The following is a 57218-nucleotide window of genomic DNA, read 5'->3' as shown; positions in this document are numbered from 1 at the left end:
TTCTCCACCAGGCGCGGAACCGCGATCTCCTTGTCGACCACCTCGTCGACGACGGTGACGATCGGCTTCTCCACCAGGCGGGAGACCGGCTTGGGCTTCTCCACGACGTCGTCGAGCACCGTCACGATCGGCTTCTCCACGATCCGGGAGACCTCGACCGGCTTGTCCACCACGTCGTCGACGATGGTGACGATGGGCTTCTCCACCCGGCGCGGCACGTCGACCGGCTTCTCCACCACCTCGTCGACCACGGTCACGACCGGCTTCTGGACCAGCCGGGACACGTCGACGGGGACGTCCTGTACGTCGTCGCGCACGCTGACCACGGGTCGCTCGACCAAGCGGCTGACCTCGATCGGCTTGTCCTCGACGGAGTCGACGATGGTCACGACCGGGCGCTCGACCAGGCGGCTGACGGTGGTCGGCTTGTCCACCACCATGTCGACCGTGTCGACGACGAGTCGTTCGACGATCCGCTCCATGGTGACCGGCTTGTCGACGATGCGTTCCACTGGATTCTCGACGAGCCGCTCGACGGTGAACTCCCGATCCACGACATTGTCGACGACCTTCGGACTCGGATTCGGATCCTTGGGGTCGTTCTTAGCCACGGTGCCTCCCTAGTGCTGGCTGTGTCCAGTGTGGTTCGAGGTGCGCACGAATACAAGAAAACTCGCCAGGCCAGCGTACGGGAGCAGCCCAACAGACGAACAATCCCCCAGATTTTATCTCTTGGGGGATTGTTCACACATGGCGACCCTGACGGGACTCGAACCCGCGACCTCCGCCGTGACAGGGCGGCGCGCTAACCAACTGCGCCACAGGGCCATGTTTTGTTGTCTCCCGCGCCGGACGCAGGAAAACCCCCGGAATACCGGGGGCCGAGTGGCCAGGGCCGGGATCGAACCGGCGACCTTCCGCTTTTCAGGCGGACGCTCGTACCAACTGAGCTACCTGGCCGTGGTATTGCTGACATGCACGCACGCGACGTGCGACACATCGTCGCCATACTGGCGACCCTGACGGGACTCGAACCCGCGACCTCCGCCGTGACAGGGCGGCGCGCTAACCAACTGCGCCACAGGGCCATGTTCAGTTATGTCCGCGATTTTCATCGCAGAGCGTACCCCCTACGGGATTCGAACCCGCGCTACCGCCTTGAAAGGGCGGCGTCCTAGGCCGCTAGACGAAGGGGGCCGGATGTCCTCGTTGGGAGCTTGATCAGCGTATGGCACACCGTCCGCGATTCACAAATCGCCTGGTCAAGCCTCCCGTTTCGGATGACCGCATCGTGTCGCGCGGATCGCCTCGGCCGAGTACCTTCTAGCCATGACGCAGGACGCCCCGCGCCCCAGTCGCCGCGGCCGGCCCCGGACCGGCGAAGTGGCCGCCCGCAAGTCCGCGATGCTCGACGCCGCCGCCGCACTTCTGGTGGAGCGCGGCTATCCGTCGTTCACGGTGAACGCGGTCGCCGAGCGGACCGGCGCCTCCAAGAGCACCATCTATTCGTGGTTCGGCAATCGGGAAGCGCTGGTCAGCGCCATCGCCGAGCGCAACTACGACCTCACGCAGATCCAGGTGCACGCCTCGTCGCCCACCGAGCAGGACCCGCGCGAGGTCCTGACCGCCTGGACCCACCAGCTGCTGCGGGTCCTGCACGGCGACCTGTCGCTCGCGATTCTGCGCGCGGCGATGAACGAGCCGGCGCTGGGCCCGGTCGTGCTCCGCGACGGCGCGGACCGGCAGCGACCGCTTCTCGCCGCGTACTTGGCCGACGCCTCGCGTGCCGGACTGCTCCGCATCGACGACGCCCCGCGCGCCGCGAAAGAGCTCTACGGCCTGGTGGTGCAGGACGACCAGATGCGCGCGCTCCTCGGCGACGCCCGCATGACTCCCGACGCTCTCCGGGTGCGCGCCGACCAGGCCGTCGCCAACTTCCTGCGCATCTACGGCCCGTGACCGGCGTGGCCGGTGCTGCCCGGGACGCGAACACCCGGTAAGCTGCATTCGCGCGTGACGCGCCCGCCCCTATAGCTCAGTTGGTAGAGCTACGGACTTTTAATCCGCAGGTCGTAGGTTCGAGCCCTACTGGGGGCACCGCGAAGGGGCCTGGTCGGAAGGTCGACCGGGGCCCTTTGGCGCATCTCAGCCGGACAGCGCCGCAGGTTCCCGCGTGCGGGCGAGCACCGAACGGACGGCGTCACCGAAGGCCGGGACGAAGCGTTCGGCGCCGAGCACACACACCGCGTGACCGCCGTCGACCGGGAATTCGAGCGCGCCGCCGATCCCGCCGGAGAGCAGCCGCTGCCGCTCCGGGGGGACGGTCTTGTCGCGGGTGGAGACGACGACGGAGGTCGGCACGTCGACCTCGCCCAGCCAGTCGCGCGCGTCGAACGCGGCCATCGCCCCGCTGAACGCGCCGAGCTTGCTCATCGGGGTGGACAGGAACTGGCTGATCCCCCACTTCGCCGGATGCGCAGACCAGTCGTTGAGCCGCCGGTCGGACGGAACCGGCACGAAGCGGTCGAAGCGCGCCGCGACCGCGCCCATCCGCTGATCCCGGGCCAGTTCCTCGGGGTCGTTGCTGGAGAAGTACGGCCCGGTGGAGCACAGCACCAGACCGTCGACGCGATCCGCGTGCCGGCGCCACGCGAGTTGCGCGATGCCGCCGCCCATGGAGAAGCCGGCCGCGATGAAGCTCTCGATACCGAGCCGGTCGGCGACCGCGACCGCGTCGTCGGCGCAGAGTTCCAGCGTGAAATCCGCCGACCGGATGCCGCGGCCGTGCCAGCGATGGTCGATGGTGATCACCCGGAAATCGCGGCCGAGCTCCGGAATCACCGGGTACCAGCAGAGCAGGCCGGTGGTCGCCACCGAGTGGAGCAGAAACAGCACCGGCGCTTCACGCGGGCCCGAGTCGGTGATGAACGTGGTGCCCCGGCCCGGCAACTCCAGGTACCGGCCCTCCGGCAGGTCCCGGACCGGATAGGGCCGCACGACATGCCCGACGGCGCGCTTGAGAGAACCGAACCCGAGACTGTTCTTGCCCACGGCGAGTAACGCTACCCGGCGAGGCTGGACAACTCCTGTGAATCGTCTCGGCGGTTTCCTGTGCGCCGGACAGCGCTCACGACACTCCGGGCGCGGTCGTGGCCAGCCCCGCGGCCAGCCCCAGGACCACGCTCAGCAGGATGGTCTCGACGGCCGCGCGCCGCAGCGACACCGCCTCGGGCGCCGCGTGCCGGGCCGCCGCCGGCACCCATCGACGGCGATGCGTCGCCGCGAACGCCAGCACCACGACCAGGATCGCGGCCTTGGCGAGCACCACCCGGCCGTAGCCGGTGTCCCACCATCGCGCGCTCACCCCGAGCTCCACCAGCGCGGCCAGCACCCCGGTCGCGACGAGCACCGCGGCCGCGTACAGCGCGTACCCGGAGAACAGCGGCAGCGACACCGACCATCCGCGCCGCCCGCGGACGCTGACCGCCAGCGCGGCAAGCGTCCCCGTCCACCACGCGGCCGCCAGGGCATGCGCGCCGACCAGCAGCGGGGTCCACGCGCCGGTCGCGGCGTGCCCGCTGATCGACAGGGCCAGCACGCCGGCCGCGGCGATCACCGCGACCAGCACCTGCGCGGCGAACGGCCGGGCGCACCAGATCAGCACCAGGACCGCGCCGCCCACGCAGATCAGCGGGGCGAGTCCGGATTCCAGGCCGAGCATCAGATCGCCGAGACCCAGCCGCCACGGTCCGACGCCGGCCCGCCCGGCCAGTTCCAGCCAGGCCGCGACCAGGGACGTGGCGCCCCAGAATCCGGCCACCGCCGCGATCAGTGCGCGCGAGGGCCGGGCCTCGACGTACTCGAGTCCGCCCAGACCGACCAGCAGGCAGGCCGCGCCGAGCGAGAGCGCCGCGGCCCACGCCGAACCCTCCGGCCCGGCGCGTCCGGCGAGCAGCCCGCAGATCGCGACGCCGAGGAGCGCACCGGCCGCCGCGACGGCCGGCAGCGCCGCCCGGACGGGGCCGATCGGGAGGTCAGGCACCCCGGCGGCGGAGGGCGACGGCCAATCCGCCGCCGATCACGACGAGCGCCGCGATGATGATCAGCACGATTCCCCAGACCGGGAAGCCGTGGTCCTCGTTCTTGATGGAGAGCGTGTCGGCGTCGGCCTTCACTCCCGGCTGACCGTTACCCGCGACGGTGAGGGTGAACGTGCGCTGCCCCTGCACGGGGTGGCCGTCGGCCGAGGTGACGCGATAGTTGACCTGGTATTCCCCGGTCGGCCCGAGAGCGTTGACCGGCACCGAGATCACCCGGCCCTGGACCGTCGGATCGCCCTGCTGCCAGAAGTTGCCGTCCGGCCCGACCACCTTGAGGACCGCGTATTCGGGCCGCAGGTCCTCGTTGAAGGTGATCGACACGACGCCCGGCGAGCGGTCGACCTCGGCACCGTTCTCCGGGCTCGATCCGACGACGGCCGAATGCGCGGACGCCGGGCCCGCCCCGAGCAGCGCCCCGGTCAGGGCGAGCACCGTCAGCAGCGCAGCGAGCAACGGAATGCGCCGGACCGACAGGGTGCGGGCGGAGGCCGGGTTCGTCATGCCCCCATGCTGCCACGCGCGATACCGTGGACGCCGTGTCGGTCTACTCACACGGCTTCGCCCGTCTCGCCGCCGCCGTGCCCGTGCTGGCGCTGGCGGACCCGCGCCGCAACGCCGAGCGCACCATCGAACTGATCCGCGCCGCCCACGAGCGCGATGCGGCACTGGTCGTCTTCCCCGAACTCGGGCTGTGCGGCTACAGCGTCGACGACCTGGTGCAGCAGGACGCCCTGCTCGACGCGGTGATGACGGCGCTCGACGAGATCGCCGCGGCCACCGTCGGCCTGCGCCCCCTGGTGGCCGTCGGCGCCCCGCTGCGGGTCGACGATGCCCTCTTCAACTGCGCGGTGCTGATCCAGGACGGGGAGATCCTCGGGGTGACCCCGAAGAGCTACCTGCCGAACTACCGCGAGTTCTACGAGCAGCGCTACTTCGCGGCGGCGCGCGACGCCGTGGTCGACTCGGTGCTCCTCGGCGGCCGCGAGGTGCCGTTCGGCACCGACCTGATCTTCGAGGCGACCGACCTGCCCGGTTTCCGGGTGCACGCCGAGATCTGCGAGGACGGCTGGGTACCGATCCCGCCGAGCACGTGGGCGTCACTGGCCGGCGCGACGGTGCTGATCAATCTCTCCGGCAGCCCGGTGACCATCGGCAAGGAGAGCTACCGGCAGTCACTCGTCACCGGACACTCCGCGCGGTGCGTCGCCGCGCAGGTGTACGTCGCGTCCGGATTCGGCGAGTCCACGACGGACCTGGCGTGGGACGGCGACGCGCTGATCGCCGAGAACGGCACCCTCCTGGGCCGCAGCGAGGCCTTCGCGATGACCGAACAGCTGGTCGTCGCCGACGTCGACCTGGACCGGCTCCGCCAGGAACGCGCCCGGATGATCAGCCTGCGCGATCAGGTCGGCGACGTCGCCGACCAGGTCCGCGGTTTCCGCCGGATCGGCTTCACCCTCGGTGACCTCGACCGCGCCGACGACCACCTGCTCCGCGCGGTTCCCCGCTTCCCGTTCGTCCCCGCGTCCGGCGCCGACCGCGACCGCCGCTGCCGCGAGGTGATGAACATCCAGGTCCAGGGCCTGGCCCAGCGGTTGCGCGCGACCGGACTGTCGAAGATCGTGATCGGTGTCTCCGGCGGCCTCGACTCCACGCTCGCGCTGCTGGTGGCGGTGGAGACCTTCGACCGGCTCGGTCTGCCGCGCAGCGACATCCACGCGTACACGATGCCCGGTTTCGCGACCGGCGGGCACACCCTCGCCCGCAGCCACGTCTTGATGGACTCGCTCGGGGTCAGCGGCAACGAGCTCGACATCCGGCCGTCGTGCGAGCAGATGCTGATCGACCTCGGTCACCCGTTCGCCGACGGGCACCCCGTGTACGACGTGACCTTCGAGAACGTGCAGGCCGGCGAACGCACCTCGCATCTGTTCCGGCTCGCCAATCAGCTCGGCGGGATCGTGCTCGGCACCGGCGACCTCTCCGAGCTGGCCCTGGGCTGGTGCACCTACGGCGTGGGCGATCAGATGTCGCATTACAACGTCAACGGTTCGGTCCCCAAGTCGCTGATCCAGCACCAGATCCGCTGGATGATCGACGCCGGGTCGTACGCGCCGGAGACCACCGCGGCGCTGCGCGAGATCCTCGCCGACGTGATCACCCCCGAGCTGGTCCCGCCCGGGGAGGACGGCGCCGTACAGAGCACCGAGGACACCGTCGGCCCCTACGAGCTGCACGACTTCTTCCTCTACTACCTCACCCGCTTCGGCTACCGGCCGGCGAAGATCGCGTACCTCGCCGAGCAGGCGTGGAGCGACGTGGCGGCCGGTATCTGGCCGTCGATGATGAGCGACGACGAGCGCCACGCCTACGACGCCGCCACCATCCGGCGCTGGCTGGAGGTGTTCCTCAAGCGGTTCATGGCGAATCAGTTCAAGCGCACCGCGATGCCGAACGGCCCGAAGATCGGCTCGGGCGGCTCGCTGTCCCCGCGCGGCGACTGGCGCGCACCGTCGGACGCGCCCTCGACCGCCTGGCTCGACGCCCTGGACTGACCGGATCCGGGCTCGATCGGCGGCGGCGGTCTGTCGTAGGGCCGCGCTAGCCTTCGCACGGCGATCATCGCTCCGGTGTCGGCAGGCTCGAGGAAGTGTCGTAATGACTCATTACACTCACGGGATGGTCCCTGAGTCAGCTCTGGACGGCCCCGTCCACGGGCTCGTCGACAATCGTCGCGCCGCCCTCATGCTCGGGGTTCCGCTGAACACGTTCAAGGTCTGGGCCACACGCGCCAAGACCGCCAAGACCGGGATCCCCACGGCCATGCCGGAGCCGGTGGCATCGATGCACGGCAACGTCTACCGGGCCGAGGACATCGAGGAGTTCGGGCGCCAGATCGCTCTGCACGCCCGGTCCCCCCGCTCGGACCAGCGCTCCCGGGGCGCGTATTTCACGCCCGACGACGCGTCGACGCTGATCGTCCAGTGGGCGATCCGGTCCCCCGACGACGTCGTCCTCGAGCCGAGCGTCGGCGACGGGCAGTTCGCCCACGCGGTCAACGCGTACGCCGACTCCCGCGCCTGGAGCCGGCCGCACCTGTACGCCTGCGAGCTGGACCCGGAGACCGCCGCGAACGCGATCGACAGCGGAGCGGTCGCCGCCGAACGTCTGCGCGTCGGAGACTTCCTGGCCGCGACCGACCTGCCCATGGTCGATGCCGTCATCGGGAATCCGCCGTACGTCCGCGTCCGGGAACTGCCGCCCGCTCTCCGGCGATCGGCGATGCGCAGCGCCGATGCGGCGCTCGGGTCGCCGATGGAGCCCAGCGGCAGCGCCTGGATGCCGTTCGTCGCCAAGGCCACCGCCCAGCTGCGGCCGGGCGGCCGGCTGGCCTTCGTACTGCCCCTGGACTTCACCTATGTCCGCTACGCACAACCGCTCTGGCGCCATCTGGGCCGGTCGTTCGGCTCGCTGACGATCCTGCGGTTCCGGGAACGCGTGTTCAAGGGCATCCTGCAGAACGTCCTGATCCTGCTGGCCGATGCCCGGGGCGGCTCGACGCAGCAGGTGAACGTGCTCGCCTGCGACAAACTGTCCGACCTGCCCGCCACCGTCACCGGACGAGGAGTGCCGGTGGCTCTCGACGACGTGGTGGCCGGCAAACGGGTCTTTCAGCACGCGCTCCTGCCGCAGGCGACCAGGGAGACCCTCGCCGCACTGGAACCGCACAGCGGACGAGCCGGCGACCGGGCGAAGTTCAACATCGGCTACGTCTCCGGCAACAAGCCCTTCTTCCACCCCGACCGCGAGACGGTCCGCGACTTCCGGCTGCCGAGCCGTTCCCTGCTGCCGACCATCGCCAGTTCTCGCCAGGTGTCCCGGGCGGCGCTGACCACCGGTTCCATGGACCCCGAGGCCACGCTGTGGCTCCCGGACCCGCGGCGACTCACCGAGGGTGAGCGGACGTACATCGCGCAGGGCGAGCACGACTCCGTGGACATGGCCTACAAGTGCAGAATCCGCAAGCCCTGGTATGTCGTTCCCGGCGTCCGGGTACCCGACGTCATCCTCACGACCTTCAGCGATCGGCCCCGGCTCCACGTCAACGACGCCGGGTGGATGATCTCCAACAGCGTTCTCGGCGGCTATCTGCGCAGCGGCGAGACCGCCCGGGATTTCGCCGACTCGTGGTACACGCCGCTGACCCTGCTCAGCATCGAGATCGAGGTCCACTCGCTCGGCGGCGGCGTGATGATCGCGGTGCCGAGCGAGGCCGACGGGGTCAAGGTCCTCCACCGGCCCGACTCTCTGCCGCCGGACCGCCGGGCCCTCGACACCGCGCTGGCCGGCGGCGACACCACGGCGGCCTACGACGCCGGGGCCGCGTCGATCAGGCGGCTCGTCGGCGACGACGGCCTCGCGGCCGTCCGGGACGGCGCCCAGACCCTCCGGCGCTGGCGCCGAGCGAAGGACTGAGCGCCCTCCGCGGACGGCGGCGCCGCCGGTGACCACGCGTAATGTGCAGGCCATGCCGAAGCCCGCCTCCACGCCCCCGCTCGTCATCGCGCCGCCGTCGCTCGAAGACGTCCTGCGCGATATGAAGGCGACGTACGACCTCGATCCGGTCAAAGCGGTGCGCGGGCAGGGCTTCATCAAGATGCTTCACAAGTACATCGCCGACGATCTGCGGTCCCGCCTCACCACGACCGCGCTCAGGGACGGCGTCGAAGTCAAAGAGGAAGTGAAGCTGTTCGGCTCGCACAAGCCGAAGGATGCGGACGTCGCCGTGATCCACCCCGACAACGGCGTGCTGCTGAGCGTCGGGGTGCGGAGCCAGATGACCTCCGTGGGCAACAACGTCCTCGAGTACTACCAGGGGATCATCGGCGAATGCATCAGTCTCCAGGACCGGTTCCCCATGGCCGTCTACGGATACGCGTACCTCCATCCCCTGCTGAGTAAGAAGTGGGGAACGGTCCAAGGGCGGAAGGTCCTGCGCGACGAACATCCCGACCACGCCCGATACGCGCTCATGTACAACGCCATCACGGGCCGGGACGGCACCTTGTACAAGGACATTCGCGGCGTCTACGACCAGTTCGCCTACCTGGTCGTCGACTTTCAGAACACCCCGCTGCCGACGATCCGCGATGACCTCGTGCAGACCTCGGTGCCGCTCGGCCAACGCGATCTCCGGGTGAGCACGTTCGTCGACAGGCTCGTCGACACGTTCCGGCAGCGCAATATCTGGCTGGACTACTTCGAGTAGTCCGCGGGCTCCCGAGACTCGCGGGTCACGGCTGGTCGGTTCCGTCGAGGTCGACGGCGATCTCCTCGATCTCGGCGGCCTCCGCGGCGGCGCGCTCGGCCGCGTCGAGACGCTCGGCCACCTCGGTGGCGGCCACCTCGGCGTCGACGGCGGCGGTCAGCAGGTCGAGCTGAGCGTGGAAGGCGCTCGCCAGATCCCAGATATCCGTGGTCAGGTCGGCGCAGGTCAGGATTCCGACGTTCAGCATGCCGGCCGCCGAGAACACGGTCATGTTCAGGCCGAGCCCGTGGAAGATCGGCGCCAGCGGATAGACCGACTCCACCTTGCCGCCGAGGAAGTACATGTCGAACGACGGCCCCGCGACATTCGAGATCACCGTGTTGAACACCGGCGGATGCAGCACCGACAGCCGGCGGTCGGCGTAGATCCGCATCAGCGCGCCCAGCGTGTTGCCGGGGGCGAACTCGGCGAACGCGCGCAGCATGTTCGGGTCCACGTCCTGGTGGTGCGCCTTGGCCTGGTTCGCGTAGATGCCGGCCACCCGGATGCGCTCCACCGGATCGGCGACGAGGCTCGGCAGCCGGGTGAACATGCCGGTCACCTTGTTGGTTCCGGCCACCACCAGGTCGCCTTCGTCGGCGCCGCGCACCGACACCGGCACCAGGCCGACCAGCGGTTCCTCCGGCAGTTCGTCGTGCTCGGCGAGGTAGTCGCGCAGTGCGCCACCGGTCATCGCGAGCACCACGTCGTTCATCTTGACGCCGTAGTGGTCCTTCACCCGCTTGACGTCGGCGAGCGGCAGCTGGGTGAGCGCCAGGCTGCGCCGCGGGGTGAGCGGTGCGTTGAACCGCGTGCGCGGCGCCAGGAACGGCGCGGGCATGCCGTCGCCGGATCGCACCCGCTTGATCCATTCGAACGGCACCGGCACGGTCTTGGGGATCAGCTTGAGCGCCGCCACCGGGCGGTGGACGAAGAAGTTGAACGCGCCGCCGACCGCCAGTTCACCGCGCGGCGCACTGCCCGCGGTGGTGGCGACCAGTTCCGGATCCAGCTCCGGCGGCTCCGGGCTGAGGGTGGCGAGCTGTCCCAGGATGTCGGCCACGGTGGCACCGTCGACCGAGGCGTGATGCATCCGCAGGAGCAGCGCCACGCGGCCCTGCGCCATGCCCTCCATCACCCAGAGGTCCCAGAGCGGCTTCTTGCGGTCGAGTTCCTGGCCGATCAGGTGGCTGGACATCTGCGCCACCTCCTGGATCCGGCCGGGCGACGGGATCGCGATGCGGTGCACGTGCCGCTCGATCACGAAGTCCTCGTCCTCCACCCACACCGGGTGGTCGAGGTTGGTCAGCGAGTCGGCCAGCTTGCGCCGGAAGATCGGGAGACCCTTGACGCGGCGGGCCATCTCGCCCCGCATCTTCTCGAAGCTGTAGCCCCCGGGAATCGTCCCCGGATCGATCTGCATGATCGCGGCGACGTTCATCACCTGCGACGGCGTCTCCAGATACAGAAACGACGCATCCAGACCGCTCAGCCGTTCCATTCCCGCTCCTCCATCGGCACCGTTCGCGTCCCGCGATCACCCCGGGGACACAACAATCCACACTAGACCCGCCGCGCGCACCGGGTGGGCCGACGTGGACGCACGTCACACATCGGCGGCGCGACCTTCCCGCCACTAGTGGAACACGTTCTAGTTCCGGCCTATGATCGGGGTCGTGACCACGCCCTTCACCGCCGCCGAACTCGACGCGGCCTTTGCCGGATTTCAGCGCACCGTCGCCGAGGTCGCCGTCAGCCGGGACTGGGATCGCTGGGCCGATCAGTTCACCCGTGACGCGCAGTACGTCGAACACGCCTACGGCGCCTTCACCGGCCGCGAGGCCATCCGCGCCTGGGTCACCAAGACCATGACCGCGTTCCCCGGCAGCCACATGACGGAGTATCCGGCACTGTGGCACGTGACCGATCCGGCCACCTCCCGGGTGATCTGCGAGGTGGACAACCCGATGCGCGATCCGGGCGACGGTTCGGTGTGGACGGCCACCAACCTCACCATCCTCACCTACGCCGGCGACGGCCTGTGGTGCCGCGAGGAGGACGTCTACAACCCGCTCGAATTCGGCGCGATGGCCTACTGCTGGTGCGAACGGGCGCGGGCCTGCGGCACGCTCGACGAGCCCGCGCTCGACTGGATGCGGACCGTCGGCGCCGCCTTCGCACCGCGCCCGAAAGCTACGGAAGCGTAACAACGGGCCGACCACGGTGCGATATGCCGGGTGAATCACCCCGGACGACGTGCCGCAAAACCCTGCCGAACAACTTGGGAGGGGCGCCGCGATTGACGTAGCCTGGGAAATAGCAGAACTCTGCCGACCGTGAACGACGGCAGAAAATGTCCCCGACCAAGAGGAATCAACCGATGGCACGTCAACTCACGCAGCTCGAGCTTCTCCGGGAGCTCGAGTCGACCGCGGAAGCGAACGTCAACCGGCACCTCAAGGTGGCCCGTGACTGGAATCCGCACGACTACATCCCGTGGGACGAGGGCGAGGACTACGCGGCCCTCGGCGGTACCGATTACGACCCCGAGCAGAGCCAGTTGAACGAGGTGGCCAAGGCCGCCATGATCACCAACCTGCTGACCGAGGACAACCTGCCCTCGTACCACCGGGTGATCGCCGACAACTTCTCGATGGATTCCGCGTGGGGCCACTGGGTCGGCCGGTGGACCGCCGAGGAGAACCGCCACGGCATCGTCATGCGCGACTACCTGGTGGTGACCCGCGGCGTGGATCCGGTCGCCCTCGAAGAGGCCCGGATGATCCACATGACCAACGGGTACGACCCGCTGCTCGTCGCCCAGGATCACGCCGCCGAACTCGAAGAGCACGACATCGACGAGGTGGGCCTGCTGCACTCGGTCGCCTACGTGACCTTCCAGGAACTCGCCACGCGCGTCAGCCACCGCAACACCGGCAAGGCCTGCAACGATCCGATCGCCGACAAGATGCTGCAGCGCATCGCCGCCGACGAGAACCTGCACATGATCTTCTACCGCAACATCTGCGGTGCCGGCATGGACCTGTCGCCCGACCAGACGCTGCGCGCGGTGACCGACATCGTCACCAACTTCCAGATGCCGGGCGCCGGCATGCCGAACTTCCGCCGCCACGGCGTGCTGATGGCCAAGCACGGCATCTACGACCTGCGCCAGCACCTGGACGAGGTCGTCATGCCGGTCCTGCGCAAGTGGGACATCTTCAACCGCACCGACTTCGGCCCGGAGGGCGAGAAGACCCGCGAGGAGCTGGCCACCTTCCTCGAGCAGCTGGACAAGGACGCCACCCGCTTCGAGGAGATGCGCGACCGCGCTCTCGCCCGCGAGGCCGCCAAGGCCGCCAAGCAGGCCTCCTGAGCGACGGAGCCACGGAACTGACTCTCGATACGCACCCGACACCGGCGCCCTCGATCTTCGAGGGCGCCGGTTCGCCGTCGCCCGGACACGACGCCCGCGCACCCCTGCGGATCGGTTCGCTGGAACTCGGCAGTCCGGTGGTCCTGGCCCCGATGGCCGGCGTCACCAACGTCGCCTTCCGCATGCTGTGCCGCGAACTCGAACTCGCGCGCACCGGCACCGTCTCCGGCCTGTACGTGTGCGAGATGGTGACCGCCCGCGCGCTCTACGAGCGCCATCCGGTCACCATGCACATGACCACCTTCGACCCGTCGGAGACGCCGCGGTCGATGCAGCTGTACACCGTCGACCCGGAGTACACCTACAAGGCGGCGAAGATGATCGTCGACGAGGACCTCGCCGACCACATCGACATGAACTTCGGCTGCCCCGTCCCCAAGGTCACCAAGCGCGGCGGCGGCTCGGCCATCCCCTACAAGCGCCGGCTGTTCCGCAACATCGTGGCCGCCGCCGTGAAGGCCACCGAGGGCACCGACATCCCGGTGACCGTCAAATTCCGCATCGGGCTCGACGACGACCACCACACCCACCTCGACGCCGGGCGCATCGCCGCCGAGGAGGGGGCCGCGGCCGTCGCGCTGCACGCGCGCACCGCCTCGCAGCGCTACTCCGGCACCGCGCACTGGGACCAGATCGCCCGCCTCAAAGAGCACGTCACCTCGGTGCCGGTGCTCGGCAACGGCGACATCTTCGAGCCCGACGATGCCGCCGCGATGATGGCGCAGACCGGCTGCGACGGCGTCGTGATCGGGCGCGGCTGCCTGGGACGCCCGTGGCTGTTCGCGGAGTTGTCGGCCCGTTTGCGAGGCCTGCCCGCTCCGGCGGCGCCGACGCTGGGCGAAGTGGCCCAGATCATGTACCGGCACGGCGAACTGCTCAGCGCCCACCACGGCGAGGACAAGGGCATGCGCGAGATCCGCAAGCACATCGCCTGGTACCTGCGCGGCTTCCCGGCCGGCTCGGACCTGCGGTCCTCGCTCTCACTCGTCAAATCCCTCGCGGACCTGCAACGATTGATCGACGGCCTGGACCCAGACGCCCCCTTCCCCGCCGATGCCCACGGACCGCGCGGGCGGCAGGGGTCACCGGCTCCGGTCCACCTGCCGGAGGGCTGGCTCGACGATCCCGAAGAGGACGTCGTGCCCGAAGGCGCCGAAATCATGCACTCCGGAGGCTGACGCGAGGGCCGAGTTGAGATCTTTCTCAGTTCCTGCCTCTACGATGTTTCCAGCCCATCTCTAAAGGACTCCTTGACGTGACTTCAGACGAACCCGGTTCGCCGACGCCGGACGGCCCTTCGGGCGCGGCGCGTCGATCCCGGCGTGCGGGACGAACGTCGCAGTCGTACGACTTCCGCGCCCGGTTCGGCGAGCCGGAGCCGACCGAACGCCGCGAAGGACTCCGCGAACCCGCCCGCCGGGAGATTCCGGTGCGCGGCCGCGGCCGGGTGACCGTCCGCGAGCTGATGGAGCAGATGGGCGTCCAGAACGCTCCCGCCACGCCTCCGCCGCCGGCCCAGAACCCGCCGCGCGCGCAGGCTCCGGTCCCGCCCCGCCCGGCGACGCCCACCGGTCCGCCCGCGCCGCCCGCCGCCCAGCCCGCGCAGCCCCCGGTCCCCACCCGGCCGCAGGTCCCCGCGCCGCCGGCCGACATCACCCAGATGCTCCCGCCGGTCGCCGAGACCACCGGGCCGGTCGACCTGTCGGCCGCGGCGACCGCCGAGCGCGCCCAGCGCGAGTCGCGATCCCAGGCCCCCCGGACACCGGCCGAGCAGACCTCCCCGGCCCCGGACCGCCCGCAGCCGGCCGCGCCCGAACAGCCCGCGAAGGCCCCCTCGGCACCGGCGCCCGGTGACACCGCCGCGGCCACGGCCGCCCCGCAGCCGCCGAGCGCCGAGCACGCCGCTCGTGAACGACGCCCCCTGGAGCCCACCCCGGATCTGACCGGCGCGATCGAGCAGGTCCAGCTCGACCGGCGGCGTCCCCGTCGCACCGGCCGGTCGTTCAGCGTGGCCGCGGCCCGCAACACCGGGCGCGTCCTGGTCGCCCTCGCGTGCATTCTGACCCTGGTCGGCACCGGCTACGTGTGGAACGCCCTGGCCATCGACAGCAAGTGGAACACCACCGCCGCGATCAACGCCAACGACCCGAACATCCGCAACAAGGGTGCGCAGACCGGCGACGAGAACTACCTGATCGTCGGCACCGACTCCCGGGCCGGCGTGAACGGCAAGATCGGCGGCGGCGACAGCACCACCATCGAGGGCATCCGCTCGGACACCATCCTGCTGGTGAACATCCCCGCCGACCGCAGCCGCGTCGTCGCCGTCTCCTGGCCGCGCGACCTGCAGGTCGACCGCCCGGAATGCGAGCAGTGGGACTCGAACACCGGCACCTACCCGGACGATCCGTCGACCGGCAAGCCCGTCGTGGTGCCGGCCGAGTCGGACGTGAAGCTGAACAGCATCTACGCGATCGGCGGACCGTCGTGCCTGGTCAAGACCCTGACCAAGATCAGCGGCCTGTACATCAACCACTTCATCGGGATGGACTTCGAGGGCTTCGAGAAGGTCGTGAACGTGATCGGCGGCGTCAAGGTCTGCTCCACGGTCCCGCTGTACGACTACGAACTCGGCTACATCCTGCGCAAGCCCGGTACCCAGAAGCTGACCGGTAAGCGCGCCCTGAACTACGTGCGCGCCCGGAACATCTCGGTCGAGGGCAACGGCGACTACGGCCGGATCAAACGCCAGCAGCTGTTCATGTCATCGCTGCTGCGGTCGACGCTGTCGAGCGATGTGATGTCGAATCCGACGAAGCTGAAGAAGATCCTCAACACCTTCATCAAGTATTCGACGGTCGACAACGTCAACATCGATTCCCTGGTGCAGCTCGCCGACTCGATGCAGGGCGTCGACGCCGGGCGCGTCACCTTCCTCACCATCCCGACGTCGGGCACCGCGCAGGACGGCTCCAACAACGAGATCCCGCGCATGGACGACATCCACGCGATCTTCAACGCGATCATCGACGACAAGCCCCTCCCCGGCGAGAAGAAGCAGAAGCCGAAGAAGGGGGAGACCACGGCCCCGAAGTCGTCGTCGGAGAAGCCCGCGCCGACCCCGTCGCAGGTGGACGCCACCGCCCAGTACCCGACCAACATGACCGTCCGGGTGCTCAACGGCTCCGGCCAGACGGGCGTCGCCACCGAGGTGATGAACGTCCTGATCCGCGAGGGCTTCACCGTGCCCGGCGTCGCCGACGCGTCGACCAAGGAGAGCGACACCGTCGTGCGCTACGGCGCCGGTGAGCAGGACTCGGCGGCGACCATCGCGAAGATGTTCCCGGGCGCCAAGATCCAGGAGGATCGCACCGTGAAGGTGGGCGTGGAGGTGATCCTCGGAACCGACTTCCAGGGCACCTCGGCGATCGCCGATCCGCCCAGCCCGGGCAGCACCCTGTCGGTCGGCCAGCTGCCCCCGGCCAACACCAACAGCGACCTGCCGAACGACCTGTCGGTGACCAACGCCGGCGACACCACCTGCTCCTGACTGTTCACTCCCGCGTCACCCGCAGGTCGGTCCCGGGTACCGGTCGCCGCCGTACTATTGGCGCCATGCGGGATGCCTACCAGGAGCAGATGGCTGCGCTCAACGCGCTGCTCGGCGAGATGTGTGACACCGTCGGCAACGAGATGGAACGCGCCACCCACGCCCTCCTGGAGGCCGACCTGGAACTCGCCGAGCAGGTGATCAGCGACCACGACCGGCTCACCGAGCGCTCCGCCGAAGCCGAGGAGATGGCCTTCGAGCTGCTGGCCCTGCAAGCCCCGGTCGCCGGTGATCTGCGCACCATCGTCGGCGGCTTTCAGCTGGTGTCCGAGATCGACCGGATGGGCGCGCTGGCCCTGCACGTCGCGAAGGTGGCACGACGCCGCCACCCGTTCCGCGTGCTCCCCGAAGAGGTGGCCGGATACTTCACCGAGATGGGCCGCCTGGCCGTCGAACTGGCCCGCAACGCGCACCGCGTGCTGGAGAGCCAGGACCCCCAGGACGCCCTCGCGCTGATGGAGGACGACGATGCGATGGACGACCTCCATCGCCATCTGTTCACCGTGATGATGGACCGCGACTGGGAGCACGGGGTGGCCTCCGCCGTCGACGTGACCCTCCTCGGCCGCTACTACGAGCGCTTCGCCGACCACGCCGTCTCCATCGCCCGCCGCGTCGTCTTCCAGGCCACGGGCAAGACCCCGGAACAGCTGCAAGAAGCAGGCTGATCCTTCCACCGCGAAGACCCCGACGGAACCCCGCCGGGGTCTTCTGCATCGGGTGCCTCGAGCCGAGCCGGAATCCGCGGCGCGAGATCGTCGTATCTGTCGGTCAGCGACCGACAGATACGACGACTTCGCGCGGGCCCCTTTCGGGACCCGCGCGAACGGTCGGCTGTCTCGGTGCGGCGATCAGCCGAAGCGGCCGGAGATGTAGTCCTCGGTCTCCTTGCGCGTCGGGTTCTGGAAGATCTCGCTGGTCGCGCCGACCTCGATCAGCTCACCCGGCCGGCCGACACCCGGCAGGTTGAAGAACGCCGTCTGGTCGCTCACGCGGGCGGCCTGCTGCATGTTGTGCGTGACGATGACGATCGTGTACTGCTTCTTCAGCTCGGCGATCAGGTCCTCGATCGCGAGCGTGGAGATGGGGTCGAGCGCCGAGCACGGCTCGTCCATCAGCAGCACTTGCGGCGACACCGCGATGGCGCGCGCGATGCACAGCCGCTGCTGCTGGCCGCCGGAGAGCGCGCCGCCCGGCTTGTTGAGCCGGTCCTTGACCTCGTTCCAGAGGTTGGCGCCGCGCAGGCTGGCCTCGGCCACCTCGTCGAGCTTCTTCTTGTCGCGCACGCCGGCCAGTTTCAGTCCGGCGACCACGTTGTCGCGGATCGACATGGTCGGGAACGGATTCGCCTTCTGGAAGACCATGCCGACCGTCGTCCGCACGCTCACCGGATCGACGCCCTTGCCGTACAGGTCGAGGCCGTCGAGCAGCACCGATCCGGTGGCGTAGGCGTTCGGGGTCACCTCGTGCATGCGGTTGAGGGTGCGCAGCACCGTCGACTTTCCGCAGCCCGAGGGGCCGATGAAGGCGGTGACCGTCCGGGGTGCGATGTCGAGGGAGACGTCCTTCACCGCGTGGAAGTCGCCGTAGTAGATGTTCAGGTCTTGCAGTGTCAGGCTCTTGGCCATGGGATCGCTTTCTTGTACTTCCGGAACGGGTCAGGCGGCCTTGACGCCGGTGAATCGGGCCAGCAGGCGCGCGGCGACGTAGACGATGCCGACCGCGATGACCAGGGTGAGGGCGGCGCCCCACACGGTGTCGTAGCCGCTGGGGCCGTTGTTGTACTCCTGCAGCATCATCAGCGGCAGCGATTGCTGGTTGCCCTCGAAGGGATTCCAGTTGGTGGCGCGGGTGGCGCCGACCAGGATCAGCACCGGCGCCGACTCGCCCATCACGCGGGCCACGGCGAGCATCACGCCGGTGATGATGCCGCTCATCGCGGTCGGCAGGACGATCTTCATGATCGTCTTCCACTTCGGGACGCCGAGGGCGTACGACGCCTCGCGCAGGTCGTGCGGGACGATCTTGAGCATCTCCTCGGTGGACCGCACCACCAGCGGCACCATCAGCAGCACCAGGGCGAGGGCGACCACGAAGCCCGAGCGGGGCAGGTCGAGGCTGGTCCGCCAGACGGCGTACACGAACAGCGCCGCGACGATCGACGGCACACCGGACAGGACGTCGACCATGAACGTGGTGAGCTTGATCAGCCGCTTGTTCCGGTCGGCGTACTCCACCAGGTACACGCCGACCAGGATGCCGAGCGGCACCGCGATCACGGCGGCCAGGAGTGTCTGGATCAGCGTGCCGATGATCGCGTTGGCCGCACCGCCGTAGCGTTCGGCCTGGGTCCACCACGCCGCGTTGAGGATCGGCGAGATCCCATGGCTGACCAGGGTCACCACCAGCCAGCCGAGCGGCAGCACCGCGAGCAGCACCGACAGGACGACGGCCGCGCGAGCGACCTGGTTGGTCACCTTCCGGCGCGTCGACGTCGTCGTCAATTCGAGTGCCATGGGTTCAGCCCTTCCGGGAGATCACGCCACGCGCCGCCGCGTTGACGATGAAGGTCAGGACGAAGAGCACCAGGCCGGCCGAGATGTAGGCGCCGGTCTTGACCGGCGAGTCGAACTCGGCGGCGTTGTTGGCGATGACGGTCGCGAAGGTCTCGCCGCTCTCCATCAGGTTGAAGTTGATCGGGCCGACACTGGAGATGATCAGCAGCAGCGCCATGGTCTCGCCGAGCGCGCGGCCGAGGCCCAGCATGGAGCCGCTGATGTAGCCGGAGAAGCCGAACGGCAGCACCGCGGTGCGGACCACTTCCCATTTGGTGGCGCCGAGCGCGAGGGCCGCTTCCCGCTGACCCTTGGGGGTCTGGGTGAACACCTCGCGGGTGACGGCGGTGATCACCGGCAGGATCATCACGGCGAGCACGATGCCCGCGGTCAGCAGGGTGCCGCCGGTCGACATGTTGGCGACGTTCTGCGGCTGCCGGAAGAACGGGAGGAAACCGAGGTTGTCGACCAGCCATTTGTTGGGGCCGACCATCGCCGGGCCGAGGACCAGGATGCCCCACAGGCCGTAGACGATCGACGGCACGGCGGCGAGCAGGTCGACGACGTACGCGATCGGCGCGGCCACCTTCGGCGGCGCGTACTCGGTCACGAAGATCGCGATACCGAGCGACACCGGCATGGCGATGATCAGGGCGATCACCGACACCAGCACGGTGGCGTAGAACTGCGCGGGGATGCCGAACTTCAGCTCGCTGCCGGAGACCACCCACGTCCCGGTGAAGGTGAAGAAGTTCTCGGTGTTCTTGGCGAGCGCGGGGACGGCCTGGATCAGCAGGAACAGCGCGATCAGGCCGATCGCCGCCGACACGAGCATGCCCGAGCCGGTCGCCAGGGTCGCCATCACCCGGTCACCCAGGTGCGAGACCTTGGTCAGCGGGCTGTCCGGGCGCTCCGGGCCGCCCCGGTCGTCGTTCTTGACGACCGGGGCGGGAGCGGCGTGCGGACTCGCCATCAGCTCGGGGCTACTCATCCGAGTGCGTCAACCGTGCCGCGCAGGGCGGCGGTGAACTGCGCGGGCAGCGGCACGAAGCCCAGGTCGGCGAGGCCGTCCTGGCCCTTGGCGAGGATCGTGCTGAACGCGGTCTTCAGCGCGGGGCCGGTCTTGGAGTCGGAGTAGCCCTTGGAGCAGACGATCTCGTAGGTGGTCAGCATGAGCGGGTACGCGCCCTCCTCGGAGAGCCCGAAGAGCGCGTCGGTGTCGACCACGAGGTCCTTGCTGCCCGGGTTCGCGAACTTGGCGTTTTCCAGGGCCTTACCCGCCGACTGCGCGGTGAGCTCGGTCGGGCCGGCGCCGAAGTCGAGGTTGGCGACACCCAGCTTGTTCTCGGTCGCGAAGCCCCACTCGACGTAGGTGATGGCGCCCGGGGTCTTCTTCACGGTGTCGCCGACGCCGGTCGACTTGGCCGCGCCCGATCCGCCCTGACCGGCCCATTCCTTGCTCGGCTTGTGGGTCCACTCGGCGGGGGCCGCGACGCTGAGGTAGCGGGTGAAGTTCTCGGTGGTGCCTGAGCTGTCGGTGCGGTGCACCGGTACGACGGCGGTGTCCGGGAGCTTGACGCCCGGGTTCAGCGCGGCGATCTTCGGGTCGTTCCACTTGGTGATCTTCGAGTCGAAGATCCCGGCCAGCACGGCGGCGTTGAGGTTGAGCTTGTCGACACCGTCGAGGTGGTACGCGATGGCGACCGGGCCGGCGACGAGCGGCAGGTGCCAGGCGTCGTTGCCGCCGCAGCGCTTCTTGGCGTCGGTGGCCTCGTCGGGCTTGAGGGGCGAGTCGCTGCCGGCGAAGTCGACGTCGCCGGCGATGAACTTCTTGACGCCGGCGCCCGAACCCGAGCCGGTGTAGTCGAGGACGACGTCGCTGTTCTTGGTGAGCACGTCGGCGAAGTAGGTCATCGCCTTCTGCTGCGAGGTGGCGCCTTCACCGGTCACGGTGGTCTGGCTCCCGGAGCCGCCACACGCGGACAGCAGAAGCCCCGCGGCGACGGCCACCGAGAGTGCGGCGGAGGTACGGGCGGTGGTCTTGGAGATCGCAGACATGCGGGTGAAAGCCTTTCGATTGCTTCGACGACACTGCGAAGCTATCGACGCTCGATGAGCCCGGACGATCCGTCAGATGTCGTGAATACGAACAGCTGACGCCCCGGCGGCGAACCCGTTCACCTGTAGGCCGCGTCTATCGCGTAGGGAGTGAAGCCGAGGCGGCGGTAGGTGGAGAGGGCGGCGACGTTGTCGCCCTCGACGTACAGCTCCACCTCGGTGAGCCCGCGATCGGCCAGATGATGCAGGCCGGCGAGGGTCAGCAGGGATCCGAGCCCGCGTCCTTGAGCGTCGGGATCGACGCCGACCACGTACACCTCTCCGAGTGCTTCCGGGCCCTTCTCCCCCGCCGGGTGCACCTTGGTCCAGTGGAAGCCGAGCAGCTTCCCGTCCCCCGTGCCGTCGCCCCCCGCCCCGTCGCCCCCTGAGCCGCCGACGAAGGAGGCGTGTCGAAGGGAAGACGGCCCCCGGTCCGCCGGAGCGTCGAACGCCAGGAACAACCCCGCGGGATCGAACCACTCCGACCCGGTCCGGTCGTCGATCTGCCGCTGCGTCCAGCCGCCCTGTTCCGGATGCCAGGAGAACGCGGCGTTGTTCACGCGCAGGATCTCGGCGTCGTCCGACGGTCCCGCGTAGGTGCGCAGCACGATGTCGTCGCGCCCCGGCAGCGGCGGCAGTGGGAGCGCCCCCGCCCCGGCCGGCGGGAGCGCGCGACGCAGTTGCAGGAGTTCGCGGACACGTTCGAGGCCGAGGTTCCGGGCCAGTCCCGCGGCCCCGGGCAGGTCGCCGTGGGCCCAGAGGGAGGGGGCGGAGCCGGAACCGGCATGTCGTGCTTCGCCGAGCGCCGCCGCGATCAGCAGCGCGCCTTCACCGTTTCCTCGGTATTCGGGGTCGATCACGCCTTCCACGGCGGCCTCCCCCGACGGTGCGACGACGATCCCCGCGTACCCGTGCGGCGACAGGAGGTGCATTCCGTCCGGCGATTCCAGCGCGAGCCGGAACTGTTCGGACAACGGCGCGACGCCGTCGGCGGCTTCGGCCCGGGCGATCACCCCCCGGACGTCGGCCAGATCGGCAGCGGACAGAGGGCCGCGATGGGTGCGCGGAGGCGTCGTCGGTGTCACAGGCACCACGGTAGTGGACATGTCGTGCGTATCCAGCGGCTCGCACCTTCGGCTCGACCGGAATGGCGGTCAAGCCGGGCACGACAGGTCAGCCGGCCTCGTCGTCGGGTTCCTCGTCCGGGGAGGCGTCGCGACCACGCGGGGGACGGACCGCCTTGTAGCCGACGTTGCGGACGGTCCCGATCAGGGCCTCGTGGTCGCTGCCGAGTTTGGCGCGGAGTCGTCGTACATGCACGTCGACGGTGCGGGTGCCGCCGAAGAAGTCGTAGCCCCATACCTCGTGCAGCAGCTGCGCGCGGGTGAAGACCCGGCCGGCGTTCTGCGCCAGGAACTTGAGGAGCTCGAACTCCTTGTACGTCAGGTCGATCGGCTTGCCGCGCAGCCGTGCGGTGTACGTGGCCTCGTCGATCACCAGCTCACCGAGGGTCACCCGGTCGTCGGGCTCGGTGTCGCCGCCGGCACCGCGGGCGACCAGCAGCCGCAGCCGGGCGTCGAGCTCGGCGGGTCCGGTCTCCGGGAGCAGGAAGTCGTCGATACCCCAGTCGGCGGTGATCGCGACCAGACCGCCCTCGGTGAGGACGGCGGCCAGCCGCGCACGACCCCCCTGCAGCAGACGGCACAGCGCCCGCGCGCCGGCCAGGTCACGCCGGGCGTCGACCACGATCACCTCGGCGTCGCCGAGTTCGGTGAGGGCGGAAGTGTCCGCGGGAAGCACCCGCACACGGTGCGGAAGCAGGGAAATGCAGGAGAGCACCGCGTCCGCGGAGTCCTCGTCGGTCAACAGCAACAGGTCCACTACCACTCCGATCTCGAGGTGGCCTTGCATGTGGGCTGTCGATCGACGCTGGCCGCAGCTCCGTAAAACTCTAGTGACAGAATAGCGGCAATGACCCCTCCGACCCGAATCACCGGTGCCGTGCGCGCTCGCCGAAGCGTCGCCGCGGCCGTGGTCGTGGTGGTCGCACTGCTGGTCATCGCCCTGATCGCGGACCTGATCACCGCCTCGCGGGCGGAACATCGGATGGCGCGGGCACTGATGTCGTCGCCCATGATCACCTACGAACCCGAGGTGGTCTACTCGGGCCGCCCGTTCCTCACCGAGATGTCGAGCGGTGCGCTGCCCAAGATGACGATCAGCGCCCGCGGAGTCGGCATCGACGACTGCGGCGACCTCGGCGCCTGCACCGTCGACGTCGGCGCGCGGCTGTATCACCCGACCGTCGGGAACGTCTGGGACGTCTCGCCCACATCGCCCATCCACTTCCATCGAATGGTGGCCGAGACGCGCGTCAATTCGCCGAACCTGGGCCGGCTGATGAACATCATCGACCTCTACATCAACAGCCCCGCACCGAAGGGCAAGGTCGGCGGCGGCGGTCCGGGCGACGGCCTCATCGAGCGCACCGACGGCATCATGCTCAGCGGCACCGTCCCGCTGCCCGGCTCGCCGCCGTACGACGGCAAGTACCCGCCGTCGGCGTCGGAATACCACCATCCGAAGGTGAAGGTGAGCGTCACCGCACGGGTTTTCGTGAAGGATGGACGCCTCCGGATTCAGGCCACCGACTTCTACACCGGGCCCGAAGAACACTTCTCCGACGACGTCCCGCCGGAATTTCGCTCACGCGTACTTAAACTCTTCTCAACGACGCTGCCGATCCTCCCGATGGCGTGGAAAACTCCCCCGACCAGTGCATTCACCCGCGGAAGCGACCTGATCCTGGCCGGCGATGCCCCCTCGGGCACGGTGACCCCCGGCACCTACTGAACTCGTCGGTCAGGACCGTCGGCGAGCTGTTGTACCGTCGGGTCCCAGTGGCAAGCACCGATGAAAGGATCGACCATGGCACGTGCCGATGTGCTGGTCAGCGCCGACTGGGCTGAGCAGAATCTGGACAACCCCGAGGTGGTGTTCGTCGAGGTCGACGAGGACACCTCGATCTACGACCTCAACCACATCCCGGGTGCGGTTCGCCTCGACTGGCGCAAGGATCTGCAGGACGGCGTGCGCCGCGACTTCCTGGACGCCGACGGCTTCTCCAAGCTGCTGAGCGAGCGCGGCATCGCGGGCGACGACATCGTCGTGCTGTACGGCGGCAACAACAACTGGTTCGCGGCCTACGCCTACTGGTACTTCAAGACCTACGGCCACAAGGACGTCCGTCTGCTCGACGGCGGCCGCAAGAAGTGGGAGCTGGACGGCCGCCCGCTGAACGGCGAGACCGTCGTGCGCGAGGCCACCACCTACGTCGCGCAGCCGGCCGACGCCTCGATCCGCGCTTTCCGCGACGAGGTGGTCGAGTCGATCGGCGTCAAGAACCTGGTCGACGTCCGCAGCCCCGACGAATTCTCCGGCAAGATCTCCGCGCCGGCGCATCTCCCCCAGGAGCAGGCGCAGCAGCGCGGCCACGTGCCCGGCGCGATCAACATCCCGTGGTCGACCACCGCCAACGAGGACGGCACCTTCAAGAGCGACGACGAGCTGACCGCGCTGTACGCGGAGAAGGGCTTCGACGACGCCAAGGAGACCATCGCCTACTGCCGCATCGGCGAGCGCTCCAGCCACACCTGGTTCGTGCTGCAGGAGCTGCTGGGCAAGAAGAACGTCAAGAACTACGACGGCAGCTGGGTCGAGTACGGCTCGCTCGTCGGCGTTCCGATCGAGATCTGAGAAAGAGGACAACTGCTATGTGCGCAGCCCCCAAGCAGGGTCAGACCATTCCGGCCGGCGTCGACGTCGAGAAGGAGACCGTCCTGACCGGGCAGGTCGTCGACGGTGCGGGCACCCCCGTGGCCGGCGCGTTCGTGCGTCTGCTCGACGGCACCGGTGAGTTCACCGCCGAGGTCGTGGCCTCGGCCACCGGCGACTTCCGCTTCTTCGCCGCCCCCGGCACCTGGACGCTCCGCGCGCTCAGCTCCCAGGGCAACGGCGACGTGACGGTCAGCCCCGAGGGCCCCGGCATCCACAACCAGGACGTCACCGTCGCGAAGTAGCTCTTCGCTCATCGAAGCCCCGATCCGCCTCATGGCGGGTCGGGGCTTTCGAGTTCTTGCGCTGCCAGACGGGTCAGACTCTCAAAAGCCCTCCACACCGCGGACACCGGGCGGGGTGATCTGTCGCGGATCTTGTCGACGCCGAAATCTGTCGCGGAGTCCGTGAGAGATCCGGCAAGATTCGCTACGTCTGTGGACCCGCGACAAGATCCGCGACAGATCCCCTGGGGCCGGGGTCGTCAGTCCGGGCGCGCCCGGCGCGTCACCTCGGGCGGGAGGCCCCACTCGTCACGACCGAGACGGGACACCGGGCGCAGCCGCGCGAAGTCGGGGTGCTCGCCGTCGAGCACGTCGTCGTCGACGCTGAAGGCGACCACCTCGCCGAAGATCATGGTCGACGCCCCGAAGCCCACGGTGGTGTGCAGCCGGCATTCCAGGGCGGCCGGGCTGGCGGCGACGAACGGCGGAGCGACGACGCTGCTGGGCGCCATCGCCAGACCGACGTGCTCGGCTTCGTCGACCTCCGGGCCGAAGCCGGCGCTGGTGTCGTTGGCCGTGACCATCAGGTCCTCGCTGACCAGGCTGACGGTGAACTCCCGGGTCGCCAGGATGTTCCGCAGCGTGTCCTTCACACCGATCGACGTGAACGCGATGATCGGCGGCCGATGCGAGGCGACGGTGAAGAACGAGTGCGGTGCCAGATTGCCGACACCGTCGCGATCGCGGGTGGCGACCCAGGCGATCGGCCGCGGCACCACCAGGGCGGTCAGCAGAGAATAGGGGTTCACGCCGGTGTCACCGGGGCGCAGGATCCGTCGCTCAGTCACGCCGCCACGGTACCCGCGACCGCCCGGCAGTGGGATCGGCCATAGCTGCCCGGGCGGACTCTGATCGTCACGCCCGGCGCGGTATCATCGGCGTGTGGTTATCTTCTTCGAAGTTCTGCTGGGACTGGCAACGCTGCTGATCATCTGGACCTCGCTGTACGTCATCTACCGCCTGGTCTCCGACGAGTCATGACGCGCTCGGGCAACGAGGCCATCGCCGACGCCGAGCAGCGCGCCGCCGACACCGCGGACAAGAACGTCCCGACGGTCGGCGACCTTCCGCTGCCCATCGACACCGCGAATCTGCGCCTCGGGCCCGACCTGCATCCCGGCCTTCTCGGCCTGCTTCCGCTGGTCGGAGTCTGGGAGGGTGAGGGCGAAGGCCACCACCCGCTGACCGGCGACGACTACGCGTTCGGCCAGCAGATCATCGTCAGCCACGACGGCGGCAACTACCTCTCCTGGCAGTCGCGCTCGTGGGTACTCGATGAGAACGGCGACTACCTCCGCCCCGACCTGCGCGAATCCGGCTTCTGGCGCATCGGCGACGACGACACCATCGAGCTGTTGCTGACCCACGCCGAGGGCTCCATCGAGCTCTACTACGGGCGGCCGCTCAACCAGACGTCGTGGAACCTCACCACCGACGTCACCATCCGCACCGAGACCGGCGCCCACACCGGTGCGGCCAAGCGCCTCTACGGCCTGGTCCCCGACGGCGACCTCGCCTACGTGGAGGAACGCCTCGACGGCGAGGGCGACCTCACGCCCCGCCTGTCCGCGAAACTCAAGCGCGTCATCGGCTGACCCGCCCCGCGATACCGGCCCGGCTCAGATCTCGACCATCCGGTGCTGGCTGGCCGGTTCCCGACGCCCCCGAATCGCGATCAGCTCCCGCGCGTGCAGATCCAGGGCGACGTCGCCCGGCAGCTGCGGACGCCAGGGCCTGACCGACGTGGCGTCGCCGGCGCCGTCGAGCGCCGCCAGCACGGTCAGGCTGTGCGCGGCCAGCCGCGAGGTCTCGCTCCCCTCGCGCGGCCAGTGCGCCCGGACGTGTACGGCGACGTGCATGGTCTGCCGCCCGGTGTGGATCAGCCGCGCCGACACCTCCACGACCTGGCCGATGTGGATAGGCCGGTAGAACCGCACCCCGCCCATGTACGCGGTGGCCACCTCCCCCGAGCACCAGCGGACGCCGCAGAGGTAGGCGGCGTCATCGATCCAGCTCATCACCCGGCCGCCGTGCGTCTTCCCGCCCCAGTTGATGTCCGTCGGCGCGGCCAGGAAGCGGGTGCCCACGTCCAGCGCCGCCGAAGATGCCCGGTAGTCCGCCAGTTCCATCGCCGACTCGATCCGGCGACGACGTTCGGCACGTTCCCGAGCCTCCCGGCTCTTGGCGACGTCGGCGCCGAGCATCGGCTGCCACTGGCGGACCGGAGCGGGGCGCCCGTCGTCGTCGACCGCGACGAAGACGAGCAGACAGGAACTCGCCGCGCGGAAGGTCCCCTCGCGCGGATCGGCCGAGCCGACGGTGCATTCGATGTGCATGGAACTGCGGCCGGTGTGCACCAGAGTGGCCGTCACCTCGACGATGTCGCCGGACGAGATGTCCCGGCCGAAACTGATGTTGCCGACGTACGCGGTGACGCTGTAGCCGCCCGACCACGCCGCCGCGCAGGCGTACGCGGCCTTGTCGACCCACTCCAGAATCCGGCCGCCGCGGACGCCCCCGCCGAGCGTGGCGACATCGGTCGGCGCGGCCAGGAAGCGCAGGGTGATCTGCCGGTCGGTGATGGGCATGGGGTACCTCCTCGTTTAGGTTCACCCATGCTGACCCACTGTCCGTTCGCACACGACGATGCCCCGGACCGGTGAGCGCGCGGTGATCCGGGCGTAACACCGGTGAGACCAGGCGTCACACCTCAGCGCACGACCCGAGAGCCACCCGGACAGGAGCCGAACGCCCCGAAGGCCGCACCCGAGGGCAATCCGTATTCCGTCCCACCACCCGGATTCGGCCGCCCCACCGCAAGTCTGTTCGCCCCGCCGGAATATTCCGGCGGGGCGAACGGAAAGCGAGTGGGGGGACGGAATGCGGCCAGGGTCAGCGCGCGACGTCGAGCGCGAGCAGACGCGCGCCGGCCGCGCCGGCGGCCACCGCGTGCTGGTGCGTCACGACCACGACCACCCGTTCCGGGCCGAACAGCGCGCCGTCGCCGCGAGCGCAGATGCGTTCGAGGATCGCCTGGGCGTCGAGCTCGTCGAGGTGCTCAGCGGGCTCGTCGAGCAGGACGATCGGCGCCGGGTGGAGCAGAGCGCGCGCCAGCAGCAGACGGCGGCGCTGGCCGCCGGAGAGGGCGGAACCACCGCCGGTGAGGTCGGTGTCCAGCCCGTCGGGCAAGGCATCGACCCAGTCGCCGAGGCCGACGTCGCCGAGCGCCGCGCGGACCTGCGCGTCGGTGGCATCACCGCGCGCGACCAGCAGGTTCTCCCGGACCGAGGTGGAGAACAGGTGCGCCTCCTCGGCGAAATAGCACGACGCCGAGCGCAGCGGGACCGGTGCGCCGTCGTCGTGGGTCGCGGTCACCGTGCCGCCGAGGGGATCGAGCAGTCCGGCGAGGGTGAGCAGCAGCGTCGACTTGCCACAGCCGCTCGGGCCCACGACCACCAGCCGCTCCCCCGGAGCCAGCGCCAGATCGAGCCCGCGTTCCGGGCCGAGCGGCGTCTCCCAGCCCCACTGGAGGCCCTCCGCGGCCAGCGCCGCGGGCGCGGGATCGATCACCGGATCGGCGGTGGTCTCGACGAAGATGTCGGTCGAGCGGAGTCGAGACCCCGACCGGCTCGGGGCCGCCCCGTCGACCAGTGCCATCACCCGCCGGGCCGCCTGGCGGCCTCGTTCCCATGCGATCCCGGCCTCGGTGAGCGGGCCGGTCGACTCGAACGACGACAGCGGGAGCAGCACCAGCACACCGAACAGCATCGGGGTGAAACGCGTCGACTCCGACGACACGCCCAGCAGCGAGCCGTGCACGCCGGTGGCCAGGTCGACGGCGATCAGCGCGGCCGCGACCACGCTGACCGCGAGGGCCAGCGGCGTCGCCGAGGTACCCCAGACCTGCCACGCCGCCCCCCGGTCGGTGGCCGCCGCGGCACGGCGATCCGCCGCCACCAGTGAGTCCAGCACCGCGCGCCGCCGTCCGGCGACCGCCAGCTCCGGCGCGTGCCACAGCAGCGCGGTCGTCTCGGCGGCGACGTCCTCGCGGGCACGGGCACTGTCGTCGAGTGCCAGCGACGAACCCCGCGCGGCCAGCCACGGCGCCAGGCCCCCACTGACCAGCAGACACACCGCCAGCACCAGCGCCGCCCGCCACGACACCATCCCCATGATCAGCACCGCCGCCACCGAGGTCACCGCGCCGACCGCCATCGGGATCAGACCGCGGATCAGCGCGTTGCCGATGTCGTCCACGTCGTCGGCGGTGCGGGCGAGCAGCTGCGACTGGCGCAGGCTCACCGAGTACGCCGGCGACCCGCCGGCCAGCACCCGGTAGATGCGGGTGCGCGCGGTGGCCATCATGTTCAGCGCGGCGTCGTGGGTGGCGAGTCGTTCCAGGTAGCGGAACAGCGCGCGCGAGATGCCGAGGGCGCGGACCGAGGTGATGGCGACCGACAGGTACAGGATCGGCGGCATCTGCCAGGCCCGGGTGATCAGCCACGCCGACAGCGCGGCCAAGCCGAGAGCGGACAGCGCGCCGGCCACGCCGAACAGCACCGAGATCACCACCGGCCGCCGCCCGAGGCCCAGGAACCGCAGTGCCGCGATCATCGAAGGGCTCCGTCCACCGGCGCGCCCGGGCCGAGTTCGACGACCACGTCGCCGCCGCCGACGGCCACCGGATGGTGCGCCACCATCACGACCGTCGCACCCGCCGCGGCGCGCTCGGCGATCGCCGTCAGCACCCGGTCCTCACTGTCCGCGTCCAGGTGCGCGGTCGGTTCGTCGAGCAGCAGCAGCGGCGCCGGCGAGGCGAGCACCCGGGTGAGGGCGAGCCGCTGGCGCTGACCCGCCGACAGGCCCGCACCACCGGCGCCCAGGATCGTGTCGTGACCGTCGGCCGTATCGGCCAGCACCTCGTCGAATCCGGTGGCCGCACAAGCCTTCTCCAGCAGCCCGGGATCGGCGGCGCCGAAGAGTTCGAGGTTCTGCCTGATCGTCCCGGGAATCACGACGGGCTGCTGCGGGAGCCACGCGATCTGGGCTCGGTAGGCATCGAGGTCGACGTCGCCGAGCGGCTGCCCGGCGATCGTCACCGTGCCCTCATCGGGCCGCAACAGGCCGAGGATCACTTCCAGCACCGACGACTTGCCGCTGCCGTTCGGCCCGGTCAGCACGCTCACCCGGCCGGACTCCAGCCGCGCGGTGACCCCGCGCGGCGCCCAGCCGTCGCGGCCGTGCACCCCGATCCCGGTGAGTTCGACGGCCGCGCCGGCCACCTCCACAGCGGCCCCCGGACCATCGGACACCGCAGTGGAGTCGCCGGATTCGATCAGCGCGAGGATCTCCCGGGCGGCGGTCATGCCGTCTTCGGAGTTGTGGAACTGCGCGCCGACGCGGCGCAGCGGCTGGTACGCCTCGGGGGCCAGCACCAGCGCCAGCACACCCGCGTACAGCGTCATCTCACCGCTCACCAGGCGCACGCCGATGCCGACGGCGACCAGCGCCACCGACAGGGTGGCGATCAGTTCCAGCGCGGTGCCGGACAGGAAGGCGACGCGCAGCGCCGACATGGTCCGGCGCCGCAGGTTCTGGCCGAGGCGCTCCACCCGGGCGGCGGGCGCCTGCGCGCGGCCGAGGGCGCGCAGCGTCGGCAGGCCGGTGATCAGGTCCATCAGCTGCGCGGTGAGCGCGCTCATCGACTCCAGTTTGCGCTCGGTGCGGTCGCGGGTCAGCAGTCCGATCAGCACCATGAAGGTCGGGATCAGCGGCAGCGTGATCAGCACCAGGATCGCCGAGGTGAGGTCGGCCCACCCGATCACGACCACCACGACCGGGGTCACGATGGCCGTGGCCAGCAGCGCAGGCAGGTAGCCGGCGAAGTAGTCGACCAGGCTGTCGAGCCCGCGCAGGGCGACGGTCAGGGCCCGTTCCCGCTCGGCCAGCAGGTCGCGCGGTGAGGTGCGCGCCGGGTCGGTGAGCCGGTCGAGGGCCCTCCGGCGCAGCTGCCCGATGGTGCTGAGCGCCGCGCGATGCGCGTACCGGCCGGCGACGTAGTCGAGCACCACCCGGACCGCGAGCGCCGCCCCGAGCACCCACAGGTGCGTGGCCTGGGCGGCGAAGCTGCGCGCGGCCGGATCGGTGATCACCTCGGACAGCAGCCCGGCCAGGGCGACGGCGGCGACGATCATCGCGACCACCGTCGCCGCCTGGCCCAGGGCCGTCAGCACCACGTACCAGCGCGCGGACGGCGAATACTTCAGCAGGCGCGGGTCCAGCGGCGGGCGCCGGACGCCGGACGGCACCGTCAGACCGTGGTCTTCAGCGACAGACCCGCCGGCGTCTCCGGAACGTCGTCGATCGACAGCCGCTTCCGGAACACCCAGTAGCTCCATGCCTGGTATCCGATCACGATCGGCGTCATGATCACAGCCGCCCAGGTCATGATCACCAAGGTGTACTGGCTCGACGAGCTGTTCATGATCGTCAGACCCTGATCGCTGCCCAGCGTGGACGGCATCACGTACGGGTACAGGCTGCCGAACAGCAGGCCGACCGTGGCCGCGATGGCGATCGCGGTGCCGAGGAAGGCCCATCCCTCGCGCCGCAGGTTGGTCGCGATCACCACGCCCACCGCCGCGAGTGCACCGATCACGACCAGCGCCCACGTCCAGTCCTTGCCGTATGCCAGCTGCGTCCAGAGCAGGAAGGTGCCGGCGATCACCAGCATGGCCACCGACAGGCTGGCGGCGAGCTTGGTGGCGTCGTCGCGCATCTGGCCCTTGGTCTTCAGCGCGATGAAGATGGCGCCGTGCGTCAGGAACACCACCAGGGTGGTGAGGCCGCCGACGATTCCGTACGGGTTCAGCAGGTTCCAGAAGCCGCCGGTGTAGACGTGGTTGGGACCGCGGACCTCGATCGGCACACCGCGCACGACGTTGGCGAACGCGACACCCCACAGCAGGGCGGGCACCCACGACCCGATCCCGATCCCGACGTCGCACCACAGGCGCCAGCGCGGGTCGTTGATCTTGGCCCGCCATTCGATCGCGCACACGCGCACGATCAGCGCCAGCAGGATGAGGAACAGCGGCAGGTAGAAGCCGGAGAACATGGTGGCGTACCAGCCGCCGAACGCGGCGAACAGCGCGCCACCTGCGGTCAGCAGCCACACCTCGTTGCCGTCCCACACCGGGCCGATGGTGTTGATGATCAGACGGCGGCGCTTGTCGCCGTCGTGCTCACTGCTGCGGCCGAGGAACGGCATCAGCATGCCCACCCCGAAGTCGAAGCCCTCGAGCACGAAGTACCCGGTGAACAGGACGGCGATCAGGACGAACCAGACGATTTCCAGAGCTGACGGATTCATGGCAGTTCAGGTCCTTTCTCAGTACTGGAAGGAGAGCGGCTCGTCACCGTCTCCGTCGTCGGTGGACTCGGCGTCCTCGGCACCCGGTGCGGCCGGGCCCTCCAGGATGTAGCGCCGTTCGAGCACGAACCACGCCACGCCGAGCGCCGCGTACAGCAGCGTGAAGATGATCAGCGACGTCCACACCAGGCCGGAGCCGTTGAACGACACACCGTCCTTCACCAGCATGTGGATCTTGTACGGATCGGCCTGATCGGGATCGGCCCAGTTCGGGGCGACGACCCACGGCTGCCGGCCCATCTCGGTGAAGATCCAGCCGGAGGCGTTGGCCAGGAACGGCGTCGGCAGCATCCAGAGGCAGAGGATGCCGAACCTGCGCGACACCTCGATCCCGCCGCCGGGCCGCTTCTTCCGCAGCATCCACAGGCCGCCCAGCGCGACGACCACCGAACCGAGCGCCCAGGTGATCATGGCGCGGAAGCTCCAGTAGGTGACGAACAGGTTGGGTGCGAAGTTCTGGTGCGGCATGTTCAGCGCCTCGCGGTACTGCTCCTGCAGCTCGTCGACGCCCTGCACCTTGCTGTCGAAGTGATGGTCGGCGAGGAACGACAGCATGTTCGGGATGGTGATCACGTGGTCGATGTGCGCACAGTTGTTCTGCCGCCCGATGCTCAGCACGGAGAAGCCCGCGCCGGTCTCGGTGGTGCACAGCGACTCGGCGGCGGCCATCTTCATCGGCTGCTGCTTGAACATCAGCTGGGCCTGCATGTCACCGGTGATGAACAGGCCGATTCCCGAGAAGATGGTCATCCACAGCGCGAACAGCGCCACCGGCCGCCACAGCTTCCGGTTCTCCTCGAGCAGTTCCTCGCCGGTCGCGTCGACGCCGTCGCGCAGCTGGCTCGGGGCGGTCGTGACCGGGGCGTCACCGGCGTCCAGTTGCTTGGCGCGCAGCGTGTTGCGGGCCATCCAGTACAGGCAGACGACGGCGACCACGGTGGCCGCGGTGAGCCAGGCACCCAGGATGACGTGCGGGAACGCGACCAGCGTGGTGTTGTTGGTGATCACCGCGACGAAGTTGTTCATCTGCGGGCGCGCCAGCGTCTCGTTCCATTCGACACCGACCGGGTGCTGCATGAACGAGTTGGCCGCGATGATGAAGTACGCCGAGGCGGTCACGCCGATCGCGACCAGCCAGATCGACGTCAGGTGCGCCCATTTGGGGAGGCGCTTCCAGCCGAAGAACCACAAGCCGAGGAAGGTCGATTCGAGGAAGAACGCGACCAGGCCCTCCATGGCCAGCGGGGCGCCGAAGACATCGGCGACGAACCGGCTGTACTGGCTCCAGTTCATGCCGAACTGGAATTCCTGCACGATGCCGGTGGCGACGCCGAGGGCGAAGTTGATCAGGAAGACCTTCCCGAAGAACTTGGTGGCCCGCAGCCATGCCTCGTTACCGGTCTTGACCCAGACCGTCTGCATGACGGCGATCATCGGCGCGAGGCCGATGGTCAGGGGCACCAGGATGAAGTGGTAGACGGTGGTGATGCCGAATTGCCACCGGGATAGATCGACGACGTCCACGCGGAAGTTCCCTTCACGATCTCCGGGCGAGCGGGGCTGCCGCTGCCGTAGTACTACCCGCAGTAGTACACGATATTCACGCTACGTGCTCATCGAGCCGGGACCCAACCTCGATCGGGACCTAAGTCCCCAGCGTGTGCCGTGTTTCACAGGTAGTTCTCATGGTCGCCGACGGGCTCTGTGAGCGCACGATGTGTGCCAGATTCTCAGGAATCCGTGCCGCGGTCGAGGGCCGCGTCGACCAGACCGGCGACGTCCAGGCGCACCGCCCGGTCCGGCAGCGGCCGGCCGTCGAGCGTGTGGACGCGCGCGGCGAGCGTGACCGACGACAGCAGCCACACCCCGTCCGCGGCCCGCAGGTCGTCCACGGTCAGCGCTTCCTCCCGGGCGAGCAGGCCCCTCTCCCGCGCGACGGCGAACAGCGCCGCCTGCGTGGTGCCAGGCAGGATCGGGCCGGACCGCGGCGGCGTCACCAGCCGCCCGGCGGTCTGCACGACGACCGACGAGCGCGGCCCCTCCAGTACCGTCCCCGCGGCGCCCGTGAAGATCGCGTCGTCCGCGCCGCGTTCCTGCGCGTAGCGCAGCGCCGCGGTGTTCCCCGCGTAGGCGAGAGCCTTGATACCGGCGAGTACCCACGGCAGCGCGGCAGCGCGCGGGTCGAGGCCGCGGTCGAGAGTGAGCACGGCGATCCCGTCGCGCCGTGCCACAGCCACCCGCGCGGGCACCGGGGCGACGGTCAGATAGCAGGTCGGCGGCCCGCCGGGCGTGCTCTCCCGGCCGCGCGCGTAGACGATCCGCAGCATGGCCTCGGACGCGCCGCCGGCGCGTCGTCCCCATTCCTCCTCCGCGACCGCGACCGCCCGGCGCAGCGCCATCCGGTCGGGCGCGGGCAGGTCGAGCGCGACCGCGCCGTCGGCCAGCCGGTCGAGGTGGGCGTCGAGCAGCCGGGCACGGCCCCCGCGGATCAACAGCGTCTCGAAGACTCCGTCGCCGCGCAGCGCGGCGAGGTCGTCGGCGTGCAGGAGCGGGCGCGCCGCATCGTGCACCCGCCCGTCGCCGGTGACCACGAACATCGTCATGCCTCACAGGTTCGCACATCGCGCGGTCGTGACCGCGCCGTAGACTCGGGTACATGGCGGCCTCCGACCACTCCCCGATCCTGCTCAGCCATCCCGGTGCGGTGCCGACGCCGGACGACGATCCCAGCCCCGGCGTCGCCTGGCACTACGGCGACCCGCTCGGTGAGCAGCGCGCCGCGCAGCGTCGCGCTGCCGTGATCGACCGCAGCGACCGGGCGGTCCTGGAACTCGACGGCGACGACCGCCTCACCTGGCTGCACTCCATCGTCACCCAGGATGTCGCGAGCCTGCGCGACCGGACCAGCGCGGAGAGCCTCTCGCTCGACGGCAACGGCCGCGTCGAGGACCACTTCGTCCTCACCGATGTCGACGGCATCACCTGGCTCGACACCGAGTACGCCCGCGGCGGGCCGCTGCTGGAATACCTGAGCCGGATGGTGTTCCGGGCCGCGGTGACCCCGGTCGCCCGGCCCGACATGCACGTCCTCACCCTGATCGGCCCGAACGTACGGACCGGGCCGATCGCCGAACTGCTCGACATCCCGGCCTCCGCGCAGGTGTACGACGCCGGCGACCTCCCCGAGGTGCACCACGAGGACGAGCCGCTCGGATTCTGGCGCATCATGCCGCCGACCGGCGAGGACCGGGACCTGCCGGTGGTCGACCTGGTGGTGCCCGACACCGAGCTCGCACTGTGGTGGCGCGAGCTGGTCGGCGCCGGAGCGGCCGCGGCCGGCGTCTGGGCGCAGGAGGCGCTGCGGGTCGCCGCCATGCGTCCCCGGCTGGGGCTGGACACCGATGAGCGCACCATCGCCCACGAGGCCGACTGGATCGGCACCGCCGACGAGGGCGGCGCCGTCCACCTGAACAAGGGCTGCTACCGCGGTCAGGAGACCGTCGCACGCGTGCAGAACCTCGGCCGCCCGCCGCGCCGCCTGGTGCTGCTCCACCTCGACGGCAGCGCCGACGAGCGGCCCGCGCTCGGCGATCCGGTGAACCTCGCCGGACGGGCGATCGGCCGGATCGGGACCGTCATCGATCATCACGACCTGGGACCGATCGCGCTGGCGCTCGTCAAGCGCACCGTCGCGGTCGACGCCGAGCTGACCGTCGGCGCGGCGGGTACCGCAGCCCGGATCGATCCGGACTACTACACCGCCGACGACGCCGTCCCCGCGGGCCGTGCCGCCGTCAACCGGCTGCGCGGCCGAGACTGACCCCCGACACCGGCATATCCGCTGCTCAGCGCCCCCGCCGCGCGGACCGCACCCGGCGGCGACATATTCCCCGGAAGCGGGGTAGACTGTGCCTCAGGAACATAACTAACGAGTAGAACGGGGCCGCCACAAAGTGGCCGCCCCGTCATTGTGCGAGGGGGTCCCTAATGGGCCGTGGCCGGGCAAAAGCAAAGCAGACGAAGGTCGCTCGTCAGCTGAAGTACTCGACGCCGAACACAGATCTTGACAGCCTCCAGCGGGAGTTATCGGGCGGTGGAGGTCAGTCCCACAACCCGGTCGACGACTGGGCCGACGACGACCGCTACTCCGAAGAGGAGTGGCGGCGCGCCTGACGCGCCTGCTCACACGCATTTCCGGTGAACCCGGGTGCTCTTGACCGAGCACCCGGGTTTTCTGGCGCCTTCGGTCCGGCGCATCGGCATCTGAAAAGGCCCGGCCACCGCGGTGACCGGGCCTGATCCTTCCGGCGCTAGAAGCGCGCGTACTCGCCGCGCAGTTCGGCCCGGCCGGGTGCGCCGGCGTCGCCCCGCACGACCGTCCCGAGCACCCAGTTCTCCACGTGCCGCGCGGTGAGGATGGCCTGCGCGCGGTCGGTGTCCTCGGGCGCGACGACGGCGACCATGCCGACGCCCATGTTGAAGGTGCGCTCCATCTCGGCGCGTTCCACCCGGCCGCGCTGCGCGATCATCGAGAAGACCGGCGCCGGGGTCCAGGAGCCGCGCTCCAGTTCGGCGGCCAGCCCGGTCGGAAGCACCCGCGCGAGATTGTCGGCGAGCCCACCACCGGTGACGTGCGCGAAGGTGCGGACGTCGGTCTCGGCGGCCAGCGCCAGGCAGTCCTTGGCGTAGATGCGCGTCGGCTCCAGGAGTTCCTCACCGAGGGTGCGGCCGAACTCCTCGACGTGCCCCTCCAGGTCCATCCGGCCCCATTCGAGCAGCACCTTGCGGGCCAGCGAGTAGCCGTTGGAATGCAGGCCCGACGAGCCCATCGCGATGATGACGTCGCCCGGGCGCACGCGGTCCGGGCCGAGAACGGCGTCGGCCTCGACCACGCCGACGCCGGTGGCGGAGATGTCGTAGTGACCGTCCTCCATCAGGCCGGGGTGCTCGGCGGTCTCGCCGCCGAGCAGCGCGCAGCCGGCGTCGTAGCAGCCGTCGGCGATACCGCGCACGATGTCGGCGACCATCTCCGGGATCACCTTGCCGATGGCGATGTAGTCCTGCAGGAAGAGCGGTTCGGCGCCGCAGACCACGAGGTCGTCGACCACCATCGCGACCAGGTCGCGACCCACCGTGTGATGGATGCCGAGGGCCTGCGCGACGGCCAGCTTGGTACCGACACCGTCGCTGGACGCGGCGAGGACGGGCTCGCGGTAGTCGCCCTTGAGGGCGAACAGCCCGGCGAATCCGCCGAGACCGCCGAGCACCTCGGGACGGGTGGCGCGCTTGGCGTGCGGCGCGAAGAGTTCGACCGCGCGTTCACCGGCGTCGATGTCGACACCGGCCGCGGCGTACGACGCCCCGGCTCCGCTGTCGGCGGGATTGGCGACGGGACCGTCGTTCATGGTCGTGGCGCTCCTCGAGTTGGCCGTGGGAAAAGACATGATGCGCAGACCAGGCTACCCGAGCGCCTGGTCGCGACCGCGCCGGGAGAGGCCGGGAAAGACCTTACGGGCGCATGACCGCGCTGACGTTGTCGTTGGCGGTGGTGAGCGGGTCGATGATCTCGCCGGCCGAGGAGTTCTTGAGCATCGTCTCCAGCACGGCCTTGCCCATCGAGGTCTCCTTGGGCAGATCGATCGGGTAGTGCCCGTCGAAGCACGCCTTGCACAGCGCGTCGGACGGCTGCTCGGTGGCGGCGACCATCCCGTCGACGCTGAGGTAGCCGAGCGAGTCCGCGCCGATCGCCTGCCGCACGCCCTCGACGAGGCCCTCCTCGGACTCCATGCCGTTGGCGATGAGTTCGGCGGGCGACGCGAAGTCGATGCCGTAGAAGCAGGGCCAGCGCACCGGCGACGACGCGATCCGGACGTGCACCTCGGCGGCGCCGGCCTCCCGCAGCATGCGGATCAGCGCGCGCTGAGTGTTGCCGCGGACGATCGAGTCGTCGACCACCACGAGCTTCTTGCCGCGGATCACTTCCTTGAGCGGATTCAGCTTCAGCCGGATACCGAGCTGCCGGATGGTCTGGCTGGGCTGGATGAAGGTGCGGCCCACGTAGGCGTTCTTCATCAGGCCCTGGCCGTAGGGGATGCCCGATTCCTGGGCGTATCCGACGGCGGCGGGGGTGCCGGATTCGGGCACCGGGATCACCAGGTCGCCGTCGGCGGGATGTTCGCGGGCCAGGCGCCGCCCGATGTCGACGCGGGTGGAGTGCACCGAGCGGCCGTTGATCACCGAGTCGGGCCGCGCCAAGTACACGTATTCGAAGATGCAGCCCTTGGGGGTGGGCTCGGCGAAGCGGGAGCTGCGGACGCCGTCGGCGTCGATCGCGAGCAGTTCGCCCGGTTCGATGTCGCGGACGAACGACGCGCCCACGATGTCGAGCGCGGCGGTCTCCGAGGCGATCACCCAGCCGCGGTCCAGCCGCCCGAGCGACAGCGGGCGGATGCCGTGCGGGTCGCGCGCGGCGTACAGGGTGTTCTCGTCCTGGAAGGTGAGGCAGAACGCGCCCTCCAAGGTCGGCAGCAGCTCGAGGGCCGCCTGCTCCAGGGTCTTGTCGGCCGCGCCGTAGGCCAGCAGGGCGCCGACGACGTCGGAGTCGGAGGTGGCGCCCTCGTTGTCGCCGTAGATGCCGAGCGCGCGGGCGCGCTGCGCGAGGGCGGCGGTGTTCACCAGGTTGCCGTTGTGTCCGAGGGCCACGCCGTTGCCGGCCGCGGTGTGCCGGAAGATCGGCTGCGAGTTCTCCCAGCTGGTGGAGCCGGTGGTCGAGTAACGACAGTGCCCGACGGCGATGTGACCGGCCATCGAACCGAGCGTCTGCTCGTCGAACACCTGGCTGACCAGGCCGAGATCCTTGAAGACCAGAACCTGGTGGCCGTCACCGACGGCGATGCCGGCCGCCTCCTGGCCGCGGTGCTGCAGAGCGTAGAGGCCGTAGTAGGTGAGCTTGGCGACGTCCTCGCCGGGAGCCCAGACACCGAAGACGCCGCATTCCTCGCGCGGTTCGTTCTCGGGTTCGTCGAGATTCAGCAGGTTGGGCGAGTGGACGGAAAGGTCTGTCACCGGGACGCTCCGATTTCATGGGCTGGGGACGGGCGTACGTCCTACAGAGTTTACGTGCCGGTATCGCAAGTGAACAGTCGCGATCGGCCGATCGGGCGTGGGAATCGACACACTCAGACCCGGACCAGCGGCAGGTACGCCGCGATGTCGGGCGCCCGGTGCCCCGAGGCGCTGACCCGATGCGCCGCGATCGACTCGTCCAGCTCGGCGAGGCCGGTCACCAGCAGCAGCCACTCCCGCGGCGTCGTCTCCACGACGTTCGGCGGCGTGCCCCGGGTGTGCCGCACCCCTTCCAGGCACTGCACGGCCACGAACGGCGGCACCCTGACCTCCACCGCGTTGCCGGGCGCGTCCTGGGCCAGGGCACGCGCGGACAGTCGTACCGCGGCGGCCAGCTCACCGCGGGCGGGCGCCGGCCGCGCGTCGTCGTGCAGCCAGTCCACGACACCCAGCACCGCGGCCCGCAGCTCCGCCGGATCGACGGTCTTCTTGGTCACCACGGCGTCAACCCGCCCCGAGATGGTCGGCCATTGCCAGATACGAGCTCACGAGGGGAATCTTCCCCCGTCGCCCGCCATCTGCCAACGGCCGACGTCCGTGCCGGAGGAATCCGCGCGGCCGGGGACTACTCTCGACCGGGTGACCCGCACCGCCGATCTGCACGTCCACACGCACTACTCGGACGGCACCGACACCGTGCCGGAACTGTTCGACGCGGCCCGCGCGGCGGGGCTGACGACGGTCGCGATCACCGATCACGACACCGCGCAGCACTGGGACGACGCGCGCGACCTGGTCCTCCCGGGTATGCGGGTGCTGGCCGGCACCGAGTTCTCCACCAAGCATCCCGGCCCGGACGGGGAACTGGTCTCCGTGCACCTGCTCGGCTATCTCTTCGACCGCGAGCACCCCGGCGTGGTGGCCGAGTGGGAGCGGATGCGCACCGAGCGCGCCGGGCGCGGTGCGCGGATCGTCGAGAACCTGATCGCCGCCGGATACCCGATCACGCTCGACGAGGTGCGTGCGCACGCCGGGCCCAGCAACATCGGCCGGCCGCACATCGCTCGCGCGCTGATGGACGCCGGGGCGGTCGGTTCGGTGTCCGAGGCCTTCGATCGGCTCCTCCACGACCACAGCCCGTACTACGCCGCCCTCCGCTCCACATCGCTGATCGAGGGCATCGCCCTGGTCCGAGCGGCCGGGGGCGTCCCGGTCGTCGCCCATCCGCGGGCGCGGGCCGCCGCGAGCGTGCTGACCGCCGAGGTGCTCGCCGACCTCGCTCGGGCCGGGCTGGCCGGGATGGAGGTGGAGCATCCCGACCATGACGCGGCGGCCCGCACCGAACTGGCCGGGATCGCCGCCGACCTGGGCCTGCTGCACACCGGTTCCAGCGACTATCACGGGGCCAACAAGACCCTGCGGATCGGCCAGGAGCGCACACGCGACGAGGTGGTCGAGCGCATCGTGGAGCTGGGGACCCTCGCGCCGTTCGTCGCCTGACCGGCGCGGTTCGTTCCGGCGACACCCGGCGGCCACCCGAGGTTGGGCCGCCGCACACCCGGGCCGCCTAAGAACTTCAGGCATGACGATCTTCTCCCGCCTCCGCCTCCTGGGCGCCACCGCCCTGACCGCCACCGCCCTGGTCTCGTTGGGTCTCGTTCCGGCCGCGCACGCCGCCCCGACCACCACGGCACCGTCCGCCGCCCACCTCGCCAATCCCGATCTGCTGACGCCCCGGCTGGCCTCGGTCGACAACTTCCGCGACCTCGCCGGCCCCGCGCTCCTCGGCTACCCCGCCGCCGGCGGCAAGCACGTGCGCCACCGGGTGGTGTACCGCTCCAACGCGCTCACCCCGGACAAGCAGGATCTGGCCACCCTGAACACCCTCGGCATCCGCCGCGTCTACGACCTGCGCACCACCTCCGAGGTCACCGCCAAGCCGGACACCGTGCCGGCCGGGGCGAAGTACACGCGCGTCAACATCATGGGCGACGATTCGCAGGCCGCCGCCGGCTTCGACTACTCGACGCTCACCCCGGAGTCGGCGCGGCAGTTCCTGATCGAGGCCAACCGGAACTTCGTCACCGACCCCGCCCAGCGCGCCGAGCTCGGCCGGCTGCTCCGCTCGATCGCCGCGCAGCCCGGCCCGGTGCTCTACCACTACACCGCGGGCAAGGACCGCACCGGCTGGACCTCCGCGCTGCTGCTCAGCAACGCGGGCGTCTCGCACAGCGACATCATGAGCAACTATCTGCTGACCAACAAGTACTCGGCGAAGTCGATCGACGCCGCGGCGCAGGCGTTCACCAAGCAGTACGGCCCGACCGCGGGCGCGGGTGCCCGGGTCCTGCTCGGCGTCTTCCCCGAGGCGTTGCAGGCCGGCCTCGACCAGGCCGTCAAGGACTACGGCAGCATCGACGGCTACCTGCGCAAGGGACTCGGCCTGGACGGCAAGACCCTGAACGCGTTGCGCGCGGAGCTGACCTACTGATCGGCGAGTGAGGGATCCGATCGGCCTGCGGCGGCAGCGTCGTTCCGGCACGATGGCGGCATGGGCGAAGACGTCAGCCGCCAGCAGTTCACCGGAGCCGATCGGGTCCGCTTCCGGTCGCAGGTCTCCCGCGGCACCGAGGCGATCGCCCGGATGCTGGCGGGCGGGCTGTTCACCGATCACGGGCAGCCACCCGAACCGCTCCTCGGGATGGAGGTGGAGCTCAATCTGATCGACGCGGCCGCCAACCCGTCGATGGCCAACGCCGAGGTGCTCGAGGCGATCGCCGACCCGATGTACCAGACCGAACTCGGCCAGTTCAACATCGAGATCAACGTCTCGCCGCGACCGTTCGTCGGAGGCGACACCGTCAGCCTCGAGCAGGGGCTGCGCAGTTCCCTCAACCGGGCGGACGCCGCCGCGAAGACCACCGGCAATCATCTGGTGATGGTCGGCATGCTGCCGACCCTGCGCGCGGAGCACTTCGCCCACCACTGGATCTCCGCCAATCCCCGCTACGACCTGCTCAACGAACAGATCTTCGCCGCCCGCGGTGAAGACCTGGAACTCGACATCACCGGTGTCCCGCTGACCGAGAGCGGCCCGGCCGACCGCCTGCGGACCACCACCGACTCGATCCTCCCCGAGGCGGCGTGCACCTCCCTGCAACTGCATCTGCGGGTGGCCCCGGAGGATTTCGCCGCGCACTGGAACGCCGCCCAGGCCATCTCCGGCGTCCAGGTGGCGATCGCCGGGAACTCGCCGTTCCTCGACGGCAAGGCGCTCTGGCACGAGACCCGTATCCCGGTGTTCGAGCAGGCCACCGACACCCGGCCGCTGGAACTCAAGAATCAGGGTGTGCGGCCGCGCGTCTGGTTCGGCGAGCGCTGGATCAACACCATCTTCGATCTGTTCGAGGAGAACATCCGCTACTTCCCCGCCCTGCTCCCGGTCTCCACCGAGGTCGATCCCCTCGCCGTGCTCGACGACGGCGCGATCCCCACCCTCGATGAGCTGCGCCTGCACAACGGCACCGTCTACCGGTGGAATCGCCCGGTGTACGACGTCGTCGACGGCCAGGCGCACCTGCGCGTGGAGAATCGCGTCCTGCCGGCCGGCCCCACCGTGGTCGACGTCATGGCGAACGCCGCCTTCTACTACGGCGTGGTCCGCGGCCTGGTCGAGAGCGACCGGCCGATCTGGTCGCGGATGTCGTTCGACGCGGCGCGCGAGAACCTGTCGGCCGGCGCCCACTGGGGCATGAACGCACAGTTGTACTGGCCCGATGTCGGCTGGGTGCATCCGGACGAGCTGGTCCTGCGCCGTCTGCTGCCGCTCGCCGAGCGCGGGCTCGACGCCTTCGGGGTGTCCGAGAAGGCCAAGAGCCGCTACCTCGGGATCATCCACGGACGGTGCGTCACCAAGCAGACCGGCTCGGTGTGGCAGCGCAAGGCCGTCGCCGCCCGCGAGGCGGCCGGTGAGGGCCGGGCCGAGGCGCTGCGCGGCATGCTCGCCGACTACGTGGCCCTGATGCACGAGGGCGAACCGGTCCACAACTGGCCACTACCCTGAACGCCATGGCCTCCCCCGCACGACTCCCGCGCCTCAAATGGCATCGGGCCCGGAAGACGGCGAGCGACGTGCCCTTCACCGCGACGCGCATCCTCGAAGGCCTCCGCCTGGGTGCGAGCGTCGAGGTGGATCTGCTGGTGCACGCCGACGGCGGTTTCGCGATCCTGCACGACGCCGAGCTGGCCGACTCCACCACCGGTCGGGGCAAGGTCCGCAAGACGCCCGCCGCCACCCTCCGGACGTTGGAACTGCTCGACGCCCAGCACCGTCCGTGCGGCGAGCCCGTCCTGCTCCTGGAGGACCTCGCAGACCTGCTCAGCGGCGAACAGCTGCCCGCCGACGCACTCCTCCAGCTGGACTTCAAGGACACCGCGCGGGCCCTGGACCGGCAGAGCATCGCCGCGTTCGCGGCGGCGGTCGAACCGATCGCGGAGCACCTGATCCTGTCGTGCGGGGATGCGAAGGCGGTACGGCTGCTGACCGGCGCGGCGCCGGGCGTGGCGGTCGGTTACGACCCGTGCCATCGCGGCGCCGTCGACCGCGTACTCGTCTCGGGCCGGTTCGCGCGGTTCGTCGAGAAGGCGTGTGCGGCGTCACCGCGGGCGACGACGATCTATCTGGAGATCCGGCTGGTCACCGCGGCGGCGGACCGCGGATTCGACGTGATCGACGCCTTCCACGCGCGCGGCCGGGAAGTGGACGCCTACACCTTCTACGGCGCGGCGAACCCGGGCATGGTCCCGGTGGCGACGCGCCTGGTCGGGCTCGGCGTCGACCAGCTCACCGTCGACGACCCCGAGGGCCTGGCCGCGCTGCTGGGCTGACCGTCGCGGGCGACTACGTCGAGTAGCCCGACGACGACGTGCTGTCCGCGTAGTAGACGGCCCAGATGATGATGGCGACCACCACGATCACCGCGATCACGAAGCCGATCGCGAAGGCGATCCACGCCCACATGGCCATCTTCTTCGACGACTCGGCCGTCTGGACGGCGAGTTCGGCCTGACCGGTGCGCCAGTAGTTGCCCGACGCGTTCGACTTGGTCAGCCCCAGGATGCCGAGGATCAGCGGCGCGAGACCGACCGGCAGGCCGTAACAGGTGACAGCGAACAGGCCGCCGATCACGATGGCGACGATCGACGACACCTGCCCGGTCGCCGGGGCCGGGCCCGGAGCGGCCACCGGACCGTACGACGGCGCGTACGGGAACGGTGCGGGAGCGGGCGCCGGGTAGGGCGCCGGAGCGGGCATCGGCGCCGGTGCCGCGTAGTACGGATCCGCCGGCTGGTCGTAGTAGGGCGTCTCCGGCGCCGGGTTCGGCGCGGGCGACGGGCCCGGGGTCGGCGCGATCTGGGTCGGTTCGTACGCCGACCAACTGTCGTCGTTCGACTTCCCGGAGCCGGGCTTGGAGAAATCAGGCGGCGTCATGTCACACTTTCAGGCTGTCGAACGGCGCGATCGGGATGTTCCGGATCACGAACCACACCAGGGTCACGACGAGGGCTACGGTGGGGGCGTATCGCCATCGCTGCCAGTTCGACACCGGTCGTCCCCGCCACAGACCGACGGCATAGGTGACGAAACTCGCCGCAAGCAAGAACAGAGCCACGACACCCAGCGCGTTGTAGTGCAACGCGTCACCGATTCTCCCGTGTTCGAGAGAATAGATGGCCCGCGACATTCCGCATCCCGGGCAGTCGATCCCGAGGAGGGCATGCGTCGGACACGGAGGCATGAGCCCCCCGGGTTTGGTCGGATTCGCGAACCATATGAAAGTTCCCGCCGCCGCAACCCCGGTGAGGATCGCCGCCGGTCCTGCGATCCGGTGCCTCACCACCTTCTGCACGGTGGCGAGGCTCCGGTTCGGAGGTTTCGGCTGTGACGGCGCGACAATCATCGTCATCGTCTGCGTCTAGTCCACGTTGTAGTAATAGGCAGTGTTTCCGGTGGCCCACAGGATGATTCCGAGGATGATCCAGATCACTAGCACTGCTCCGAATACGATCCACGCGATCTTGGACCACTTGGCCGCGTCGGCAGAGTTCTGCTGGGCGGCAGCAGCGTCGCCCATGCCCCACAGCTTGCCGACCGCGGTGGCCTTGACGATCGCAACTATGCCCAGGCCCGCCGCCACCAGGCTCAGCGGACTGCAGCAGACCAGCGAGACGATGACGCTGAGCACCGTGACGACGATCGACGAGGCGAGGCTGTTCGCCGGTGCAGCGCCGGGAACACCTGCTGGGGCCGGGTACTGGGCCGCCCCATACGACGCTCCGGGGATCGGCTGTCCGGGCACCGGCGGCTGGCCATACGCGGGAACCTGACCGTACCCGGGAGCAGGTTGCCCGTACTCGGGCGCCGGCTGACCGTAGGGCGCCGCCTGACCGGGGGCGGGCGGGGGCGGCGGCTGCTGCACGAACTCGGTCTGCCCCTCCGGCTGTGCGGCCGGTGCAGGCGAAGTCAGATCGGGTCGCTGCACGTACTCGGTGGCCCCCTCGGAGGCCGGCTGGGCGCCCTCGGTCGGCTCCGGAGTGTTCTGCGGGTCGTTCGGGGTCGTCATCTCGGTCCTCTCGGGGTGACTTTTACGGTAGGCCGATCGTAGCGGACCGATCCGGCAGGAGAATGAACGCCGTCAGGCGAACAGCGCAGGCAGGGTGCCCTCGTGCACGGCACGGACCTCATCGAGGGTCACCGAGAACTGTCCCTGGACCTCGATCGAGTCGCTGCCCTGGTCGACGACGCCGATGCGCGCCCACGGCAGACCGCGGGCGTCGAGCATCGAGCAGAAGCGCGATTCCTCGGTGCGCGGAACCGCGACCAGCACCCGGCCGGTGGACTCGGAGAACAGCGTGACGAACGGGTCGGCACCTTCCGGCAGCACCAGCCGGCAGCCGGTCTCCCCGGCCAGCGCCGATTCGGCGACGGCCTGGATCAGGCCGCCCTCGGACAGGTCGTGCGCGGCGGAGATCATGCCGTCGCGCGAACCGGCGACGAGGATCTCGCCGAGCAGGCGCTCGCGTTCCAGGTCGACCTGCGGAGGCACGCCGCCGAGGTGGTCGTGGCGCACCTGCGCCCAGATGGAGCCGTCGAACTCGTCGCGGGTCTCGCCGAGCAGGATCAGCGTCTCGCCCGGCTCGGTGCCGAAACCGGTCGGGATGCGGCGGTCGACGTCGTCGATCACACCGAGGACCGCGACCACCGGGGTCGGCAGGATCGCGGTGGTGCCGGTCTGGTTGTAGAAGCTGACGTTGCCGCCGGTCACCGGGATGCCGAGCTGCGCGCAGCCGTCGGCGAGGCCGCGGACGGCCTGGCTGAACTGCCACATCACGGCCGGGTCCTCCGGCGAGCCGAAGTTGAGGCAGTTGCTCACCGCGCGCGGCGTCGCACCCGCCGCCGACACGTTGCGGTAGGCCTCGGCCAGCGCGAGCTGCGCACCGCGGTACGGATCGAGGAAGGTGTAGCGGCCCGACGCGTCGGTGGCGAGCGCGATGCCGCGGCCGGTCTCCTCGTCGATGCGGATCATGCCGGAGTCGGCGTGCTCGGCGAGCACGGTGTTGCCGCGCACGTAACGGTCGTACTGCTCGGTGATGAACTTGCGGCTGCACAGCGCGGGGCTGGCCAGCAACGCCAGGAAGGTCTCCCGGAGTTCGTCGCCGGACGACGGCCGCGCCAGGCCCGCGGTGGTCGACGCGATCACCTCGTCCTGGCTGTCCGGACGCGCCACCGGACGCTGGTAGACCGGGCCGTCGTGGGCGACGGTGCGCGGCGGCACGTCGACGACGGTCTCGCCGTGCCAGGTGATCTGCAGGTGGTCGCCGTCGGTGACCTCGCCGATCACGGTGGCCAGCACGTCCCACTTGCGGCACACGGCCATGAACGCGTCGACGTTCTCCGGCGACACGACCGCGCACATGCGCTCCTGCGACTCGCTGGAGAGCACCTCGGCCGGGGTCATCCCCTCGGCGCGCATCGGGACCTTCTCCAGGTCGATGTGCATGCCGCCGTCACCGGCCGCCGCGAGTTCGGAGGTCGCGCAGGAGAGTCCGGCGCCGCCGAGGTCCTGGATGCCGACCACCAGGTGGTCGCGGTACAGCTCGAGGCAGCACTCGATCAGCACCTTCTCGGTGAACGGGTCGCCCACCTGCACGCTCGGCAGCTTCTTGCGCGACGGCCCGCCGTCGTCGTTGAAGGTCTCCGAGGCGAGCACCGAGACGCCGCCGATGCCGTCGAGCCCGGTCCGCGCGCCGAACAGGATGATCTTGTTGCCCGCGCCGGAGGCGAAGGCCAGGTGCAGGTCTTCAGCCCGCAGCACGCCCGCGCAGAGCGCGTTGACCAGCGGGTTGCCCTGGTAGCTGGCGTCGAAGACGGTCTCGCCGCCGATGTTCGGGAGGCCGAGGGAGTTGCCGTAGCCGCCGACACCGCGGACCACGCCGTCCACCACGCGGCGGGTGTCGGGATGGTCGACGGCGCCGAACCGCAGCTGGTCCATCACCGCGATCGGCCGGGCACCCATCGCCATGATGTCGCGGACGATGCCGCCGACGCCGGTGGCCGCACCCTGGTACGGCTCCACGTAGCTGGGGTGGTTGTGCGACTCGACCTTGAAGGTCACCGCCCAGCCGTCGCCCACGTCCACCACGCCGGCGTTCTCCCCGATGCCGGCCAGCATCCCGGCCTTCATCTCGTCGGTGGTGGTCTCACCGAAGTAGCGCAGGTGCACCTTGGACGACTTGTAGCTGCAGTGTTCGGACCACATCACCGAGTACATCGCGAGTTCGGCGTCGGTGGGACGACGGCCGAGGATCTCGCGGATCCGCGCGTACTCGTCGTCCTTCAGGCCGAGTTCGGCGAAAGGCTGCGGGTGTTCGGGGGTTTCGGCGGCGTGGGAAACGGTATCGACCTGGGCGCTCACACCGGACAGTCTATGTCAGCGGGTTCGGAGCCCCGCACCTCGATCGGCGGGCCGGAACGACCGTGCCGAAGTCGGGCGCCGGTGCTCCCGGTCGGCTATATGTGGAAGATGGTCAGCCACATCGCGCTGCGCCACCGCGCCGAAGCCGAGTGCGGTGCCGCATGATCGCCAGTCAGACGGTGCACGGTCGCACCTACACGTTCGGCTCCCTCATCGAGATCCTCGCGAAGGCCACGCCGCTGCGCAGCGGTGACCAGCTCGCCGGCTGCGCCGCCGACTCCGACGCCGAGCGCGCGGCCGCGAAGTGGGTGCTCGCCGATCTGCCGCTCACCGTCTTCCTGGAAAACCCGGTGGTGCCGTACGAGACCGACGAGGTGACGCGGCTGATCATCGACACTCACGACCGGGCGGCGTTCGCCCCGATCGCCGCGCTCACCGTCGGCGGTCTGCGCGACCTGCTGCTGACCACGGTGACCCGCCCGGACGCCGCGGCCCGGCTGTCCGCGCTGTCGGCCGGCCTCACCCCGGAGATGGTGGCCGCGGTGAGCAAACTGATGCGCAACCAGGACCTGATCTCCGTGGCCCGCGCGATCGACGTGCGGGCCGCGTTCCGCACCACGATCGGCACCCCGGGCACACTGGCCACCCGGCTTCAGCCGAACCACCCGACCGACGACCCGCGCGGCATCGCCGCCGCCACGCTCGACGGCCTGCTCCTCGGCTGCGGCGACGCGGTGATCGGCATCAACCCGGCGACCGACTCGCCGCACGCCACCGCCGATCTCCTGCGTCTGCTCGACGAGATCCGCACCCGCTTCGAGATCCCCACCCAGTCGTGCGTGCTCAGCCACGTCACCACCACCCTGGGCCTGATCGAACAGGGCGCGCCGGTCGACCTCGTCTTCCAGTCGATCGCCGGGACCGAGGGCGCCAACCGGGCGTTCGGCGTGACGCTCGCGCTCCTGGAGGAGGCCAATGCCGCGGCCCGCGAACTGCGGCGCGGCACCGTCGGCGACAACGTGATGTACCTGGAGACCGGTCAGGGTTCGGCGCTGTCCTCGGGCGCCCATCTCGGCACCGGCGGCCTGCCGGTGGACCAGCAGACCTTGGAGACGCGGGCGTACGCCGTCGCCCGGCGGCTGGAACCGCTGCTGGTGAACACCGTCGTCGGTTTCATCGGACCGGAATACCTGTACGACGGCAAGCAGATCACCCGGGCCGGACTGGAGGACCACTTCTGCGGCAAGCTGCTCGGGCTGCCGATGGGCGTCGACGTCTGCTACACCAACCACGCCGAGGCCGACCAGGACGACATGGACGACCTGCTCACCCTGCTCGCGGTGGCCGGCGTCGACTTCGTGATCACCGTGCCCGGCGCCGACGACGTGATGCTCGGCTACCAGTCGCTCGCCTATCACGACGCGCTCTACATCCGGCGTGCCCTCGGCCTGCGGCCCGCTCCCGAGTTCGATGCCTGGCTGGCGGCGCAGGGCATGCTCGACGACGCCGGCGGCCTGCGCGACATCACCGTGGACGCCTCCCCGCTCCGCGCTCTCGCCGCCCGGGAGCCGGCGTGAGCGCCGCCGACGAGTCCGCCGCGGTCTGGGACGGTCTGCGCACGACGACTCAGGCGCGCATCGGGCTGGGCCGCGCGGGTGACGCCCTCACCACCACTCGCCTGCTGGAGTTCGGCGCCGCGCACGCCGCGGCCCGCGACGCCGTCCACCAGCCGCTCGACGTCGACGCCCTGGCCGGCGAGGTCGCCGCACTGGGCCTGGGTGACCCGATCGCCGTGCGCTCGCTCGCCGCGGACCGGGCCGAGTACCTGCGCCGGCCCGACCTCGGCCGCCGTCCGGCCGATCTGAGCGCGTTGACCCCGGCCGCGGCCGATCTGGCGGTCGTGCTCGCCGACGGCCTGTCGCCGCGGGCGGTCTCCGTGCACGGAACGGGCCTGCTCGCCGCGATCGCCGACCGGCTCCCGGCCGACGTCGTCGTCGCATCCCCGGTGATCGCGACGCAGGCGCGGGTGGCGCTCGGCGATCACATCGCGCATGCGCTCGGTGTCCGGACCGTGCTGGTGCTGATCGGCGAACGCCCGGGCCTCTCGGTGGCCGACAGCATCGGCATCTATCTGACGCATCGCGCAGACCCGGGCGACTACGCGACCGGGGTCACCGACGCCGACCGCAACTGCATCTCCAACATCCATCCGCCCGACGGTCTCGACTACCGGTCGGCGGCCGCGGTCGCCGCGGCCCTGGTGACCGGTGCGCGCCGGCTCGGACGATCCGGCGTCGACCTCAAGGACACCTCGCGGGCCGAGCTCGATGCCCCGGTGGTCGACGGTCTCGAATAGGGCGTGCGCCGGCGCCGCGGCGACTACAGTCACGGAGCAACGGCTCGGGGTTCGGGAGCTGGAAGGTTCGGGGGGACCATGACCGATCTGCGACGTCTCGCGCGCGATTACTTCGACGCCGGTGTGCTCCGGCTCGGTATCCCGATCGACGGCCAGGATCCCCGGCCGAGGCCGGCCGACGCGCTGCTCGCCTTCACCCGCGCGACCGAGGCGGACCCGGCGATGGGCGACGCCTGGCTGGGCCGGCTCGCCGCGGGCGACGCATCCGGCGAGACCCTGTTCGGCCTCTACGCGGCCCGGGCGACGATCGGCGCGCAGCAGCGTCGTCTCGGCCTGCCCACCGGAATGCTGTGCGGCCGCGCCCCGACCGGGATGTTCGTCGACTACCCGGTCGCCGACGCCGCCCAGGCCGCGCTCGCGTACGCCGCGTCGTTGCTGTCCGGGAACGACGTCGACGGGGCCCGCCGGGTGCTCGACGACCTCGGCGACGATGGCTCGCCGATCACCGAGTTCTGCTGGGCGATGGTGCATCTGCGCGCCCACGACTGGCCGCGGGTGCTGACCGCACTCGCCCGGGCCGACCGGTGGGACGACGAGTACCTGGCCACCGCCGCCGCGGTGATGGCCGGCACCGCGTGCGTCCACCTCGGCCTGTTCGACGAGGGCATCCGCCGGCTGACCGAGGTCCGCGACGGGCCGCTCACCAACTGCCGCGCGCAGGCCGCGTTCACCATCGGCATGGCGCAGCGGGAGCGGGGCGACGAGGCCGCCGCGCGCACCCTCTTCCAGGAGGCCGTCGCGCTCGATCCCAGACTGACCGAGGCCACCCGGGCGCTGACCGATCCGGCCTACCGGCTGGTGCTCGGCGAGGGAGACGACGGCGCTCGGCCCGACGTCGACCCCGCGGATACCGGCGGAGATCCCGCCGCCGCACGACTGGCGGAGCTGGAAGCCGAACTCGATGCACAGGTCGGGCTGACCGAGGTGAAACAGCAGGTGGCGCGGCTCCGGTCGACGGCGACCCTCGCGAAGGTCCGTGCGCAGCGCGGTCTGCGGACCGGGGAACGCAGCCTGCACCTGGCCTTCACCGGCCCGCCCGGAACGGGTAAGACCACCGTCGCCAGGATCGTCGCGAAGCTCTATTGCGCTCTCGGCCTGCTCGCCACCGACCGCGTGGTCGAGGTGTCCCGCCGCGACCTGGTCGGCCAGCACCTGGGCAGCACCGCGCCGAAGACCGGGAAGGTGATCGACTCCGCCCTCGACGGTGTGCTGTTCCTCGACGAGGCGTACACGCTGATCCAGGAGGGACTGTCCGGCGGCGATGCCTTCGGCCGCGAGGCCCTCGACACCCTGCTGCAGCGGATGGAGTCCGACCGCGACCGGCTCGTCGTCATCATCGCCGGATACGACGACGAGATCGACCGTCTGCTGGCCGCCAACGAGGGCCTGGCCTCCCGTTTCGCGCGGCGCATCCGGTTCCCGTCGTACCTGCCCGGCGAGCTGACGCGGATCGCCGAGGTGATCGCCGACCGCCGCGACGCCCGTCTCACCGCGGAGGCCTCCGCGCTGCTCATGACGGCTTTCACCGCCCTGTACGACGACCTCGCACCGACCCCGGCGGGACCGCGCCGCGGCACCGACGCCGCCGGGAACGGGCGGCTGGTGCGCAACGTGATCGAGGCCGCCGAGGAGGAGCGCGAACACCGGCTCGCCACCCGCGACGACCTCGATTCGCTCACCGAGACCGACCTCATGACACTGGACGCCGCCGACATCCGCCGTGCGCTGGACGCCGTCGTCCCGCGGCCGCCCACGCCTGCTCCTGGACCGGAACAATCCAGGTATTTTCGCGCATCCGCGCCGGGCCCGGCGCGGGCAGACTCCTTCGGGTGACCGAACTGATCGACCCCTACTCTCCCCCGCCCGGCCGCCGCGGCCGCGGGCCCCGCAGTGCCGGACCTCCCGGCCCCGTCGCGCGTACCTTCGACGCCCTCGGCGCGCTCGTGCTCTGGCTGCTCCAGATGGTCGCGGCGGCGATCGGCTTCTTCCTCTCGGCATTCGCAGCGATCGGCACCGACAGCTGCGGCGACTCCACCCCGTGCGGCGGCGATGGCTACATCTACGCGGGCATGGCGATCTCGCTGATCTCCGGCGTGGTGATCGCGCTCAGCGTGCTGACGTGGTGCGTGTCTCATCTCTGCCGGAAACGGCTCTGCTGGTGGGTCGCCCTGCTCGGGCTCGGTGCACAGGCGGTGTTCACGGTCATCGCGGTGGCCATCGCCATCCACGCGGGCCCCGTCTAAGCCGGCCTTGACCTCGAAGACGATGGCCAGATCGACAGCGATCACGCAGACACCGTCACCGAACCCGCAGTCGCCGGCAGCGGCGGCCCGGACACCCGCGACACTCCCCGCCGGGAAGCGACACTCAGCGAGGAAGCGACAACCGCGGTCGTCGCTTCCTCTCCCGATGTCGCGGCGACGATCCGAATGTCGCGAACGCGCCGTCCCGGCTCAGATCTCCGGCCACTCCCGATCGAAGATCTCCATCCAGGGATCGAACGGGCTCCCGATGATGCCCAGCTGATCGACCACCGGCGACGGATCCGCTTCCAGCGCCAGCAATCGTTGGGGGTCCGCCCCATACAACGCCGCGGCAGCGGCAGCGGCCTCGGCGCCGATGATGGACCGCGCCGCCGTCGACGGCTCCGGATCCAATTCCGGATCCTGCACGTAGGCCCGATACACGCACTCGCTGCCAGCCGGATCGAGCTTCCACACCTGGAAGACGACGCCGTACTCGTCACCGTCCTCACAGATCACCGCCCGCCCCACCGGCGCCTCGGTGAAGAACGACGCCTCCTTGTGATCGGCGACCACACCCTGCCCATTCATCGACAGGCGCGCCCCCTCGTCGGTCTCCTCGACCTCATAGACGACGTCCTCGCCGTACCCCGGCCCATCGGCGAGGAACCGGGCGATGTGCTCCCCCAGCCGTTCCCCGGCCTCGACATCGGGGACGTCGGCCACAATCACCAGTCCGTACGTGCTCATCAATCACCCTCCGTTCCAAGAAACATAGCCAACCACTCGATCTGCGTAGACGTGACCCTCACCACGGGACGATCGGCTCCGGAACACTCACATCGGCCACGAACTCGTCCGGTACGCCAAGATCAACCAGATTTTGCTGACGCGTAGCCAACAGCAGGCCTTCCATACCCGGCCGATCCGCCGCCTCAAGGTAGCTCAACAACTCCGGCCAGAAACGCGCGTTCCATTCACCATTGCCCCGGCCCGTGTCCAGGTCTTCTTCCAGCACCCACTGAACGTCCGATACCAACCCTTCCCGCTCCTTAGATCCAGTCAACACTCTTAAAATAACCAGGAATTGCCGCGTATTCTTTCGGTAAATCCGCGCCACTCTATCCTGCCCCTTCCGGAGCCAGCCCGCATACTTTTCTTCACTGTCGCGAACAATCAGTGAGAGATTCCGATCCGGCGCAAATATGTGCAGATCCGTCGACTCGGCAAAAGCGACGAGAGCACTCGGCTTCTCAACGTGGACCATATCCCGTATCCGGTCGGAACTCTCCACCTGGCGCAGTATTTCAAGGTCAGCACCACTGTCACCCCAGCGATACGCGGAGGCCGCGGGCTTGGCTAGGATTGATCCCCAAGCCACAAACCGGCCGGCACTAGAGTTCTCGTGATACACGTACTGCCCCCACCAACCAACGGGAACACGTACAACCTTTACCTGACGGCCTCTTCCAACCGTGATCCAATTCGATCCAAGCAAGTCAATTCCTGCTGCAGATACTCGCCCCCATTCGGCTACGCTCAATCCCATGGGAAGTCCTCCTCCGTGATTTCAATAAACCGATCAGCCCTCTTCGGATTCGTTGGCCTTATCGGCCGTACGATGGAATCGAGCTGCTCACCGCTTTTTCCAATCAGCTCCCCAATGGCTTCTTTCCAGGCCCTCGAAATTCTTGCCTTGCCGGTCTTCAGGTCGAGAACCATCGCGATGGTCTCATCACCATCGATCACTTGTGTGATAATGACATCTGGACGAACTGTACCGTTCTGGCCACGGGGCGCCCATACGATTTTCCCATTCTGATCTCGCTCTATCTCTTCCCCTCGCTGCAGTGACTCCTCGATCTTTAGTGCGAACCCTGATTTCTCGATGAGATCCTGCAACTCCAAATATTCTTTGAGATAGTGCTCTAAGCGTTTGTGCAGCTCGGTGCCCCAAGCCTGTGGTGTCGCCTTACGCCACTCCTCGTCTCCGCGCATGTCATCGGCAAGGTCATCGATGATTTCGATGAGCTTGACAATTATCGCGCCCTGCGTCAGCAGTGACCCACGGCCCGGCTCAGAGGTGGGACCGTCGCCCGGCGGGGGCTCAGCGTTCATCACGATACCGGTCAACCAGCTGGCCACTCCATCGAAGATCGAGGGATCCGCGCCCTCTGCCGGCGGGCGATCAGGCTGTTCGCCTGGCTCTCCGGCCGGCGGTTCCGGCCGCTGCGGCGCGGGCGTATCCCCTCTCGGCGTGACCTCGGGCGGGCGTGTTTCGTCGGGAAACTCCGGTGCCGGCTCGCGGGGCAGGGGGTCCGTCGGTTGGTCGTGCCCGGAGCCATCCCCGGGCACCTCGTCATTCGGCACCGGATCGCGAGGCGTGTCCGGAATCGTATCCGGCGTATCACCCGGCACCTGTGGAGGCTCCTCCGTTGGCGGATACTCCGACGGCGGTTCATCCCCCGGCTGCAGATCCGGATCCGGGTCATCGCCCGGTTGCAGATGCGGATCGGGATCATCACCAGGATCGAGCTTCGGGTCGGGTTTGTCGCCGGGCGGTGTCGGCGTCGTCGGGGTTGGATATCTCGGCTTCAGTGCACCATAGCGTTTGTACCACTCGTCATCGATATGCCGGTGGACGTCTTCCCACGTGTCACGTAGCTGCTGACTCAGCTTTGGATCGATCTCGTCGCCGTGGTCGTCGAGATACTGCTCCAATGTTGCGGCGAGTGAGTTCGCGCGCGCCCACCATTTTATGAACTCTTCGTTCGTCAGCGAGGTAAAGTCCTGATTGAGAATCTCCTCCAGTCTCTTCAATAGTTCTTCGGCCTCTGACGGCTTGTGCACCGGCGGCTTAGTCCGCCAGGGCGGATCAAAAATGCCGCCCTGGAAGGGATCGTCCGGAATCAGCGGGAAGAACCACGAGCGACCCGGTATTTTCAGCTTACCGGGGCCCATAGGTTCAATCGTCTGAGCAGAGCCACCGCCGCTTCCAGGCCCTGCCGGGTCGACTGGGGCAGCAGGTTCGACCGGTTCCTGCGGAGGAGGCTCTGGACTTGTCGGCTCAGGAGGTGGCTGTACAGGTTCTACCGGCTGCGGCGGCGGAGGAGGCTGCACCGGCTCCGGCGGCGGATCGTCCGTGTGTCGATTCCAGTTGCCACCCGGGTTGTCCCGGCGAATCTCGAGGACCGGCGTGGCGGCAGGCCCAAGGCTGCGTCGTTCGGACGAAGAGGCCCGGACCGCACGCTTGCCTCCTGGGTAGGACGCGGCGATCGCAGCGGCGGCGACAAGGAGCCATGCCCATACGGGAGTCGAGCCATCGCCGCCAGAAGAGGTGATCGGAGCGGGTACGCCAGGCACCGAACTCTCCGCTGGCGGTGCCGTTGCCGGCGAAGGCGCCGCGGGTCGCGGTGAGTGCTGCGGCGTGGTCGTGGCCACCGGCCCTACCGGCGTGTGCTGCCCGCCGGGCACCGCGGCGGTTCCGCCGCGGTGTCCGGGCGGGCTCACAATCGGGGTGCCGTTGCCCTGGCCGGGGCCGTCGCCGGGACTACCTCCGATATTCGGGCCACCACTGGGACTTTCGGTCTGCCCTGGCTCAATCGGCGGCGGAGCCTGCTGTGTCGGCGGCGGCGTGTACATCGGAACATCCAGGCAGGGCCAGCCCGCCCCGAACTGTGCGCGGAGGGCATCGCATTCGGGATTGGCCGATGCGAGACCGCCACCCACACCGGCAGACCACAGACCGGTGAGCACCAGTACCGCCAGTGCGGTGATCGCCGACACTGTGCGGCGGCGCGGCGAAGTCGCTCCGCGGGCGTGGTTCACACGCATCATCGACCCTGGCGGCGGAAGGCCGCGAT

The 57218-nt window shown here is 69.7% G+C and carries 51 protein-coding genes and 5 tRNA genes (1 of these 56 running past the window's edge); 24 read left to right on the top strand and 32 right to left on the bottom strand.

What is annotated here, in order from left to right; all coding sequences use genetic code 11:
- The 5 genes from ACSEEN_RS09785 to ACSEEN_RS09765 all read right to left on the bottom strand — a co-directional run.
- On the bottom strand, positions 1-611 hold the start of the coding sequence (locus ACSEEN_RS09785; protein ID WP_247866390.1) for a ring-infected erythrocyte surface antigen domain-containing protein. The gene continues 2305 nt to the left of window position 1, outside the view; the window shows 611 of its 2916 coding nt (coding positions 1-611); it begins with the start codon at positions 609-611; its stop codon lies off the left edge, out of view.
- A 140-nt stretch (positions 612-751) separates the two neighbouring features.
- Positions 752-828 (bottom strand) — tRNA-Asp (locus ACSEEN_RS09780).
- A 58-nt stretch (positions 829-886) separates the two neighbouring features.
- A tRNA-Phe gene (locus ACSEEN_RS09775) sits at positions 887-960 on the bottom strand.
- Positions 961-1011: 51 nt separating this feature from the next.
- Positions 1012-1088 (bottom strand) — tRNA-Asp (locus tag ACSEEN_RS09770).
- Between the two features lie 36 nt (positions 1089-1124).
- Positions 1125-1197: transfer RNA gene (locus ACSEEN_RS09765), tRNA-Glu, on the bottom strand.
- Between the two features lie 132 nt (positions 1198-1329).
- Between ACSEEN_RS09765 and ACSEEN_RS09760 the strand changes: the two genes are divergently transcribed.
- Positions 1330-1959 carry a TetR/AcrR family transcriptional regulator gene (locus ACSEEN_RS09760; protein WP_298441731.1) on the top strand — a complete coding sequence of 210 codons (630 nt, stop codon included), beginning with the start codon at positions 1330-1332 and terminating at the stop codon, positions 1957-1959.
- 65 nt (positions 1960-2024) lie between these two features.
- Positions 2025-2097 (top strand) — tRNA-Lys (locus ACSEEN_RS09755).
- A 48-nt stretch (positions 2098-2145) separates the two neighbouring features.
- Here the strand turns inward: ACSEEN_RS09755 and ACSEEN_RS09750 are convergent.
- The 3 genes from ACSEEN_RS09750 to ACSEEN_RS09740 form a co-directional block, all read right to left on the bottom strand.
- On the bottom strand, positions 2146-3051 hold the full coding sequence (locus ACSEEN_RS09750) for an alpha/beta fold hydrolase (RefSeq protein WP_247866388.1): 906 nt from the start codon (positions 3049-3051) through the stop codon (positions 2146-2148).
- Positions 3052-3127: 76 nt separating this feature from the next.
- Positions 3128-4042, bottom strand: coding sequence for a CopD family protein (locus tag ACSEEN_RS09745; protein ID WP_247866387.1), 915 nt, complete (start codon positions 4040-4042; stop codon positions 3128-3130).
- Positions 4035-4601 carry a copper resistance CopC family protein gene (locus ACSEEN_RS09740; RefSeq protein WP_440713065.1) on the bottom strand — a complete coding sequence of 189 codons (567 nt, stop codon included), beginning with the start codon at positions 4599-4601 and terminating at the stop codon, positions 4035-4037. The genes ACSEEN_RS09745 and ACSEEN_RS09740 overlap by 8 nt, the downstream gene beginning before the upstream one ends.
- 35 nt (positions 4602-4636) lie before the next feature.
- Between ACSEEN_RS09740 and ACSEEN_RS09735 the strand changes: the two genes are divergently transcribed.
- The 3 genes from ACSEEN_RS09735 (at position 4637) to ACSEEN_RS09725 (ending at position 9369) form a co-directional block, all read left to right on the top strand.
- Positions 4637-6655 (top strand): NAD(+) synthase, encoded by a 2019-nt coding sequence (locus ACSEEN_RS09735; RefSeq protein ID WP_440713064.1) that lies wholly within the window; start codon positions 4637-4639, stop codon positions 6653-6655.
- A 124-nt stretch (positions 6656-6779) separates the two neighbouring features.
- Positions 6780-8576, top strand: a complete 1797-nt coding sequence (locus ACSEEN_RS09730) for an N-6 DNA methylase (RefSeq protein WP_247866384.1) — start codon at positions 6780-6782, stop codon at positions 8574-8576.
- A gap of 28 nt (positions 8577-8604) precedes the next feature.
- A complete protein-coding gene (locus tag ACSEEN_RS09725) occupies positions 8605-9369 on the top strand; it encodes a hypothetical protein (protein ID WP_440713063.1) in 765 nt (254 codons plus the stop codon).
- A 25-nt stretch (positions 9370-9394) separates the two neighbouring features.
- On the opposite strand, the gene ACSEEN_RS09720 is transcribed toward ACSEEN_RS09725, so the two are convergent.
- Positions 9395-10909, bottom strand: a complete 1515-nt coding sequence (locus ACSEEN_RS09720) for a WS/DGAT/MGAT family O-acyltransferase (RefSeq protein WP_440713062.1) — start codon at positions 10907-10909, stop codon at positions 9395-9397.
- A 175-nt stretch (positions 10910-11084) separates the two neighbouring features.
- On the opposite strand from ACSEEN_RS09720, the gene ACSEEN_RS09715 reads away from it, so the two are divergent.
- From ACSEEN_RS09715 to phoU, 5 genes are all read left to right on the top strand, one after another.
- Positions 11085-11615: a nuclear transport factor 2 family protein gene (locus tag ACSEEN_RS09715; RefSeq protein WP_440713061.1), complete on the top strand. Its 531-nt coding sequence runs from the start codon at positions 11085-11087 to the stop codon at positions 11613-11615.
- 173 nt (positions 11616-11788) lie between these two features.
- On the top strand, positions 11789-12784 hold the full coding sequence (locus ACSEEN_RS09710) for an acyl-ACP desaturase (protein ID WP_440713060.1): 996 nt from the start codon (positions 11789-11791) through the stop codon (positions 12782-12784).
- Between the two features lie 53 nt (positions 12785-12837).
- The gene (dusB, locus tag ACSEEN_RS09705; protein ID WP_283255298.1) at positions 12838-14022 is read left to right on the top strand and encodes a tRNA dihydrouridine synthase DusB; all 1185 of its coding nucleotides are present in this window, start codon (positions 12838-12840) and stop codon (positions 14020-14022) included.
- Between the two features lie 77 nt (positions 14023-14099).
- A complete protein-coding gene (locus ACSEEN_RS09700) occupies positions 14100-16394 on the top strand; it encodes an LCP family protein (RefSeq protein ID WP_440713059.1) in 2295 nt (764 codons plus the stop codon).
- Positions 16395-16459: 65 nt separating this feature from the next.
- Positions 16460-17122, top strand: a complete 663-nt coding sequence (gene phoU, locus ACSEEN_RS09695; RefSeq protein WP_298440829.1) for a phosphate signaling complex protein PhoU — start codon at positions 16460-16462, stop codon at positions 17120-17122.
- 183 nt (positions 17123-17305) lie between these two features.
- Here phoU and pstB read toward each other — a convergent pair whose 3' ends face one another.
- From pstB to ACSEEN_RS09665, 6 genes are all read right to left on the bottom strand, one after another.
- Entirely contained in the window at positions 17306-18082 is a 777-nt protein-coding gene (gene pstB / locus ACSEEN_RS09690) for a phosphate ABC transporter ATP-binding protein PstB (RefSeq protein WP_440713058.1), read from the bottom strand.
- Positions 18083-18112: 30 nt separating this feature from the next.
- Complete coding sequence (gene pstA, locus ACSEEN_RS09685) at positions 18113-18970, bottom strand: phosphate ABC transporter permease PstA (protein ID WP_440713057.1); 858 nt, start codon at positions 18968-18970, stop codon at positions 18113-18115.
- A 4-nt stretch (positions 18971-18974) separates the two neighbouring features.
- The gene (pstC, locus tag ACSEEN_RS09680; protein WP_298440837.1) at positions 18975-19982 is read right to left on the bottom strand and encodes a phosphate ABC transporter permease subunit PstC; all 1008 of its coding nucleotides are present in this window, start codon (positions 19980-19982) and stop codon (positions 18975-18977) included.
- 14 nt (positions 19983-19996) lie between these two features.
- Complete coding sequence (gene pstS, locus ACSEEN_RS09675; RefSeq protein ID WP_440713056.1) at positions 19997-21067, bottom strand: phosphate ABC transporter substrate-binding protein PstS; 1071 nt, start codon at positions 21065-21067, stop codon at positions 19997-19999.
- Positions 21068-21186: 119 nt separating this feature from the next.
- Positions 21187-22212 (bottom strand): mycothiol synthase, encoded by a 1026-nt coding sequence (gene mshD, locus ACSEEN_RS09670; protein WP_440713055.1) that lies wholly within the window; start codon positions 22210-22212, stop codon positions 21187-21189.
- Between the two features lie 67 nt (positions 22213-22279).
- Positions 22280-22987: a winged helix-turn-helix domain-containing protein gene (locus tag ACSEEN_RS09665; protein ID WP_440713108.1), complete on the bottom strand. Its 708-nt coding sequence runs from the start codon at positions 22985-22987 to the stop codon at positions 22280-22282.
- 90 nt (positions 22988-23077) lie between these two features.
- Between ACSEEN_RS09665 and ACSEEN_RS09660 the strand changes: the two genes are divergently transcribed.
- The 3 genes from ACSEEN_RS09660 (at position 23078) to ACSEEN_RS09650 (ending at position 25185) form a co-directional block, all read left to right on the top strand.
- Positions 23078-23959 (top strand): LmeA family phospholipid-binding protein, encoded by an 882-nt coding sequence (locus ACSEEN_RS09660; protein ID WP_440713054.1) that lies wholly within the window; start codon positions 23078-23080, stop codon positions 23957-23959.
- A gap of 75 nt (positions 23960-24034) precedes the next feature.
- Entirely contained in the window at positions 24035-24862 is an 828-nt protein-coding gene (locus ACSEEN_RS09655) for a sulfurtransferase (RefSeq protein ID WP_371307529.1), read from the top strand.
- A gap of 17 nt (positions 24863-24879) precedes the next feature.
- Positions 24880-25185, top strand: coding sequence for a DUF1416 domain-containing protein (locus ACSEEN_RS09650; protein WP_247866364.1), 306 nt, complete (start codon positions 24880-24882; stop codon positions 25183-25185).
- A gap of 239 nt (positions 25186-25424) precedes the next feature.
- Here the strand turns inward: ACSEEN_RS09650 and ACSEEN_RS09645 are convergent, their stop codons facing one another.
- A complete protein-coding gene (locus tag ACSEEN_RS09645) occupies positions 25425-26012 on the bottom strand; it encodes a flavin reductase family protein (protein WP_298440813.1) in 588 nt (195 codons plus the stop codon).
- A 189-nt stretch (positions 26013-26201) separates the two neighbouring features.
- Here ACSEEN_RS09645 and ACSEEN_RS09640 point away from each other — a divergent pair, with 189 nt between their 5' ends.
- A complete protein-coding gene (locus ACSEEN_RS09640; protein ID WP_440713053.1) occupies positions 26202-26819 on the top strand; it encodes a heme-binding beta-barrel domain-containing protein in 618 nt (205 codons plus the stop codon).
- 24 nt (positions 26820-26843) lie between these two features.
- On the opposite strand, the gene ACSEEN_RS09635 is transcribed toward ACSEEN_RS09640, so the two are convergent.
- The 6 genes from ACSEEN_RS09635 to ACSEEN_RS09610 all read right to left on the bottom strand — a co-directional run bounded on the left by ACSEEN_RS09635 (position 26844) and on the right by ACSEEN_RS09610 (position 35259).
- Positions 26844-27812 (bottom strand): acyl-CoA thioesterase, encoded by a 969-nt coding sequence (locus ACSEEN_RS09635; protein ID WP_440713052.1) that lies wholly within the window; start codon positions 27810-27812, stop codon positions 26844-26846.
- A 304-nt stretch (positions 27813-28116) separates the two neighbouring features.
- Positions 28117-29838, bottom strand: coding sequence for a thiol reductant ABC exporter subunit CydC (gene cydC / locus ACSEEN_RS09630; RefSeq protein ID WP_440713051.1), 1722 nt, complete (start codon positions 29836-29838; stop codon positions 28117-28119).
- Positions 29835-31622 (bottom strand): thiol reductant ABC exporter subunit CydD, encoded by a 1788-nt coding sequence (cydD, locus tag ACSEEN_RS09625; protein WP_440713050.1) that lies wholly within the window; start codon positions 31620-31622, stop codon positions 29835-29837. Before cydD ends, cydC begins: the two co-directional genes overlap by 4 nt.
- Positions 31535-32596: a cytochrome d ubiquinol oxidase subunit II gene (cydB, locus tag ACSEEN_RS09620; protein ID WP_440713049.1), complete on the bottom strand. Its 1062-nt coding sequence runs from the start codon at positions 32594-32596 to the stop codon at positions 31535-31537. The genes cydD and cydB overlap by 88 nt, the downstream gene beginning before the upstream one ends.
- Positions 32597-32614: 18 nt before the next feature.
- Entirely contained in the window at positions 32615-34180 is a 1566-nt protein-coding gene (locus ACSEEN_RS09615; protein WP_298440802.1) for a cytochrome ubiquinol oxidase subunit I, read from the bottom strand.
- A 206-nt stretch (positions 34181-34386) separates the two neighbouring features.
- A complete protein-coding gene (locus ACSEEN_RS09610) occupies positions 34387-35259 on the bottom strand; it encodes an aminodeoxychorismate lyase (RefSeq protein ID WP_440713048.1) in 873 nt (290 codons plus the stop codon).
- A 53-nt stretch (positions 35260-35312) separates the two neighbouring features.
- Between ACSEEN_RS09610 and ygfZ the strand changes: the two genes are divergently transcribed.
- Both ygfZ and ACSEEN_RS09600 read left to right on the top strand, forming a co-directional pair.
- Complete coding sequence (ygfZ, locus tag ACSEEN_RS09605; RefSeq protein ID WP_247866355.1) at positions 35313-36476, top strand: CAF17-like 4Fe-4S cluster assembly/insertion protein YgfZ; 1164 nt, start codon at positions 35313-35315, stop codon at positions 36474-36476.
- 167 nt (positions 36477-36643) lie between these two features.
- A complete protein-coding gene (locus ACSEEN_RS09600; protein WP_247866354.1) occupies positions 36644-36829 on the top strand; it encodes a DUF3073 domain-containing protein in 186 nt (61 codons plus the stop codon).
- Between the two features lie 137 nt (positions 36830-36966).
- Here ACSEEN_RS09600 and purM read toward each other — a convergent pair whose 3' ends face one another.
- The 3 genes from purM to ACSEEN_RS09585 form a co-directional block, all read right to left on the bottom strand.
- A complete protein-coding gene (gene purM / locus ACSEEN_RS09595) occupies positions 36967-38061 on the bottom strand; it encodes a phosphoribosylformylglycinamidine cyclo-ligase (RefSeq protein ID WP_440713047.1) in 1095 nt (364 codons plus the stop codon).
- A gap of 103 nt (positions 38062-38164) precedes the next feature.
- On the bottom strand, positions 38165-39721 hold the full coding sequence (gene purF / locus ACSEEN_RS09590) for an amidophosphoribosyltransferase (protein WP_247866352.1): 1557 nt from the start codon (positions 39719-39721) through the stop codon (positions 38165-38167).
- 113 nt (positions 39722-39834) lie between these two features.
- Positions 39835-40221: a sterol carrier family protein gene (locus ACSEEN_RS09585; RefSeq protein ID WP_247866351.1), complete on the bottom strand. Its 387-nt coding sequence runs from the start codon at positions 40219-40221 to the stop codon at positions 39835-39837.
- A gap of 139 nt (positions 40222-40360) precedes the next feature.
- Here ACSEEN_RS09585 and ACSEEN_RS09580 point away from each other — a divergent pair, with 139 nt between their 5' ends.
- The 4 genes from ACSEEN_RS09580 (at position 40361) to ACSEEN_RS09565 (ending at position 44608) form a co-directional block, all read left to right on the top strand.
- Positions 40361-41221: a PHP domain-containing protein gene (locus ACSEEN_RS09580; RefSeq protein WP_371307535.1), complete on the top strand. Its 861-nt coding sequence runs from the start codon at positions 40361-40363 to the stop codon at positions 41219-41221.
- An 82-nt stretch (positions 41222-41303) separates the two neighbouring features.
- Positions 41304-42212 carry a tyrosine-protein phosphatase gene (locus tag ACSEEN_RS09575; protein WP_298440793.1) on the top strand — a complete coding sequence of 303 codons (909 nt, stop codon included), beginning with the start codon at positions 41304-41306 and terminating at the stop codon, positions 42210-42212.
- A gap of 60 nt (positions 42213-42272) precedes the next feature.
- The gene (locus tag ACSEEN_RS09570) at positions 42273-43784 is read left to right on the top strand and encodes a glutamate-cysteine ligase family protein (protein ID WP_247866348.1); all 1512 of its coding nucleotides are present in this window, start codon (positions 42273-42275) and stop codon (positions 43782-43784) included.
- A gap of 5 nt (positions 43785-43789) precedes the next feature.
- Positions 43790-44608, top strand: a complete 819-nt coding sequence (locus tag ACSEEN_RS09565) for a glycerophosphodiester phosphodiesterase (protein ID WP_247866347.1) — start codon at positions 43790-43792, stop codon at positions 44606-44608.
- A 13-nt stretch (positions 44609-44621) separates the two neighbouring features.
- Here the strand turns inward: ACSEEN_RS09565 and ACSEEN_RS09560 are convergent, their stop codons facing one another.
- The 4 genes from ACSEEN_RS09560 to purL form a co-directional block, all read right to left on the bottom strand.
- Positions 44622-45212: a hypothetical protein gene (locus ACSEEN_RS09560; RefSeq protein WP_247868149.1), complete on the bottom strand. Its 591-nt coding sequence runs from the start codon at positions 45210-45212 to the stop codon at positions 44622-44624.
- Position 45213: 1 nt separating this feature from the next.
- Complete coding sequence (locus tag ACSEEN_RS09555) at positions 45214-45687, bottom strand: DUF2752 domain-containing protein (protein WP_440713046.1); 474 nt, start codon at positions 45685-45687, stop codon at positions 45214-45216.
- Positions 45688-45696: 9 nt separating this feature from the next.
- A complete protein-coding gene (locus ACSEEN_RS09550; protein ID WP_440713045.1) occupies positions 45697-46344 on the bottom strand; it encodes a CD225/dispanin family protein in 648 nt (215 codons plus the stop codon).
- A 72-nt stretch (positions 46345-46416) separates the two neighbouring features.
- Positions 46417-48696, bottom strand: coding sequence for a phosphoribosylformylglycinamidine synthase subunit PurL (gene purL, locus ACSEEN_RS09545; RefSeq protein WP_298446097.1), 2280 nt, complete (start codon positions 48694-48696; stop codon positions 46417-46419).
- A 161-nt stretch (positions 48697-48857) separates the two neighbouring features.
- Between purL and ACSEEN_RS09540 the strand changes: the two genes are divergently transcribed.
- From ACSEEN_RS09540 to ACSEEN_RS09525, 4 genes are all read left to right on the top strand, one after another.
- Positions 48858-50273, top strand: a complete 1416-nt coding sequence (locus ACSEEN_RS09540; RefSeq protein ID WP_440713044.1) for an ethanolamine ammonia-lyase subunit EutB — start codon at positions 48858-48860, stop codon at positions 50271-50273.
- Positions 50270-51052, top strand: coding sequence for an ethanolamine ammonia-lyase subunit EutC (gene eutC / locus ACSEEN_RS09535; RefSeq protein ID WP_440713043.1), 783 nt, complete (start codon positions 50270-50272; stop codon positions 51050-51052). The genes ACSEEN_RS09540 and eutC overlap by 4 nt, the downstream gene beginning before the upstream one ends.
- A 78-nt stretch (positions 51053-51130) precedes the next feature.
- On the top strand, positions 51131-52945 hold the full coding sequence (gene eccA / locus ACSEEN_RS09530; protein ID WP_440713042.1) for a type VII secretion AAA-ATPase EccA: 1815 nt from the start codon (positions 51131-51133) through the stop codon (positions 52943-52945).
- Positions 52942-53355, top strand: coding sequence for a hypothetical protein (locus tag ACSEEN_RS09525; protein ID WP_440713041.1), 414 nt, complete (start codon positions 52942-52944; stop codon positions 53353-53355). Before eccA ends, ACSEEN_RS09525 begins: the two co-directional genes overlap by 4 nt.
- A 210-nt stretch (positions 53356-53565) precedes the next feature.
- Here the strand turns inward: ACSEEN_RS09525 and ACSEEN_RS09520 are convergent, their stop codons facing one another.
- The 3 genes from ACSEEN_RS09520 to ACSEEN_RS09510 form a co-directional block, all read right to left on the bottom strand.
- Positions 53566-54105: a hypothetical protein gene (locus ACSEEN_RS09520; RefSeq protein ID WP_440713040.1), complete on the bottom strand. Its 540-nt coding sequence runs from the start codon at positions 54103-54105 to the stop codon at positions 53566-53568.
- Positions 54106-54163: 58 nt separating this feature from the next.
- Positions 54164-54649 (bottom strand): hypothetical protein, encoded by a 486-nt coding sequence (locus ACSEEN_RS09515; RefSeq protein WP_440713039.1) that lies wholly within the window; start codon positions 54647-54649, stop codon positions 54164-54166.
- A gap of 245 nt (positions 54650-54894) precedes the next feature.
- A complete protein-coding gene (locus ACSEEN_RS09510; protein WP_440713038.1) occupies positions 54895-56316 on the bottom strand; it encodes a hypothetical protein in 1422 nt (473 codons plus the stop codon).
- Between the last annotated feature and the right edge of the window lie 902 nt (positions 56317-57218).

The sequence above is a fragment of the Gordonia marina genome (genome assembly GCF_052036135.1).
Lineage (GTDB): Bacteria > Actinomycetota > Actinomycetes > Mycobacteriales > Mycobacteriaceae > Gordonia.
Note: the sequence above shows the minus strand (reverse complement) of the source record. Positions and strands in the feature narration are given on the sequence as shown.

What these genes read in the sequence shown, in the direction of transcription:
- ACSEEN_RS09760 (WP_298441731.1), top strand. Translation starts at nt 1,330, where the DNA reads ATGACGCAGGACGCCCCGCGCCCCAGTCGCCGCGGCCGGCCCCGGACC.
- ACSEEN_RS09740 (WP_440713065.1), bottom strand. Translation starts at nt 4,601, where the DNA reads ATGACGAACCCGGCCTCCGCCCGCACCCTGTCGGTCCGGCGCATTCCG.
- ACSEEN_RS09730 (WP_247866384.1), top strand. Translation starts at nt 6,780, where the DNA reads ATGGTCCCTGAGTCAGCTCTGGACGGCCCCGTCCACGGGCTCGTCGAC.
- ACSEEN_RS09720 (WP_440713062.1), bottom strand. Translation starts at nt 10,909, where the DNA reads ATGGAACGGCTGAGCGGTCTGGATGCGTCGTTTCTGTATCTGGAGACG.
- ACSEEN_RS09710 (WP_440713060.1), top strand. Translation starts at nt 11,789, where the DNA reads ATGGCACGTCAACTCACGCAGCTCGAGCTTCTCCGGGAGCTCGAGTCG.
- phoU (WP_298440829.1), top strand. Translation starts at nt 16,460, where the DNA reads ATGCGGGATGCCTACCAGGAGCAGATGGCTGCGCTCAACGCGCTGCTC.
- pstB (WP_440713058.1), bottom strand. Translation starts at nt 18,082, where the DNA reads ATGGCCAAGAGCCTGACACTGCAAGACCTGAACATCTACTACGGCGAC.
- pstA (WP_440713057.1), bottom strand. Translation starts at nt 18,970, where the DNA reads ATGGCACTCGAATTGACGACGACGTCGACGCGCCGGAAGGTGACCAAC.
- pstC (WP_298440837.1), bottom strand. Translation starts at nt 19,982, where the DNA reads ATGGCGAGTCCGCACGCCGCTCCCGCCCCGGTCGTCAAGAACGACGAC.
- pstS (WP_440713056.1), bottom strand. Translation starts at nt 21,067, where the DNA reads ATGTCTGCGATCTCCAAGACCACCGCCCGTACCTCCGCCGCACTCTCG.
- mshD (WP_440713055.1), bottom strand. Translation starts at nt 22,212, where the DNA reads ATGTCCACTACCGTGGTGCCTGTGACACCGACGACGCCTCCGCGCACC.
- ACSEEN_RS09660 (WP_440713054.1), top strand. Translation starts at nt 23,078, where the DNA reads ATGACCCCTCCGACCCGAATCACCGGTGCCGTGCGCGCTCGCCGAAGC.
- ACSEEN_RS09655 (WP_371307529.1), top strand. Translation starts at nt 24,035, where the DNA reads ATGGCACGTGCCGATGTGCTGGTCAGCGCCGACTGGGCTGAGCAGAAT.
- ACSEEN_RS09650 (WP_247866364.1), top strand. Translation starts at nt 24,880, where the DNA reads ATGTGCGCAGCCCCCAAGCAGGGTCAGACCATTCCGGCCGGCGTCGAC.
- ACSEEN_RS09640 (WP_440713053.1), top strand. Translation starts at nt 26,202, where the DNA reads ATGACGCGCTCGGGCAACGAGGCCATCGCCGACGCCGAGCAGCGCGCC.
- ACSEEN_RS09635 (WP_440713052.1), bottom strand. Translation starts at nt 27,812, where the DNA reads ATGCCCATCACCGACCGGCAGATCACCCTGCGCTTCCTGGCCGCGCCG.
- cydC (WP_440713051.1), bottom strand. Translation starts at nt 29,838, where the DNA reads ATGATCGCGGCACTGCGGTTCCTGGGCCTCGGGCGGCGGCCGGTGGTG.
- cydD (WP_440713050.1), bottom strand. Translation starts at nt 31,622, where the DNA reads ATGGAGCTACTGGGTGTTCCGGAAGCGGCTGTCGATCGACGACGTTCC.
- cydB (WP_440713049.1), bottom strand. Translation starts at nt 32,596, where the DNA reads ATGAATCCGTCAGCTCTGGAAATCGTCTGGTTCGTCCTGATCGCCGTC.
- ACSEEN_RS09610 (WP_440713048.1), bottom strand. Translation starts at nt 35,259, where the DNA reads ATGACGATGTTCGTGGTCACCGGCGACGGGCGGGTGCACGATGCGGCG.
- ygfZ (WP_247866355.1), top strand. Translation starts at nt 35,313, where the DNA reads ATGGCGGCCTCCGACCACTCCCCGATCCTGCTCAGCCATCCCGGTGCG.
- ACSEEN_RS09600 (WP_247866354.1), top strand. Translation starts at nt 36,644, where the DNA reads ATGGGCCGTGGCCGGGCAAAAGCAAAGCAGACGAAGGTCGCTCGTCAG.
- purM (WP_440713047.1), bottom strand. Translation starts at nt 38,061, where the DNA reads ATGAACGACGGTCCCGTCGCCAATCCCGCCGACAGCGGAGCCGGGGCG.
- ACSEEN_RS09575 (WP_298440793.1), top strand. Translation starts at nt 41,304, where the DNA reads ATGACGATCTTCTCCCGCCTCCGCCTCCTGGGCGCCACCGCCCTGACC.
- ACSEEN_RS09570 (WP_247866348.1), top strand. Translation starts at nt 42,273, where the DNA reads ATGGGCGAAGACGTCAGCCGCCAGCAGTTCACCGGAGCCGATCGGGTC.
- ACSEEN_RS09565 (WP_247866347.1), top strand. Translation starts at nt 43,790, where the DNA reads ATGGCCTCCCCCGCACGACTCCCGCGCCTCAAATGGCATCGGGCCCGG.
- ACSEEN_RS09560 (WP_247868149.1), bottom strand. Translation starts at nt 45,212, where the DNA reads ATGACGCCGCCTGATTTCTCCAAGCCCGGCTCCGGGAAGTCGAACGAC.
- ACSEEN_RS09555 (WP_440713046.1), bottom strand. Translation starts at nt 45,687, where the DNA reads ATGACGATGATTGTCGCGCCGTCACAGCCGAAACCTCCGAACCGGAGC.
- ACSEEN_RS09550 (WP_440713045.1), bottom strand. Translation starts at nt 46,344, where the DNA reads ATGACGACCCCGAACGACCCGCAGAACACTCCGGAGCCGACCGAGGGC.
- ACSEEN_RS09540 (WP_440713044.1), top strand. Translation starts at nt 48,858, where the DNA reads ATGATCGCCAGTCAGACGGTGCACGGTCGCACCTACACGTTCGGCTCC.
- eccA (WP_440713042.1), top strand. Translation starts at nt 51,131, where the DNA reads ATGACCGATCTGCGACGTCTCGCGCGCGATTACTTCGACGCCGGTGTG.
- ACSEEN_RS09520 (WP_440713040.1), bottom strand. Translation starts at nt 54,105, where the DNA reads ATGAGCACGTACGGACTGGTGATTGTGGCCGACGTCCCCGATGTCGAG.
- ACSEEN_RS09510 (WP_440713038.1), bottom strand. Translation starts at nt 56,316, where the DNA reads ATGGGCCCCGGTAAGCTGAAAATACCGGGTCGCTCGTGGTTCTTCCCG.